This window comes from Litchfieldia alkalitelluris (genome assembly GCF_002153425.1).
Classification (GTDB): domain Bacteria; phylum Bacillota; class Bacilli; order Bacillales; family Salisediminibacteriaceae; genus Evansella; species Evansella alkalicola.
Window position 1 is genome coordinate 2,177,222 of the sequence record NZ_KZ119600.1, and the last position, 57,496, is coordinate 2,234,717.

The 57,496-nt window shown below is 35.6% G+C and carries 62 protein-coding genes, 1 rRNA gene, 2 riboswitches and 3 other annotated features (1 of these 68 only partly in view); of the genes, 35 read left to right on the forward strand and 28 right to left on the reverse strand.

Annotation, left to right across the window (positions count from 1 at the left end):
• Positions 1–121: 121 nt before the first annotated feature.
• Positions 122–290: a sequence feature (23S ribosomal RNA rRNA prediction is too short), on the forward strand.
• A 19-nt stretch (positions 291–309) separates the two neighbouring features.
• Positions 310–469, forward strand: a sequence feature (23S ribosomal RNA rRNA prediction is too short).
• Positions 470–488: 19 nt separating this feature from the next.
• Positions 489–750: a sequence feature (23S ribosomal RNA rRNA prediction is too short), on the forward strand.
• 95 nt (positions 751–845) lie between these two features.
• The 10 genes from rrf to BW724_RS10475 all read left to right on the forward strand — a co-directional run bounded on the left by rrf (position 846) and on the right by BW724_RS10475 (position 7,716).
• A 5S ribosomal RNA gene (rrf, locus tag BW724_RS10430) occupies positions 846–960 on the forward strand.
• A 301-nt stretch (positions 961–1,261) separates the two neighbouring features.
• Positions 1,262–1,834: a hypothetical protein gene (locus BW724_RS10435; protein WP_088075163.1), complete on the forward strand. Its 573-nt coding sequence runs from the start codon at positions 1,262–1,264 to the stop codon at positions 1,832–1,834.
• 153 nt (positions 1,835–1,987) lie between these two features.
• Positions 1,988–2,356, forward strand: coding sequence for a GntR family transcriptional regulator (locus BW724_RS10440; protein WP_088075164.1), 369 nt, complete (start codon positions 1,988–1,990; stop codon positions 2,354–2,356).
• A gap of 106 nt (positions 2,357–2,462) precedes the next feature.
• Positions 2,463–3,179, forward strand: coding sequence for a hypothetical protein (locus BW724_RS10445; protein WP_140354955.1), 717 nt, complete (start codon positions 2,463–2,465; stop codon positions 3,177–3,179).
• An 11-nt stretch (positions 3,180–3,190) separates the two neighbouring features.
• Positions 3,191–4,402 carry a hypothetical protein gene (locus BW724_RS10450; RefSeq protein ID WP_088075166.1) on the forward strand — a complete coding sequence of 404 codons (1,212 nt, stop codon included), beginning with the start codon at positions 3,191–3,193 and terminating at the stop codon, positions 4,400–4,402.
• A gap of 37 nt (positions 4,403–4,439) precedes the next feature.
• On the forward strand, positions 4,440–5,162 hold the full coding sequence (locus BW724_RS10455; protein ID WP_088075167.1) for an ATP-binding cassette domain-containing protein: 723 nt from the start codon (positions 4,440–4,442) through the stop codon (positions 5,160–5,162).
• Between the two features lie 76 nt (positions 5,163–5,238).
• Positions 5,239–5,649, forward strand: coding sequence for a hypothetical protein (locus BW724_RS10460; protein WP_088075168.1), 411 nt, complete (start codon positions 5,239–5,241; stop codon positions 5,647–5,649).
• Positions 5,650–5,763: 114 nt separating this feature from the next.
• Positions 5,764–5,881, forward strand: a riboswitch (SAM riboswitch).
• 94 nt (positions 5,882–5,975) lie between these two features.
• A complete protein-coding gene (gene msrA, locus BW724_RS10465) occupies positions 5,976–6,440 on the forward strand; it encodes a peptide-methionine (S)-S-oxide reductase MsrA (protein WP_088075169.1) in 465 nt (154 codons plus the stop codon).
• 160 nt (positions 6,441–6,600) lie between these two features.
• A complete protein-coding gene (locus tag BW724_RS10470; protein WP_088075170.1) occupies positions 6,601–6,831 on the forward strand; it encodes an excisionase family DNA-binding protein in 231 nt (76 codons plus the stop codon).
• 45 nt (positions 6,832–6,876) lie between these two features.
• A complete protein-coding gene (locus BW724_RS10475) occupies positions 6,877–7,716 on the forward strand; it encodes an ion transporter (RefSeq protein WP_088075171.1) in 840 nt (279 codons plus the stop codon).
• Between the two features lie 111 nt (positions 7,717–7,827).
• Here BW724_RS10475 and BW724_RS10480 read toward each other — a convergent pair whose 3' ends face one another.
• The gene (locus BW724_RS10480; protein ID WP_088075172.1) at positions 7,828–9,207 is read right to left on the reverse strand and encodes a Glu/Leu/Phe/Val family dehydrogenase; all 1,380 of its coding nucleotides are present in this window, start codon (positions 9,205–9,207) and stop codon (positions 7,828–7,830) included.
• Between the two features lie 264 nt (positions 9,208–9,471).
• Between BW724_RS10480 and BW724_RS10485 the strand changes: the two genes are divergently transcribed.
• The 6 genes from BW724_RS10485 to BW724_RS10510 all read left to right on the forward strand — a co-directional run bounded on the left by BW724_RS10485 (position 9,472) and on the right by BW724_RS10510 (position 16,105).
• Positions 9,472–9,858, forward strand: coding sequence for a response regulator (locus tag BW724_RS10485; protein WP_088075173.1), 387 nt, complete (start codon positions 9,472–9,474; stop codon positions 9,856–9,858).
• Complete coding sequence (locus BW724_RS10490; RefSeq protein ID WP_088075174.1) at positions 9,851–10,771, forward strand: cyclic di-GMP-binding domain-containing protein, MshE-related; 921 nt, start codon at positions 9,851–9,853, stop codon at positions 10,769–10,771. Before BW724_RS10485 ends, BW724_RS10490 begins: the two co-directional genes overlap by 8 nt.
• A 200-nt stretch (positions 10,772–10,971) precedes the next feature.
• On the forward strand, positions 10,972–11,616 hold the full coding sequence (locus tag BW724_RS10495) for a DsbA family oxidoreductase (RefSeq protein ID WP_268876178.1): 645 nt from the start codon (positions 10,972–10,974) through the stop codon (positions 11,614–11,616).
• A 168-nt stretch (positions 11,617–11,784) separates the two neighbouring features.
• Positions 11,785–12,153, forward strand: a complete 369-nt coding sequence (locus tag BW724_RS10500) for an ArsR/SmtB family transcription factor (RefSeq protein WP_088075176.1) — start codon at positions 11,785–11,787, stop codon at positions 12,151–12,153.
• Between the two features lie 22 nt (positions 12,154–12,175).
• On the forward strand, positions 12,176–14,302 hold the full coding sequence (locus BW724_RS10505) for a heavy metal translocating P-type ATPase (RefSeq protein ID WP_088077841.1): 2,127 nt from the start codon (positions 12,176–12,178) through the stop codon (positions 14,300–14,302).
• Between the two features lie 135 nt (positions 14,303–14,437).
• Entirely contained in the window at positions 14,438–16,105 is a 1,668-nt protein-coding gene (locus BW724_RS10510) for an ABC1 kinase family protein (RefSeq protein WP_088075177.1), read from the forward strand.
• Positions 16,106–16,187: 82 nt separating this feature from the next.
• On the opposite strand, the gene BW724_RS10515 is transcribed toward BW724_RS10510, so the two are convergent.
• A complete protein-coding gene (locus BW724_RS10515; protein ID WP_088075178.1) occupies positions 16,188–17,603 on the reverse strand; it encodes a hypothetical protein in 1,416 nt (471 codons plus the stop codon).
• The gene (locus BW724_RS10520; RefSeq protein ID WP_088075179.1) at positions 17,596–18,153 is read right to left on the reverse strand and encodes an RNA polymerase sigma factor; all 558 of its coding nucleotides are present in this window, start codon (positions 18,151–18,153) and stop codon (positions 17,596–17,598) included. The genes BW724_RS10515 and BW724_RS10520 overlap by 8 nt, the downstream gene beginning before the upstream one ends.
• A 190-nt stretch (positions 18,154–18,343) precedes the next feature.
• Between BW724_RS10520 and BW724_RS10525 the strand changes: the two genes are divergently transcribed.
• The gene (locus BW724_RS10525) at positions 18,344–18,928 is read left to right on the forward strand and encodes a DUF6241 domain-containing protein (protein ID WP_088075180.1); all 585 of its coding nucleotides are present in this window, start codon (positions 18,344–18,346) and stop codon (positions 18,926–18,928) included.
• Positions 18,929–18,988: 60 nt separating this feature from the next.
• On the opposite strand, the gene BW724_RS10530 is transcribed toward BW724_RS10525, so the two are convergent.
• From BW724_RS10530 to BW724_RS10540, 3 genes are all read right to left on the reverse strand, one after another.
• On the reverse strand, positions 18,989–19,933 hold the full coding sequence (locus BW724_RS10530; protein WP_088075181.1) for an NAD(P)H-dependent flavin oxidoreductase: 945 nt from the start codon (positions 19,931–19,933) through the stop codon (positions 18,989–18,991).
• A gap of 238 nt (positions 19,934–20,171) precedes the next feature.
• Complete coding sequence (locus BW724_RS10535; RefSeq protein WP_088075182.1) at positions 20,172–20,366, reverse strand: alpha/beta-type small acid-soluble spore protein; 195 nt, start codon at positions 20,364–20,366, stop codon at positions 20,172–20,174.
• Positions 20,367–20,534: 168 nt separating this feature from the next.
• A complete protein-coding gene (locus tag BW724_RS10540; protein ID WP_088075183.1) occupies positions 20,535–21,065 on the reverse strand; it encodes a cupin domain-containing protein in 531 nt (176 codons plus the stop codon).
• 205 nt (positions 21,066–21,270) lie between these two features.
• On the opposite strand from BW724_RS10540, the gene BW724_RS10545 reads away from it, so the two are divergent.
• The 3 genes from BW724_RS10545 (at position 21,271) to BW724_RS10555 (ending at position 22,385) form a co-directional block, all read left to right on the forward strand.
• Positions 21,271–21,702 (forward strand): DUF2383 domain-containing protein, encoded by a 432-nt coding sequence (locus BW724_RS10545; RefSeq protein ID WP_088075184.1) that lies wholly within the window; start codon positions 21,271–21,273, stop codon positions 21,700–21,702.
• A 139-nt stretch (positions 21,703–21,841) separates the two neighbouring features.
• The gene (locus BW724_RS10550) at positions 21,842–22,081 is read left to right on the forward strand and encodes a hypothetical protein (RefSeq protein ID WP_088075185.1); all 240 of its coding nucleotides are present in this window, start codon (positions 21,842–21,844) and stop codon (positions 22,079–22,081) included.
• A 109-nt stretch (positions 22,082–22,190) separates the two neighbouring features.
• Entirely contained in the window at positions 22,191–22,385 is a 195-nt protein-coding gene (locus BW724_RS10555) for an alpha/beta-type small acid-soluble spore protein (RefSeq protein WP_088075186.1), read from the forward strand.
• A gap of 88 nt (positions 22,386–22,473) precedes the next feature.
• Here the strand turns inward: BW724_RS10555 and BW724_RS10560 are convergent, their stop codons facing one another.
• The 4 genes from BW724_RS10560 to BW724_RS10575 all read right to left on the reverse strand — a co-directional run bounded on the left by BW724_RS10560 (position 22,474) and on the right by BW724_RS10575 (position 26,009).
• Entirely contained in the window at positions 22,474–22,986 is a 513-nt protein-coding gene (locus BW724_RS10560) for a GNAT family N-acetyltransferase (protein WP_088075187.1), read from the reverse strand.
• Positions 22,987–23,230: 244 nt separating this feature from the next.
• Entirely contained in the window at positions 23,231–23,698 is a 468-nt protein-coding gene (locus BW724_RS10565; RefSeq protein ID WP_088075188.1) for a YkyB family protein, read from the reverse strand.
• A gap of 290 nt (positions 23,699–23,988) precedes the next feature.
• Positions 23,989–25,110: a glycine oxidase ThiO gene (gene thiO / locus BW724_RS10570; RefSeq protein WP_328588713.1), complete on the reverse strand. Its 1,122-nt coding sequence runs from the start codon at positions 25,108–25,110 to the stop codon at positions 23,989–23,991.
• Between the two features lie 119 nt (positions 25,111–25,229).
• Complete coding sequence (locus BW724_RS10575; RefSeq protein ID WP_088075189.1) at positions 25,230–26,009, reverse strand: thiazole synthase; 780 nt, start codon at positions 26,007–26,009, stop codon at positions 25,230–25,232.
• A gap of 92 nt (positions 26,010–26,101) precedes the next feature.
• Positions 26,102–26,209, reverse strand: a riboswitch (TPP riboswitch).
• A 221-nt stretch (positions 26,210–26,430) separates the two neighbouring features.
• Between BW724_RS10575 and BW724_RS10580 the strand changes: the two genes are divergently transcribed.
• Positions 26,431–26,670, forward strand: coding sequence for a glutaredoxin family protein (locus BW724_RS10580; protein WP_088075190.1), 240 nt, complete (start codon positions 26,431–26,433; stop codon positions 26,668–26,670).
• Positions 26,671–26,778: 108 nt separating this feature from the next.
• On the opposite strand, the gene BW724_RS10585 is transcribed toward BW724_RS10580, so the two are convergent.
• The gene (locus tag BW724_RS10585) at positions 26,779–27,159 is read right to left on the reverse strand and encodes a hypothetical protein (protein WP_088075191.1); all 381 of its coding nucleotides are present in this window, start codon (positions 27,157–27,159) and stop codon (positions 26,779–26,781) included.
• Positions 27,160–27,367: 208 nt separating this feature from the next.
• Here BW724_RS10585 and BW724_RS10590 point away from each other — a divergent pair, with 208 nt between their 5' ends.
• Complete coding sequence (locus BW724_RS10590; RefSeq protein WP_088075192.1) at positions 27,368–27,892, forward strand: YusW family protein; 525 nt, start codon at positions 27,368–27,370, stop codon at positions 27,890–27,892.
• 223 nt (positions 27,893–28,115) lie between these two features.
• Here the strand turns inward: BW724_RS10590 and BW724_RS10595 are convergent, their stop codons facing one another.
• The 5 genes from BW724_RS10595 to hflK all read right to left on the reverse strand — a co-directional run bounded on the left by BW724_RS10595 (position 28,116) and on the right by hflK (position 32,242).
• Positions 28,116–28,586, reverse strand: coding sequence for a hypothetical protein (locus BW724_RS10595; protein WP_088075193.1), 471 nt, complete (start codon positions 28,584–28,586; stop codon positions 28,116–28,118).
• A gap of 64 nt (positions 28,587–28,650) precedes the next feature.
• A complete protein-coding gene (locus tag BW724_RS10600) occupies positions 28,651–29,652 on the reverse strand; it encodes an LLM class flavin-dependent oxidoreductase (protein ID WP_088075194.1) in 1,002 nt (333 codons plus the stop codon).
• A 153-nt stretch (positions 29,653–29,805) separates the two neighbouring features.
• Positions 29,806–30,123 (reverse strand): hypothetical protein, encoded by a 318-nt coding sequence (locus BW724_RS10605; RefSeq protein WP_088075195.1) that lies wholly within the window; start codon positions 30,121–30,123, stop codon positions 29,806–29,808.
• Between the two features lie 125 nt (positions 30,124–30,248).
• Positions 30,249–31,268, reverse strand: coding sequence for a protease modulator HflC (gene hflC, locus BW724_RS10610; RefSeq protein WP_088075196.1), 1,020 nt, complete (start codon positions 31,266–31,268; stop codon positions 30,249–30,251).
• A gap of 38 nt (positions 31,269–31,306) precedes the next feature.
• Entirely contained in the window at positions 31,307–32,242 is a 936-nt protein-coding gene (gene hflK / locus BW724_RS10615; RefSeq protein ID WP_088075197.1) for an FtsH protease activity modulator HflK, read from the reverse strand.
• A gap of 232 nt (positions 32,243–32,474) precedes the next feature.
• On the opposite strand from hflK, the gene BW724_RS10620 reads away from it, so the two are divergent.
• A complete protein-coding gene (locus BW724_RS10620) occupies positions 32,475–34,022 on the forward strand; it encodes a glycoside hydrolase family 43 protein (protein WP_088075198.1) in 1,548 nt (515 codons plus the stop codon).
• A 96-nt stretch (positions 34,023–34,118) separates the two neighbouring features.
• Here BW724_RS10620 and BW724_RS10625 read toward each other — a convergent pair whose 3' ends face one another.
• From BW724_RS10625 to BW724_RS10635, 3 genes are all read right to left on the reverse strand, one after another.
• On the reverse strand, positions 34,119–35,300 hold the full coding sequence (locus BW724_RS10625) for a DUF4317 domain-containing protein (RefSeq protein ID WP_088075199.1): 1,182 nt from the start codon (positions 35,298–35,300) through the stop codon (positions 34,119–34,121).
• 162 nt (positions 35,301–35,462) lie between these two features.
• Positions 35,463–35,687, reverse strand: coding sequence for a helix-turn-helix domain-containing protein (locus BW724_RS10630; RefSeq protein WP_088075200.1), 225 nt, complete (start codon positions 35,685–35,687; stop codon positions 35,463–35,465).
• Positions 35,688–35,701: 14 nt separating this feature from the next.
• Positions 35,702–36,313, reverse strand: a complete 612-nt coding sequence (locus BW724_RS10635) for a DUF2975 domain-containing protein (RefSeq protein WP_088075201.1) — start codon at positions 36,311–36,313, stop codon at positions 35,702–35,704.
• Between the two features lie 349 nt (positions 36,314–36,662).
• On the opposite strand from BW724_RS10635, the gene BW724_RS10640 reads away from it, so the two are divergent.
• A complete protein-coding gene (locus BW724_RS10640; RefSeq protein WP_088075202.1) occupies positions 36,663–37,769 on the forward strand; it encodes a DUF2974 domain-containing protein in 1,107 nt (368 codons plus the stop codon).
• Between the two features lie 107 nt (positions 37,770–37,876).
• The gene (locus BW724_RS10645; RefSeq protein WP_088075203.1) at positions 37,877–39,238 is read left to right on the forward strand and encodes a hypothetical protein; all 1,362 of its coding nucleotides are present in this window, start codon (positions 37,877–37,879) and stop codon (positions 39,236–39,238) included.
• Positions 39,239–39,332: 94 nt separating this feature from the next.
• On the opposite strand, the gene BW724_RS10650 is transcribed toward BW724_RS10645, so the two are convergent.
• Complete coding sequence (locus BW724_RS10650) at positions 39,333–39,818, reverse strand: hypothetical protein (protein ID WP_088075204.1); 486 nt, start codon at positions 39,816–39,818, stop codon at positions 39,333–39,335.
• A 177-nt stretch (positions 39,819–39,995) separates the two neighbouring features.
• Between BW724_RS10650 and BW724_RS10655 the strand changes: the two genes are divergently transcribed.
• Together BW724_RS10655 and ablB are read left to right on the forward strand one after the other, a co-directional pair.
• Positions 39,996–41,432, forward strand: a complete 1,437-nt coding sequence (locus BW724_RS10655; protein ID WP_235848944.1) for an aldehyde dehydrogenase family protein — start codon at positions 39,996–39,998, stop codon at positions 41,430–41,432.
• 18 nt (positions 41,433–41,450) lie between these two features.
• Complete coding sequence (gene ablB / locus BW724_RS10660; protein WP_088075205.1) at positions 41,451–42,260, forward strand: putative beta-lysine N-acetyltransferase; 810 nt, start codon at positions 41,451–41,453, stop codon at positions 42,258–42,260.
• Between the two features lie 181 nt (positions 42,261–42,441).
• Here ablB and BW724_RS10665 read toward each other — a convergent pair whose 3' ends face one another.
• The 4 genes from BW724_RS10665 to acsA form a co-directional block, all read right to left on the reverse strand.
• Positions 42,442–42,714: a YokU family protein gene (locus BW724_RS10665; RefSeq protein ID WP_088075206.1), complete on the reverse strand. Its 273-nt coding sequence runs from the start codon at positions 42,712–42,714 to the stop codon at positions 42,442–42,444.
• A gap of 27 nt (positions 42,715–42,741) precedes the next feature.
• A complete protein-coding gene (ablA, locus tag BW724_RS10670) occupies positions 42,742–44,154 on the reverse strand; it encodes a lysine 2,3-aminomutase (RefSeq protein ID WP_088075207.1) in 1,413 nt (470 codons plus the stop codon).
• Between the two features lie 155 nt (positions 44,155–44,309).
• Positions 44,310–45,764, reverse strand: a complete 1,455-nt coding sequence (locus BW724_RS10675; RefSeq protein WP_246596048.1) for a sigma-54 interaction domain-containing protein — start codon at positions 45,762–45,764, stop codon at positions 44,310–44,312.
• Between the two features lie 184 nt (positions 45,765–45,948).
• Positions 45,949–47,661 carry an acetate--CoA ligase gene (gene acsA, locus BW724_RS10680; protein ID WP_235848945.1) on the reverse strand — a complete coding sequence of 571 codons (1,713 nt, stop codon included), beginning with the start codon at positions 47,659–47,661 and terminating at the stop codon, positions 45,949–45,951.
• A 353-nt stretch (positions 47,662–48,014) separates the two neighbouring features.
• On the opposite strand from acsA, the gene BW724_RS23600 reads away from it, so the two are divergent.
• From BW724_RS23600 to BW724_RS10690, 3 genes are all read left to right on the forward strand, one after another.
• Positions 48,015–48,179 (forward strand): hypothetical protein, encoded by a 165-nt coding sequence (locus BW724_RS23600; protein ID WP_176371374.1) that lies wholly within the window; start codon positions 48,015–48,017, stop codon positions 48,177–48,179.
• Between the two features lie 43 nt (positions 48,180–48,222).
• Entirely contained in the window at positions 48,223–49,611 is a 1,389-nt protein-coding gene (gene fumC, locus BW724_RS10685) for a class II fumarate hydratase (protein ID WP_088075209.1), read from the forward strand.
• A gap of 79 nt (positions 49,612–49,690) precedes the next feature.
• A complete protein-coding gene (locus BW724_RS10690; protein WP_088075210.1) occupies positions 49,691–50,233 on the forward strand; it encodes a hypothetical protein in 543 nt (180 codons plus the stop codon).
• Between the two features lie 119 nt (positions 50,234–50,352).
• On the opposite strand, the gene BW724_RS10695 is transcribed toward BW724_RS10690, so the two are convergent.
• Both BW724_RS10695 and BW724_RS10700 read right to left on the reverse strand, forming a co-directional pair.
• A complete protein-coding gene (locus tag BW724_RS10695) occupies positions 50,353–51,348 on the reverse strand; it encodes a hypothetical protein (RefSeq protein ID WP_088075211.1) in 996 nt (331 codons plus the stop codon).
• On the reverse strand, positions 51,332–51,871 hold the full coding sequence (locus BW724_RS10700) for an RNA polymerase sigma factor (RefSeq protein WP_235848946.1): 540 nt from the start codon (positions 51,869–51,871) through the stop codon (positions 51,332–51,334). Before BW724_RS10700 ends, BW724_RS10695 begins: the two co-directional genes overlap by 17 nt.
• A gap of 177 nt (positions 51,872–52,048) precedes the next feature.
• On the opposite strand from BW724_RS10700, the gene BW724_RS10705 reads away from it, so the two are divergent.
• The 3 genes from BW724_RS10705 to msrB all read left to right on the forward strand — a co-directional run bounded on the left by BW724_RS10705 (position 52,049) and on the right by msrB (position 54,096).
• Entirely contained in the window at positions 52,049–52,987 is a 939-nt protein-coding gene (locus BW724_RS10705) for a dipeptidase (protein ID WP_088075212.1), read from the forward strand.
• A 139-nt stretch (positions 52,988–53,126) separates the two neighbouring features.
• The gene (gene msrA / locus BW724_RS10710; RefSeq protein ID WP_088075213.1) at positions 53,127–53,663 is read left to right on the forward strand and encodes a peptide-methionine (S)-S-oxide reductase MsrA; all 537 of its coding nucleotides are present in this window, start codon (positions 53,127–53,129) and stop codon (positions 53,661–53,663) included.
• Between the two features lie 4 nt (positions 53,664–53,667).
• Positions 53,668–54,096, forward strand: a complete 429-nt coding sequence (gene msrB / locus BW724_RS10715) for a peptide-methionine (R)-S-oxide reductase MsrB (RefSeq protein ID WP_088075214.1) — start codon at positions 53,668–53,670, stop codon at positions 54,094–54,096.
• A 59-nt stretch (positions 54,097–54,155) separates the two neighbouring features.
• Here the strand turns inward: msrB and BW724_RS10720 are convergent, their stop codons facing one another.
• A complete protein-coding gene (locus tag BW724_RS10720; RefSeq protein WP_088075215.1) occupies positions 54,156–54,419 on the reverse strand; it encodes a hypothetical protein in 264 nt (87 codons plus the stop codon).
• A 308-nt stretch (positions 54,420–54,727) separates the two neighbouring features.
• On the opposite strand from BW724_RS10720, the gene BW724_RS10725 reads away from it, so the two are divergent.
• Both BW724_RS10725 and lepB read left to right on the forward strand, forming a co-directional pair.
• Complete coding sequence (locus BW724_RS10725) at positions 54,728–55,765, forward strand: S66 family peptidase (RefSeq protein ID WP_088075216.1); 1,038 nt, start codon at positions 54,728–54,730, stop codon at positions 55,763–55,765.
• Between the two features lie 152 nt (positions 55,766–55,917).
• Positions 55,918–56,526, forward strand: a complete 609-nt coding sequence (gene lepB / locus BW724_RS10730; protein WP_088075217.1) for a signal peptidase I — start codon at positions 55,918–55,920, stop codon at positions 56,524–56,526.
• Between the two features lie 63 nt (positions 56,527–56,589).
• Here lepB and BW724_RS10735 read toward each other — a convergent pair whose 3' ends face one another.
• Positions 56,590–57,496, reverse strand: the 3' portion of a protein-coding gene (locus tag BW724_RS10735; protein ID WP_088075218.1) for an ABC-ATPase domain-containing protein. It continues 779 nt past the right edge of the window; 907 of the gene's 1,686 nt are visible here — the last part of the coding sequence; its start codon lies off the right edge, out of view — the gene reads right to left on this strand; it ends in the stop codon at positions 56,590–56,592.

A 57,496-nucleotide genomic window follows, 5' to 3' on the forward strand; every position in this document is an offset into this window, starting at 1 on the left:
CGGAGCGCCAGCTTCGGTGGAGGCGTTGGTGGGATACTACCCTGGCTGTACTGAAATTCTAACCTCGAACCGTGATCCGGTTCAGGGACAGTGTCAGGTGGGCAGTTTGACTGGGGCGGTCGCCTCCTAAAAAGTAACGGAGGCGCCCAAAGGTTCCCTCAGAATGGTTGGAAATCATTCGCAGAGTGCAAAGGCATAAGGGAGCTTGACTGCGAGACATACAGGTCGAGCAGGGACGAAAGTCGGGCTTAGTGATCCGGCGGCACCGTATGGAAGGGCCGTCGCTCAACGGATAAAAGCTACCCTGGGGATAACAGGCTAATCTCCCCCAAGAGTCCACATCGACGGGGAGGTTTGGCACCTCGATGTCGGCTCGTCGCATCCTGGGGCTGAAGTAGGTCCCAAGGGTTGGGCTGTTCGCCCATTAAAGCGGCACGCGAGCTGGGTTCAGAACGTCGTGAGACAGTTCGGTCCCTATCCGTCGCAGGCGTAGGAAATTTGAGAGGAGCTGTCCTTAGTACGAGAGGACCGGGATGGACACACCGCTGGTGTACCAGTTGTTCCGCCAGGAGCATCGCTGGGTAGCTACGTGTGGAAGGGATAAGTGCTGAAAGCATCTAAGCATGAAGCCCCCCTCAAGATGAGATTTCCCATCACGTAAGTGAGTAAGATCCCTCAGAGATGATGAGGTTGATAGGTCTCGTGTGGAAGCATGGCAACATGTGTAGCTGAGAGATACTAATCGATCGAGGGCTTAACCAATTTTTAAAACTTCTTTAAGTCTTATCAATCCAATATGTTATCTAGTTTTGAGAGGACAATTTATTTTGTTTTATCTCAACAAGTCCAGTGACGATAGCGGAGAGGTCACACCCGTTCCCATGCCGAACACGGTAGTTAAGCTCTCCAGCGCCGATGATAGTTGGGGTTCACCCCTGTGAAAGTAGGACGTTGCTAGGCAGATAAAGACATTCTCAATAGAGGGTGTCTTTTTTTGTGTTTTATATGATGTGATGATTTTTTGTGTAAGTTACTCGCTTTCACTTAAGGTATTAGTGCGACATCTACTCATTCATCGTAGTGTCTTCTTTGACGCGGGCGGCTGGTAAGCCTTTGATCCTGCAGGAACGAGTGCTACTTCGTCGACTATGCAGCGAGTTGCACTACAAGGTTTTACTCGTAGAGGAAGAGATAGGTTTACCTTACGCAAAAATTACTGTTATAAGTAAAATTACAAATAGTCATTAATAGAGCTAAATAAATGAAGACTGAAACCTATGATAAATCTAATTTGAGTCCTCATTTTCCAAGAATGGGGACTGAAACCCATGAGAACACAGATTTGAGTCTTCATTTTCCAAGAATGGGGACTGAACTCCATAAGAAACCAAATTTGAGTCTTCATTTTCCAAGAATTAAGACTGAAACTCATGAGAACTCAGATTTGAGTCTTCATTTTCCAAGAATGGAGACTGAAACCCATGAGAACACAGATTTGAGTCTTCATTTTCCAAGAATGGGGACTGAACTCCATAAGAAACCAAATTTGAGTCTTCATTTTCCAAGAATGAAGACTGAAACCCATGAGAACTCAAATTTGGGTCTTCATTTTCCAAGAAGGAAGACTGAAACCCATGAGAACTCATATTTGAGTCTTCATTTTTCCAGAATGAAGACTGAAACTTTTAAGAAACCAGATTTGAGTCTTCATTTTCCAAGAATGAAGACTGAAGCCCATGAGAACTCAGATTTGAGTCTTCATTTTCCGAGAATGGAGACTGAAACTCATGAGAACTCATATTTGAGTCTTCAATTATTCCTATCAAAACAATAAAGGATATTGATTGACATAATATAAAAATATACAACTAATTGTGAACGGCAGAATGTCCCCATGAACGGCCATGAACATCACTCATAAAAATATTGACATCTTTTGTGTATTATGACCATAATACACCTAAAGGGATCTGGAGGTGAGGCGCGTGTGCAAAGTTTTAATGAGTTAAAGTTAAATAGTAAAGAACCTGTATATATTCAGATAGCTAGTTTTGTCAAAAAAGAGATATTATTAAAAAGGGCTATTCTTGGTGACAAACTTCCGTCAAGAAGGGAAATTGCTGCACAACTTAGCGTTAATCCCAACACTGTACAGAAGGCATTCAAGCTGATGGAAGAAGAAGGATATGTCCATACGAGTGGTAATCAGGGCAGTATCATTTATGTTAATGAAGTAATATATCGTTTGATAGAAGAGGAACTGACAGGAGAATTAGTAAGAGAATTTATTACATCGGCAAAGGATATTAACCTCTCTTTCAAAAAGGTTGTGGAGTTGATCACGGAGCATTGGTAACTTTATATTTCACGATAATCTTGTACTATAGTAGTAATACATAATAGCGTAAGGTGGGATAAGGGTGGAAAGTTTTTATCGTTTACTCAATTACGAAATATCTAGCATGATCAAGGGAGTTCTTCTCATTTGTTTTTTAACTTTAATATTACCAGTAATTTTAATATATCGAACAGTGGGAAGTCACAATTTAAACGAACGTTTTGAAGAAATATATGCTTCATCAGGAACTATTGTAGTCTTTTATCTTTTAATCGTCATTTTATTAACTTATTATATTTTAAGAGTTTATAGTGGTTATTGGGGAAATAAGAGTATTTATACCTTTTTAACACTTCCAGTTAATCGGAGGGTTATTTATTTAAGTAAGTTATCAGCATTCATGATTTGTTTTTTATTATTTTATGTAACTAAGATTCTAAGTGTACACATCGGGTATCATGTTTTCATATTAAGAGTAGACCGAATTGCTGGTAACGAATTCATTATGAATAATGGATTGTTTTTAGCTGTACTTCGTTCTAATTATCTGCAAATATTGTTTCCGTATAGTTTTCATGCAATTTTATCAAATATTGCAATCGTTATATGTTTGGTGACGAGTGTTTATTATGCTGCCTTATGTGAACGTAGTCAAAAATATTTGGGGTTTATATTCGTTATTTTATCAGTAGGACTTACTGTTTTTGTCTTGATTGATCGTATAAATCGTACTATTTATGATAATTCAGGTTGGTATATCAGCAGTGGTTTTTTATTAGTATTATCATTGTTCTTCATTTGGCACAGTATCAAACTATATAAGCGCGGGGCCATCGTGTGAGGGGGATTACAGTGAGGTTACTTAAGAAGCATTTAGCTATATTTTTAATTTTACCAATAGTAATAGGAATAGGTTTTCTTAACATAAATATTTATGCTTCAAAGGATAATGGAACCATGTATTTGAAAGATCATAAGGGGGATCGATCCGTTTTACAAGATATTACTATTGAAGGTGAACTGAGGGACGTTTTTCACAGTACAAGTTTTAAATTGGAAAAAAGCGAATTAAAGACGGATACATTGATTTATTCTTATCCTAATGATATGCCTTATGGTTTGTATTATATTCCAGGAAGACCCTTGACTATGAATGGAGTAGCTTATGAAGTGATGGGTAATAGAACATTTGATATTTATGAGCGTAATATTGAGAACTCTTTAGTAACAAATTCCCCTAGTCAAAGTACAGTAAGTACAAATGTAATGAGCAGATTTTATACAAATCAGTTGGAATATGGTCTTACTGAAATTGATGGTACTCCATATTTTACGGTAGTATTGGACGAGAGTCATGCTGGAGAAAATGGGATATACACTAAATCAAGTCAGAGCTTTATTTGGGATATCGTTAAATACTATCGTTTTGAAGAAAATCAAGATCCTGATACGAGTAATATTGCCGTTCTAGGTTTAGAATCAGTTGGTGATACCCTTGTTCTTATACTAAAAAATGAAAATAATCTTTCCGTAAAAACCTATAGTACGGTTGGTTTTGAACTAGGTGAAACGACACTGCCGAATTTTTTTGAGGAACAAAATGATTCGAGTTTTAAAGAGTATCCTTACGAGGCATTCCCGAATGATGATGAGATGCTTCTTACATTAAGCTTTCAAACCAATTCAGCACCTTTACAGAGAGATATCGTAACCATTGATTTTTCAGAAGGCGCGGAAGTGATTGATGTTGTTGAGTTACTGTTAGATGAAATCACATTAAATACCGTTACAGAACCAACGTCAAAAATGTTATACAAAAATAATAAATTATTTATAGCGAAAACAGTAAGGGATGATAGGCCTAGCATGCGTAATCTGAATCAAATTGCGAGACCTGTATACTTTGTAATTTATGTATATGAGGATGGTAAACTCATCTATCAAGGAGAATTGGTATCAGATTTTAATGATGATATCCTCCTATACAAAACAGACTCCACTACACCGGGACCTAGTTCTAATGGTGTGCAATTACGAAATTTCGTAAATGTTACTATTGAGTAAATTAAGCTATTAAAAATGAAGCTAGGAGGTGGCTTGATTGATACAATTAAGCTTTGTAACGAAACTATACAATTCAAATAACTTTGGTTTAGTAATTGAAGAATTGGAAATACCGACTGGTGAGATTGTTGGTGTTTTAGGTGCTAATGGTTCGGGTAAAACTACTTTTTTGAAGTCTGTCATGGGTTTAGGTGAACTAAAGAGGGGAGAAGTATTAATTGCAGGTAAGCCAGTAATGGAACAGTATCATAATATAGCATTCATAACGGAAGAAGGCTCATACTTATCTCATCTTACACCACTTATGTATGGTGAGTTTTTGTCAGTGTTTTTCCCTAAATTTAATATGGAAAAATATATAAAGCTACTTAAGTATTTTGATATTAATACAAAGAATAAAATAAGAACTTTCTCTAAGGGACAGAAGTCAAAAGTAGAGATTTGTGCAGGTTTTTCTAAAGGAGCAAAATATATTTTGTTGGATGAACCATTTTTAGGTAAAGATATGTTCACAAGACAAGATTTTCTTAAAATGATGATTTCCATTCTTAGGACTGACGAAACAATATTAATATCTTCCCATTTTGTTAATGAAATAGAAAACATTATTGACAGGGCACTTATTTTTGAAAGAGGCCGAATCCAAGGGGATTATTATATAGATGATCTTCGAGAAGAAGGAAAAGAATTAAGTGAAGTAATGAAGACTATATCAGGTTATCAAGAAAACAAGTATCAAAATGCCATGAAGTTAATTTGATAAACAGCATAGAAAACTCCAATATGAGTAAAATAAGCTATAGAATTTATAAATTTAGTATTGGAGGATATCTAACATGACTGAACAAAACCCACACTTTATGTTACCTCAGATTGCCCAATCAATAGAGGATGTACAAGCAGCTGTTCAAGAGGCACAGGGTAGTGAGGACCAGGAGCAGTACCAACAAGCACAGCAGACTATTCAACAAGCGCATCAGCAACTTCAAAATGTACAAACAACCAATATTCAAGAACAGCAACAATTAGAAAAAGCACAACAAGCAGTTCAGGATGCATTTCAACAGCTGCAAATGGAGCAACAACAGTTGTTCCAAGCCCAACAGCAGGTACAAACGGAAAGTCATCAATTAAAGGAAGCACAACAAAAACTACGACAAGAGCAGCATGATGTGTTTCAAGCTCAGCAAAACCTTCAGCAAGCACAAGCAAAGGCTGAAGCTTACAAAAATAATCCCTTACAGTAAATGATAGGGGTACGATAAAAAAATAAAATTTTATTTATCTTAGTTTTCACTTGCTAAATAGAAGAAATTAATTTACAATACAATTTATCGAATTAAAATTTTATAGCGATAGACTTCTTATCCAGAGCGGTGGAGGGACAGGCCCTTTGAAGCCCGGCAACCATTAAATCAAATTTGAACTTGATTTGAACGGTGCCAATTCCTGCAAGGTGTAAACCTTGGGAGATGAGAGGATCGTATGTATATACGAGAGCCTCTCTAATGTTTAGAGAGGTTTTTTCTTCTGGTGAAAAGAAGCTTTATCGCCCAAAAAAGGAGCGAGTAAAATGGAAAAAGCAGTATTTGCAGCAGGTTGTTTTTGGGGTGTAGAGGCATTTTTTGAAAGCATTCGTGGTGTTGAACAAACAAGAGTAGGTTACACTGGTGGACACGTGGAGGCACCTTCCTATGAACAAGTAAAAGCTGGAGGCACTGGTCATGCAGAAGCTATCGAAGTTCTCTATAACCCATGGAAAATCACTTATGAAGAGCTAGTAAATAAGTTCTTTGAATGTCATGATCCAACTACAATTAACCGACAAGGAATCGATGTAGGAACACAATATCGTTCTGCGATTTTCTTCCAGGATATTGAACAAAAAGAGACAGCGTGTAAAATTAAATTAAAGCAAGCTAGCAACTTTGAAAAGGAAATTGTTACTGAAATAACTCCTGCTAAAATATTTTATGAAGCAGAAGAGTATCACCAAAAATACTTTAAAAAGAATGGTTCATTTGCTTGTGGTATATAAAAGAGACGGGAGTCCCAACATCGTAATTAGAATTGGGACTCCTTTTTTCTTTTGTAAAACTTCAACGAGTTCCAGTAGTTTTAAGTTTAGGCAATGAAATACTATTTTGATGTATAATATTTAAGTATTAGAAATTTGAACAAGGAGTGAACTCTTATCCATGTATATTACAGTTAAAGAAACTGCTGAACTATTAGAGGTTTCTGAAGAATACGTTGATAAATTGATTATGGAGAGGAAAATACGGGCTCTTCATGATGGTAATCAATTTCTAGTCTACAAAGATCAATTTAATACACACATGGAACAAATGGAAAAGTATAAGAAACTGGTTGAAGAATATTATAATGAACCTATTCCTGAGGACCTTGATGTGAAGGATGAAGACTAATTATACCCATATTATTTTTTATAATGAAAGGTCAGGGGCGTAGTAATGGAATCTCATAAGAATCAGAATAATAATTCTACAAGTGTTAATACAATGAAAGAAAAAATAAAAAAATTAGTAGATCATAGATTATTTCAGCCTATAGTTATTAGTATAATCCTTTTTAATGGTTTCATTATCGTTACGGAAACATACTATACTGGCAATCAATTGTTATTATTAATAGATAACTTGATTGTTTGGGTGTTTGTACTCGAAATGGTATTAAAACTAATTGGACTCGGTCCAAAACGTTACTTTAAAGATCGATGGAATTTCTTTGATTTTATTATAGTAGCTAGTAGCTTAATATTTTACTCTACACCATTTGTCAGTGTATTGAGGCTTATTAGGGTTCTACGTTTAATACGGATGATACCTGCAATTCCAGCATTAAGAAAAATCATCGATTCTTTATTGAAATCGGTGCCTGCACTAACTGGTATATTAGGATTGTCCCTTTTAATATTTGGTATTTATGCTATTATTGGAACAACTTTTTTTAGTGAAGTATTACCGTATGAATTTTTTGGGAGTTTCCATACTTCATTGTTCACATTAATGCAGGTAGTCACTTTTGAGTCATGGGCCAGTCAAGTTGCTCGTCCAATTATAAATGAAATCCCGTGGGCTTGGGCTTACTTTGTTTCTTTTATTATCATTGGTGCACTAGTTATATTAAATTTGGTTGTTGCAGTTATTTTAAGTTATCTAGGACAAGATGATGAAGCGAAACGTGAAGAACAGATGATACAAATGCAAAAAGAAAATAGGGAATTGAAAAAGGATATTAAAGAAATTAAAGAGTTATTGTATGATATAAAGGTTGAAAAGAAAGCTGAATAATATGTTAATTATAAAGACTGGGACAATAGTATTTATAATGTCCCAGTCTCTTATTTAGGATATTTATACTAAAAGCTTTTCTTCAATAGGCCAAGAAAAAGTGTATAAATGTTAATAAAGTTTTCCTTGCTTATATAAGATAGTTGAGAGCTTCTTTACTGAATGTATATAGCAGTTTTGTCTTAATGGGAAAGGATCTCCAAAGAACTGTGGTAATATAGTATCCATCGTTTTTTTCATCTTGTCATACAAGGAAGTGAATACTGCTTCTTCACTGTAAAACTTTGTTTCCCGACCTTGAAGCCATTCGAGGTAAGAGACGATGACACCACCAGCATTAGCAAGAATATCTGGAAATACAATGGCGCCGTTATCAGAGAAAAATTGATCTGCATCTGCAGTAATCGGTGCATTTGCCCCTTCTACAATTATGGGGGCTTTTATTTTTTCCATATTATCAACTCTAATTTGATCCTCTAGTGCTGCAAGCATGAGTACATCTACATCTAAAAAGAGCAGGTGGTCTCTATCTTCAATAGTAGCATTTACACCAATTTCCTTCAGTTGTGCTTGAGAAGTAGGTAAATCCCCTTGATTGGCAGTTGTGAACTTCATTAATTTCGGAATATCTAGCCCATCTTCATTTACAAGTGCGACATGTTGATCACTTACGCTAATTATTTTATTTTCTAAATGGTCGCAAGAGTATGCTTCTAGTGCAGTTATGGATCCAACGTTCCCAAACCCCTGTACAGCAATACGGTATGATTGATTGTGATTATCAAGTGCTGTTTTAGCAAAAATTGAGTTGCATTCCTTAAGCCATGAAAAATGTGATTTCAAAAAGTCATGGAACATATAGCGAAAAACAAAGTAGACCCCTTTACCAGTTGCTTCCCTACGACCAAGTGATCCCCCATTATCAACACTTTTCCCTGTAAAACTTCCTAAATAAGCCTCACCAGGTTTAATGCTTTTATATTCTGCCATCATCCAATCCATTTCTCTTTCACTAGAACCAGCATCAGGTGCAGGAATATCTTTGTTAGGTCCAATGACATCAGCAAAGTATTGAACATATTTACGTGATATATGATTCAGTTCCCGAGGAGAGTACTCCCTAGGATTAATAACAATGCCACCTTTTCCTCCACCGAATGGAATATTGTGTAGTGCATTCTTTAACGTCATAAGAAAGGCTAAATTAATTACCTCTTCTTCATTTACTGTTTCATGAAAACGAATGCCACCTTTATATGGTCCTAATGCATCGTTATGCTGCACACGTAGGGCAGGGACACGTATTACTTTTCCTTTTTCTAACGGTAGCCTTAAGTAGGATTTATGAACTTTGTTAGGTGTGGAAAGAATTGCGGCTAATGAAGTGAAAGCCCGCTCTCGCTCTTTTCCTTGTAGATCTGGAAGAAATGAACTTGTTTCTGATAAAGCATCTAGTGACCGTTGTACAATCGTATTTGTTTGATGCTCCAAATAGATCAACTCCTTTTGGAGATAATTTGTTTACATATAATCAATTGTATGATTAATAGTAGTGGTTAGCACCGATATCATGATAGTTATGTTGGTTGAGCAAGGGTTGTGGCTATAGAAGCCTATCAAATGAGCCTCATCGTTCGACAAATGTTAAACTCTCTAAAAAAATATTGTTGTTTTAAAGTGTATTGTGAAGGAAATGAATATGATCCTGTCGAACTAATACTTATGACACATTTTTCTATCAAAGGAGTTGGCTCTGTGAATAATCAATTAAAGGTCTTAATTTGTGATGACTCATTGTTAGTACGTAAAAAGTTACGTGAAGCATTAGAAAAGTGTAAATGTGAAAGTGTACTTGAAGCGGAGAATGGAAATGTAGCAGTAGAATTAGTAAAATTAGAAAATCCTGATTTAGTTTTCATGGATATCGTCATGCCAGATAAAGACGGTCTCGAGGCACTCGAAGAAATAAAAAAGATAAACAAAAATATAAAGGTCGTCATGGCTTCTTCAGCAGGTACAAATGAGCACTTGAAAAAAGCTCTTAAATTAGGTGCCTACGATTTTATTCAAAAGCCAGTTACCCTTGATGCAGTTACTAACATCATAGGTAAGTTACTGAAGGAGGGCACTGCAAATGTTTAGTCAATATTTTGGCCATTATTTATTAAATCGTGATTTGATTTCACGTGAACAGCTTTCCGATGCACTAGAATATCAGAAGCAAGTTCATGTGAAGTTTGGTGTTCTTGCAGTTGACAAAGATTATATGACAGCAGCACAAGTAGAGGAAGTACATGAAAGACAAAAACAAGTAGATAAACGATTTGGTGAAATTGCAGTGGAGTTGGACTACTTAACAGGGATTCAGGTGGAGACACTCCTATCATCACAAAAACAAAGCTATCTATATTTGGCACAGGCGCTTGTCGATAGAGGATATTTTACGATGGATGAATACAGTAAAACTTTAAATGAATACAAATCAGAATTTGGTTTGTCAGATGAACAATTTAATGCAATAAAAGGTGATAGTATATCAGCATTAGTAGAAAAAGTACTGAATTCTTCAGAAGCTAATAAAGCAACTATAGAATATATTTCACTATTTGTTAAAAATATGGTGCGGTTCATTGATGATCAAATCAGGATTGATGCATCTTTAGTTAGTGCAACTGAACAGTTTCAATGGTTGGTCATGCAAGAATTGACAGGAGATGCTCCCTATTACACTGCATTAGGAGCAGAATCAGATATGTTTCTAGAAATCGCGTCCGCCTATGCTGAAGAAAATTTAACTGAAGTTGATGAACTAGCAAAGGCATCCGTTAGTGAATTCTTAAATTTGCATAATGGAATATACAGTGTAAATATGTCAAACGTTGGAATTATCTTGAATATGAAACCGCAGGAAGTTTTGGAAGATGCAAATATATCAGGTGAGTTGTTGTGTATAACAGTTACTACTTCCAAAGGAAATTTTAAGCTATTAATTTCAGAAAGGGTAAATACTATTTCCATCAATTCGAAACTAGAAAAAGGTGCAATTAAATCATAGGGTCAATTCTGTAAATTGAATGATGGAATCAAATAAATATTAATGAACGGACCAAAATTTGTTTTTGGTCTGTTTTTTTAATCTTAAAAGAAGCGGTGAACAGGTAAATGTTTTATACTTGAAGTTGTTAATACTAATATGGAGGAGGAAATATGATGATTATAGAAATCTGGAGCGACTATGCTTGACCATTTTGCTATATTGGCAAAAGGCATCTGGAGGATGCCATAAACAAAGTAGAAGTTCAAGTAGAGGTAGTTTATCGTTGTTTTGAACTAGACCCTTCAGCCCCACGTGATGTCAGCTATAATATGTATGATAAGTTAGCTTCTAAATATGGAATGAGCATGTCACAAGCGAAACAAAGTGTTCAGAGAGTCGTGGACATGGGCAAAGAAACTGGGTTGGATTTTAACATGGATAGTCAGATTTTAACCAATACTTTTGATGCACATCGATTAACTGTTTTCTCAAAAAAGCATGGTCTCATGCGCCCTATGGCGGAAAGGTTATTCAAAGCTCATTTCACTGATGCTTTACATATAGGAGACCATAATACCTTGGTTAATCTTGCTGTCGAGGTAGGAATGGATCGTGAAAAGGTTCGAGAAGTGCTTAAAAGTGATGCTTTCAATGATGAAGTTCAATCAGACAAGTTAGTGGCATCTGAGTTATGTATACGAAGTGTCCCGTTTTTCCTTATTAATAAAAAGTATACTATAACTGGTGCACAGCCGTCTGAAGTATTTGTAGATGCTATTAACAATAGTGCAAAAGAAGAAGACATTAATCTTGGAACAATTAAAAAAAGTAAAACAAACTGTAGTCTAGATGATGGATGCTAATGAAAAAACTTATTCAAAACTGTTAGAAGGTACCTACGTAAAGCAGCACCTTTTAACAGTTTTTTTATGTCTTTAAATACTTATATTTAACATTCAAACAATCACTTGAATATATATGTGTAAATTGCTACGATATATTCAAAAGAACATTTGAATGAGGTGTGTAGAGTGTCAAAAAAAGCTACATGTGAAGTGTATTGCTACGATCAAGAAAAAGTAGATCGCATTCAAAGCGAACTGGAAATTGAAGAACTATCTCGAGTAGCACAGTTATTCAAGGCATTATCTGATGAAAATAGGTATAAAATTACATATTCCTTATGCAGGGAACAGGAATTATGTGTATGTGATATTGCAAATATTATTGGGTCTTCCGTTGCAACGGCCTCCCATCATCTTAGAACTTTATATAAGAAAGGTATCGTGAAATATCGCAAAGAAGGTAAATTGGCATTTTATTCTCTTGATGATCACCGTATTAAGGATCTAATAATGACAGGTCTCGAACAACAGAGAGAAGGTAAGGAAGTTGAGTAATAAAAATCAAGAATTTAATGAAATGGCTACTGAAACAAAAACATATCGTGTAGAAGGCTTCACCTGATTTGACTGTGCCAAAACATTCGAAGCGAATGTAAAACACCTGGATGGTGTTTATGATGCAAAAGTAAATTTCGGTGCTTCCAAAATAACCGTTAAAGGAAATGTTTCTTTGAAAGCACTGGAAAAGGCAGGAGCTTTTGAAGATCTGAAATTGCGTGACGAGAAGGAACAAGCAATAGTAAGAATTCCATTTTGGAAGCAAAAAGCTAATATAAAAGTTTATGTTTCTATTACTTTATTAATTGCTAGCCTTGTTTTAGCTGAAGTTATGGAGGCAGAAAGTGTTCTTCCTACTATAGGAATTTCATTTGCAATCATCATAGGTGGATATTCCTTGTTTATAAAAGGGATTCACAATCTAGTAAGGTTAATATTTGATATGCATACTCTAATGACAGTAGCTATCATTGGGGCGTCCATAATTGGTGAGTGGACAGAAGGTGCGATTGTGGTTATCCTTTTTGCTATAAGTGAAGCATTAGAGAGATATTCCATTGATAAAGCACGTAAATCTATAGAATATTTAATGGAGATTGCTCCTAAAGAGGCATTAATTCGTAGAAACAACAAGGAACAGAAGATTCATGTCGATAACATCGAAATTGGTGACATCATGATAGTAAAACCAGGGCAAAAATTAGCGATGGATGGAAAAATAATAAAGGGATTTTCTACAATAAATCAAGCAGCTATTACAGGGGAAAGTATACCAGTTACAAAAACAGTAAACGATGAGGTGTTTGCTGGAACGTTTAACGAGGATGGTTTACTAGAAGTCAAAATCACAAAACTTGTAGAAGATACAACCATAGCAAAAATTATATATTTAGTAGAAGAGGCCCAGGCTGAAAAGGCACCATCGCAGGCGTTTGTCGATAAGTTTGCCATGTACTATACACCAGCAATCATCATATTAGCATTCTTAATTATTATAATTCCACCTTTATTTTTCCAAGGAGATTGGAGTTATTGGATCTATTTAGGGCTTGCAACTCTGGTTGTCGGCTGCCCTTGCGCATTAGTAATCTCTACCCCAATTGCAGTCGTTACTGCTATTGGAAATGCGGCCAGAAATGGTGTTTTAATCAAAGGGGGAGTACATCTAGAAGAAGCAGGTGCAGTAGAGGCTATTGCTTTTGACAAAACTGGTACTTTAACAAAAGGAATTCCATCTGTGACTAATATTATCCCATTTGGGGAAGGGGACACTGATGAATATTTGGCTATCACTTCAGCTATTGAAAGTGGTTCCCAACACCCACTTGCATCTGCCATTATTAAAATGGCTAATGATAATGAAATTGAGTTCCATCAACTGATTGTTGATGATTTCCAATCAATGAAGAGGGGCATCAAAGCAAAGGTAAAGGATAATGTATATTATATTGGGAGTCCATCTCTTTTTAAAGAATTTCACCACTCATTGGAAAAGGAACTAGAAGATAAAATCGATAAGTTTCAGACTGAAGGAAAAACCGTCATTATCTTAGGGACAATGAAGGAGATCTTATTAGTAATAGCTATAGCTGATGAGATAAGAGAAACATCTAAGGAAGTCATCAAGGAATTAAATGAATTATCTATTAGAACTATCATGCTAACTGGTGATAATAAAAGGACAGCAGCAGCGATAGGAAAAAAAGTTGGTGTAGAATTTATAAAAGCTGATTTACTTCCAGAAGATAAATTAAACGCCATCAGAGAACTCAGGGGACACCGTAAAAGTGTTGCGATGGTTGGAGATGGCGTAAACGACGCTCCTGCTTTGGCTGCATCAAATGTCGGGGTAGCAATGGGAGGAGCTGGAACAGATACTGCGTTGGAAACTGCAGATATTGCATTAATGTCAGATGATTTAAGTAAGTTGCCATACACGATTAACCTCAGTCGTAAAGCATTAAATATCATTAAGCAAAACATTATATTTTCTTTAGTAATTAAAACTATTGCTTTATTATTGATTGTACCTGGATGGTTAACACTTTGGATCGCAATATTTGCAGATATGGGAGCAACGTTACTTGTAACGTTTAACAGTTTAAGGTTAATGGGGTTTAGGGAAGGAAAATACAAGCTGAAGTAACGCAGTTTCGAGAATGAACTAAAAAGGTAAACTAATAATAACCCCTATATAGAAAAGGGATAAATGTTAAAATATACTTGAATTCACATGAGGCTGGAATGATTTGACACTGAATTTGAAAGGAGGGAATTTTTCTTGGGTAGAAGAATTAGAAACCTTCAACGTTATCGTGAGATTACTATTGCTTTTTCTAGGAATGGTTTTAATTATCTTGTTCGTGACTTAGGTTTATATGAAATTGTATCCATCCCTAAACGTTTGTTTCTAAAGGAACCTAAAACGGAGAAGAAATCAACGGGCGAGAGATTACGTCACTTCTTAGAGGAGTTAGGACCAACGTTTGTAAAATTGGGTCAACTTGCTAGTACTCGGCCAGACCTATTACCACCAGACATCATTAAAGAACTTGAGAAACTACAAGATGGGGTTAAGCCTTTCTCTTATGATGAGGTGAAAGAAATTATTGAGGAAGAACTGGATAAACCTGTTGAGGATGTATTTAAGGAATTTCATAAGGAGCCACTAGGATCGGCTTCTATTGGACAAGTACATTATGCCGTTTTAACTACTGGAGAGAAAGTGGCTGTCAAAATTCAACGACCTTCTGTTGAAAAGATTATTCAATCGGATTTGGAGATTCTTCATCAGTTGGCTGTTTTAGCAGAAAGTAGGGTAGATTGGGCTGCTAGATATCGTTTAAAAGATATCGTCAAGGAGTTTTCCAAAGCAATAATAGCTGAATTAGATTATACAGTTGAAGGACGTAATGCTGATAGGATTTCAAAACAATTTCAAGCAGATCCAACTGTCTATGTTCCCCATGTTTACTGGGAACATTCAACTAAAAAGATATTAACAATGGAATATTTAAAAGGAACTAAACTTAAGGATTATGATAGCTTTGATTATCTTGATAAAAAAGTATTAGCTGAAAGAATAGCAAATTCTTATTTTCATCAAGTGCTTCTTGAAGGCTTCTTTCATGGTGATCCACACCCAGGCAACATATCTGTGTTGCCTACCAATGTGATCGGGTTTATGGATTTTGGTATGGTGGGGCGTCTTAGTCCAGAAATGCAGGACCATTTTGCATCATTAGTTATTGCAGTCATGCGTAAAAATACAGAAGGAGTTATCCGAGCAATTGATCGAATGGGACTTATACCAGATGAAACAGATATGCAGCAACTTCATTTAGATGTGGATGAAGTAAGGGAAAAGTATTACGATGTTCCATTAAGTCAAGTCAGTCTTGGCGATGCTATCAATGACCTATTTTCGATTGCTCACAAGCATCAAATATTAATACCAACGGACTTAACACTATTAGGAAAAACCTTGTTAACGGTGGAAAGTATTGTAGAGAAGTTGGATCCTGAGATGAGTATCATACATATTGCAGAACCTTATGGGAAACAGCTCTTAATGAATCGTCTTCATCCAAATAACATTGCTTCTAGAATAGCAGGTGAGATTGGTGATTATGGTGAAAGTCTCATTACGCTACCGAAGCAACTAAAAGAGATTACAGAAATACTTAAAAAAGGTAAGCTTCCTGTTGAAATATCAGTTCCAAAAGTTGATTTATTTTTAACTAAGTTGGATCGCATTAGTAACCGCTTGTCTTTCAGTATTGTCTTACTCTCATTTAGTATTATAATGGTGGGCCTCATCATTGGATCTGCTTTAGGTGGACAATCAAGTGTACTCTGGAATGTACCCGCTATTGAAATTGGTTTTATTGTAGCGCTACTGATGTTTTTAGGTCTGCTTTATTCAATCTTTAAATCAGGTAGATTTTAGTTAAAAGAATATGAGTAAAAAGGGAAGGGAAAGACGACGTTTCGTACACCCCTTCCCAAGCCTTAAATCTCATTTTTAACCATTAATCGTGCGTTTCTATTGTTTCAATTAATTCTTCAAACATACGTAATCGTTGGCTGTATACTCCACCGTTATAATCTGATCTATCTGCATGTTTGTGAATGTAGTACCAGTCACCTGATAACTCGAAAAGATTAAACCAGCCATCAATAAAAGCTTCGTCCATACCGCTGTAGTATGAGTAGTGATAAGGTTGACCACCACCTAAATCTTCATAATAGCCGAGATCTATGTTGAATGAAGAGAACATAATCTCTTTTGCATGATCAAGTTGGAAGCTATCTTTAAGTTTCCCAAATGCATAAAAACTATTTTCTGAAACATTGTCCTCAGTGAAACGAAACTCAGTAAAATACTCGTGTTCTATTCTTTCCACATTCGTACCAACTGGAAGGTAGCTCGATATCCCCAACTCTTCATTTATATATAGTTCAACAGGAACCTCTTCGTATCCAAAAGCCCCTATTGGGAGAATAACGCTCTGAGTAATGGGCCTATTATAAGTTGTCGGGTCACTTTCACCTTCTGATCCATGAACTACATAAGGTGGTGAATCTTGAATGATCATGAAAGATAATACGATCCATGAGATTGCCCAACTTTCTTGTTGATTTAAAGGTATATCTACAGTGAACACCATTGGTTGACCGTATATCTCTCCAATATACAACTCCATAAAGCGCTCATTTTCTTCATCAATGAAGGCATAAATTTCAGCTTCTTCCATATTTATCGGAAGAATTTCATCGTGTGGAAATCCTATATCAAAGTTTATCCTAATCTCATTAGTTAGAAGAGTATTAGGAATCTTAGTTGATTTAACGTTGGATACGGCTATATTGGAAATGAAATCATCTATAATTTCTTCTTGATATGAAGAATCCATTTCATTAAACAAGTAGAGATTCATGTTTTCTGAATTAGTACCGTTTATTTTTGCTATATTTATTTTTTCATTATCCGTATTCTCCACGGACCATCCCGTAGGCAGTCTAATCGTTAAACTATCATTACTAATATCATGGTATCCCAATGAATTAATATCTTCATAATCATAAGGGTATTTATTTAGTACCTTTTCTAATACATCGTTGTTTTCTCTAATGTCATTTAATACAAAGGATCTATCACTCACGCTCTGTTGCACTTCTACATTGGGATCTAAAGATTCGTTTTGGAAAAAGTCATTGTAAACTAATAACATCGCTATGGAAGCAGCCAAAATAGAAGAAGTACTTATAATAAAACGATAACGAACTTTGTACCACTTTTTCTTTTTCTTTTGTATTCTTATAGAATGATTAATCCCATTTTTAAAAGCTTGTAAACTTTTTTGACGTATTTCATTTGAAGCTCTCATTGTATTTTGCTGTAGTATTTTCTGGAGCTCTTTTTCATGCACTTTGTTATTACTCAACTCCCTGCACCTCCAATTTCACTTTTTCAATCAAAGTTTGTTTTGCCCTACGCTGCATGGCCTTTACCGAAAGAACTGATTTACCCATCACCTGGGCGGTTTCTTTTATTGAGAATCCTTCAAAGAAGCGTAAGTGCAATATAGATTTATAGTGACTTGGCAGTTGATCTATCATTTGAATGACTTTGTCTACTTCAACTTTGCGAAGAACCGTATCTTCCGCAGCTTCACTATGACCAACGATTTCCTCTAGATTCTCTAGTTCCAATGGAACAGATAATTGTGCTTTTTTTTTCGTGCGATAATAATCAATGACAGTATTACGAGCAATTTTAAATAACCATGTTTTAAATGTGGATTTGCCTTCAAAACGATGAAGCTCTTTTGAGACTTTAAAAAACACGTCCTGTAATAGCTCTTCTGTGTCATGGTAACTATTTGTTTGTATGTATATATAATGAAATATTCGATCTACATATCGCTCATGCAACCGTTCCAGTGCGACTTGATCTCCATCAAGGCTGTCACGAATAAGTTCGTAATCATTCATCTATGAAATCCTCCTTTTGCACTCATAATTATAGACGAAACGATATGAAAAAGGATGCTCACAAAATTTATAAAATCTTGATGGTTTGCCCTAATAAGATAGATTAGTAGCATGTGGATCAAATAATAACGACACCTTTTTCTATTGTTTACGTCTATAATAAGAGATAGGTATAGGAGGTTATTACAAAATGAGTAAAACGAAATGGTTTACTGTTACGTTATTATTTTTAATTATAGGTATAGGCAGTTACATATTACTAACAAGTGACAAAATCGAAGAAGATTCTATTGATACTGATAGTGAAGCTATTGAAAATGAAGTGGAAGATATAGAGATAGATCAGCTTAACTCAGAGCATCATGAAGGAAACAGTGAGGAAGTAATTGCGGGCAATGCACCAACAGTGGAGGAAGTGGAAGAAGACTTTCCTTTAAACTTGCCTGAACATGCCGTGCAGAATTATATACACTGGATGTCACATCAGAAGATTCATGCAGATCAAAAATGGGGGAAGATGCTGATTACTGAAGAAAGAATAAATAGATTGTTAGAAGTTGTAGAAGTAAATGAATATAGACATGAAGAAACATATAGGGATATATTGCTTCGATGGCAAAAAGGGGATTTTAGCAAAGCGGTAGAAGATCACAATGCTATTTGGAGGTTGCAAAATGGAACAATTGGTGAAGCAGAACGCCTATTAACGGAAGAAGAAGAAATGGAATATATAAATAGACATTTCAAAACTGAAGAGGAAGAAGAGGATAGGTAAATATAAATAAAAGAGACGTTTCTCTTCTTAGGTACTCTAAAAAGAAAAACGTCTCTTTGTTTATGCTGTATACTCTCTCACTATATTATTGATAATGGTTTGAACTGGTAGAATGTCATTAATTTCATGAGCCCGTGAACCACAAAAAACTAATCCTTCTTCAGCATCTCCATGAAGTGAGGTTAATAATGAATCTAAAATACAAAAACGGTGGGAACAACTTTTTAAACATGTATAGCACTTATCAATTTTAACTTTTTTATCATTACTTATTTTATCGGTAAAAGTATTCTTGATAGCTCGCCCTTCTAAGCCGACAACAGATTTGATGAGTGTTGTGTCTCCTTCTTTTGCATCTAAATACTTCTTTTTAAAAGAGAGGGGAGCATCACATTCTTCGCTTGCTACAAACCTACTACCCATTTGTACTCCTGATGCACCCATTTCAATAGCTTTTTTGACATCAGCTCCTGTTAAAATCCCCCCTGCAGCAATAACTGGGATGTCCACTGCATCAATAACTTCTGGTAAAATTTCAAATAAAGGTCGATCAGTTCCTAAATGACCACCTGCTTCAAATCCTTCTACAACAACAGCTGCAGCACCTAATCGCTGTGACATTTTAGCTAATTTTCCTGAAGATACAATAGAAATAACTGGAATATTGTATTCTCTTCCCCAAGAATACATATCTCTAGAAATACCAGCACCTGATATAACAAAATCTACTCCCTCTTCCATGGCAGCTTTCATTGTTTCAGCAAAATCTGTCATGGCATAAAGAACATTGACACCAATATACCCAAACCCCTTTGTTAATTCCCTTGCTTTTCTAATATGTTCTCTCATTTCTTGTATTGGAATACCTGTACCTGAAATGATTCCAATTCCACCAGCATTTGCAACAGCTGAAGAAAGACTACTTAAGGAAATACCAACACCCATTCCCCCTTGAATGATTGGTACATCAGGTTCCATATGTGCAATTTTTAATTTAGGTAACATTAACTCGCCCTCATTTCATCAGTAGATAATCTTATGTTAACAATGAGATTCGTGTCGTACAATTGACATTTGTCATATGTTGTTAGGAGTAGGTCATAAGTATTCTTATAATTAAGGATCGGCCTTCGCAAAGACATCATTATTCTTTAAATATTTCTACAAAAAAAGAGCAAGAGGTAGATACCTCTTGCTCTTTCAGCCATGTTATACAATTTTTGTTGAGGTGTGAAAAACTAATTTATCGTTGAGTACCGCCAAATTGTTGCTCAGCTTGTTGTACTAAACGCTTCGTAATTTCTCCACCTACAGATCCGTTTGCACGAGATGTTGCATCTGCTCCCAATTGAACTCCGAATTCCTCTGCAATCTCATACTTCATTTGATCTAGAGCTTGCTGTACTCCAGGTACTAAAAGTTGATTATTGTTTGACATTGGAAATTCCTCCTTTCAATTGTGTAGGCATATTGTGTGAGGATAGCAAAATTATATGCAGTAAAATTAATGTAAATATAAACCAATATAATAGTGTTGAATTATTTTTAGATTATCAATAAGCAGTAAGCACTTATTTAATCAAGTGTTTTGGTAGATATTTTCGTTCTAAGGATTTTTGCACACCAAACCATGTCCCCAATTTAAATGGCCACCAAGTAACACTGTTTGAACAATTTTAGGCATAGTAGTAATATTGGTGTCTTGCATTTTTAATATTAGGGCAGTGTGTACAAGGCTTTTAGGGGTGCCATCTTTATTAATTTTGTTATCATCGATTAATCCATAGGCAATGCGCATGGATTCTTCAAAATATTGTCCAGGCGTTAACGTCACATAAAAGGATACGGGTTTATCTGATAAATTACGGAACCTGTGATTAACTTTTGTGGGTACATGTAAACTATCACCTTTATTATATCCTTTTTCTTCCTCTTCAATAGTGATAGTTAGTTCCCCCTCCAAAACCTCAAAAAATTCTTCAAAAGCTGTATGAAAATGGAGTGGTGGTCCTTCAGCTTTGGGAGGTAAGTCAACCTTGATTTTTAGATATTCTCCATTAGTCTCATGAAAAGACTCAAGGAAGGTAATTTTTTCACCAGTTATTCCATTAATGATAAATCGCTCTTCGTTCCCCATTCTTATGGATCCCCCTTACAATTTTTAGAAAATAATAATTAAAAAGACGTAGATAATAAGTATTACGCAATATAAATTTATTATATATTTTGAAAACATATACGGGTAGGTCATTTTCGTCATAAAAGAGTCATATTAAGGTCATACAATGAATGCTTTGGAATTTTAATAAGTAACATTAAAAATGAAAGTTGGGTGTGTTTTTATGAAAAGAAACTCAATAGTAGTCGAAGAGTTAAACACTTTGTTGAGAGGGACTTATATGGGGATACGTTCGCTCGAACATTATATCCAGCATACTGAGAGTGATGATCTGAAAACCATGTTTCAAGAATTACAGATGGAAACAAAGGAAAACGCGCAGAAACTTGCGAAGCGGATTCAGGATCTAGGTGGAATACCAGCAGATAGTGAAGGCTTTAGTGGCAGGTTCCACAGTATGATACACAATGCAATGTTATCAAATGATTCCAACAAAATGCTAGTAGACGCTGTGAAAGGTATAGAGGATTATGGAGTGCAGTATTCAGAAGAGGTAGTAAAAGGTGATTTAGACGCAACGAGTTTACAACTAGTTGAAGAGGTCATTGATACTAATAGAAAACAGGGGGAGATGCTCAAAAATTATCTCCATTAATGCCTACAGCCCTTCACTTAAAAGGTGAAGGGAAATTATAGATAACTTTCTAATTTGTTATCTTTATCACATTCAACAATCAATCCCTATGCTATCCTAATATATGATAAATAAATGAAAAATTTGGAGGTATAAGTGTATGGGCAGTGGTTGTGGATCAATGAGATCAGGGCAGGAAGTAGTAGACCATGTGAAAAGTAAGGGGAAGGAAAATTTTCCTCCAAGAGTTGCACATGTCATTGAATGTGAATGTGGACATTCATTTACTATGGAAACAGTAATTATGAATTGTCCAAGTTGTGAGATGACATTCGCAGTTACTCCGTGTTCATCAGGAGATATTAATAATATAAAAGTAGCAGGCATTAAATACGCTTAATTAACAGATGTGTATTAATCGATTGGAAAAAAATGATATTAATTAATTTGCATATATTTTTTCTAATCCCCACACAATATGCTTACACAATTGAAAGGAGGAATTTCCAATGGCAAACAACAACAAACTTTTAGTACCTGGAGCACAGCAAGCTCTAGATCAAATGAAGTATGAGATTGCGCAGGAATTCGGAGTTCAATTGGGTGCAGATGCAACAGCTCGTGCAAACGGGTCAGTAGGTGGAGAAATTACGAAGCGTTTAGTACAACAAGCTGAGCAACAATTTGGCGGTACTCAACGATAAATTAGATTTCACACCTCAAAAAAATGTACATGACAAGAAGAGCGTGAGAAATTACTTCTCACGCTCTTTAAAATGAAAGATAAGAAACCTATATATCCCAACCATAGGCGTTTTCCTTCAACTCTTTTCCACCAATAGTTGTTTTTTTATCGTATATTTTCTTTCCTCCAAGGTGTTGAAAAAAATCCTCTGAACTATGACTATCAAATGTCCATACAGCTAGTGAGGGGAATTCCAGTGAAGTGAAATAATGTGAAATTGAAGTAAATAGTTTTTTTCCTATCCCTTGCTTTTGGTATTTTGGGTGAACATAGAGGCCATATATTTCTCCTAAGTAACCTATGCGCAACCTTGGGTCTCTCATAGTCCCGCCTAATGTGAATCCGATAATTTCTCCAGTCTGATCTTGTGCAACATACGTCATTGTTCCTTTTTTTATAGTATTTGGAAGATCTTTTTTCCACCGTTTTTCACGACTAACGTATGTAAAATTATCTAAAATCTCAGAAGGGAAAATTTCTTTGTATGCGGATTGAATACAATCTACATGAACTCTTGAAATGCCCGACCAATCATCTATAGTTGCTTTTCTAATAATCATGACAGCTACGTTCCTTTCTTAATTAAGTAATCCCTATATAAGAGTATCAGATAACAAGGAATATTTCACTAGACAGAACCTCTAACAGATCCTCCGATAAAGAATTTGGTATAGGGAGATTGGAAGTTCATGCATTTATTAGCAGAAACTCCCACAGTATATTCAAATGGTTTGATAATTATACTATTGTTTGTTTGTAGTTTAAGGATAGTAAATGGAGGGTTTGGGATGGGTGATAGATTATTCATCTTTTTCGACCATCTAAATATGAGGATATAAATATATGGTCTAGTTTTTTTTCCTTTTGTAACTTCTTTCGTGTCTCACCTAAGTATCTATAAATAATGTTTTTTGCTGATTCGAGATTCATATGAACGCGGGGATTTCTGAGGCTATCGTCCCTTTGGCCACTGTGCTTTAACTTGTCAAAATCGCCTTTTTCAACAGCTGTGTGAAAGTAAAATTGATACTTACTATTTTCAGTACCAACTCTAACCAAAACGACAGAACTTTGAAGTCCTTTACCAGGGTTTAAACTAAACTCAATACTTACTTTTTTTGCAAGGTGCTCTTGTAACAACTTTTTTATAGCTTTCTTTTTTAAATAGTAAAGCTCAGAAGAGTTTAAGGCAGTTTTAGCATGTTTATTTATCGTATACAAGGCTATTTGAATAGAGGTTAAATCAGCTGAATTCTTTTTAGGGTTTAACATCTCCAATTCCTCCTTTCTTAAAGTATATTTATATTATAACCTTTTTTAATCATTTTCATAGTTTGCTTTTTTCTTTAAAACAGCCATTTATAGAAGTTAACAATCATTCTTGGTAAGAAGAGAACGATATCAAATAGAAAATCAAGCCATAGCCAACTCTTAATGTCTTTATTTTTATTTTTTTTTTTACCCATTATGCTCCCACCTTATGAATTTTAATATCTTTTTTACTATACGAATAGGGAAGGAGAGGGTTTCATCACTTTCCCTCCCTAGTAAGATAGTTAAAGTTAGAAAGTAAATCTTTCAGGTTGGAAGGCCTGTTGAGATGATGGGTCTAGTGGTTCTCCAGAAATGATATTGGTGACTACTTCAGCAGTTCTAGCACTTAACAATATCCCATTTCGATAATGACCTGTTGCGAAAATAATATGAGGCGCATTATGTAATGGGCCTAGTAATGGGAATCCATCTTGAGTTGCTGGTCGTAATCCAGCCCATGTATGAAAAGGATCCATCCTTTCTAAAAATGGAAGAATTCGTTTGTTCCAATTTACGAGTCTATCAATTCCTTTTTCCGTAACTTCTGTTGAAAATCCTGCAATATCCTCTGAGGCACCATTAACTAAAGTCCCATTTGATTTTGGTACAAGGTACCCTTGGCTTGATGTAATGATATGATTTACTCTTTCTTGTTCAAGCTCATATGCACAGATTTGTCCACGAATTGGAAATACTGGAATTTTGATATTGAATGTATCTTCAAGTTCTTTTGTCCAAGCTCCTGAACAAATAACCAATTTATCACCAGTAAATATAGTACCGTCCGCAGCTTTTATAACAGGTGCCGTTTCCCAACTATCGACTGATGCTGCTCCCAGATTTTCATAAATGTTAACACCACCGTTTTCACAGGCAATCTTTAAAGCTTTCACATAATCAGGCGCAAACACATGACTTTCCTCGGGAGAGTAAATAGCAGCAACTACATCTTCTGATAGATTTGGCTCTAGTTTTTTTAGTTGATTTTGATTCGTTATTATTTCAGCCTTTGAACCAAACTCCCTTTGCCATGCAATTCTAGTTTCGAGAGCTAAGATGTCAGATTCGTGATAAACTACGTGGATACTTCCACTTTCAGTAAATTCAAAATCCATACCAGAGGCGTCCTTAACGTTATGCTGCCATTCTTTAAACATTTTTAAGCTGTCTAAACAAAGCTTGAAAAAGGGATCTGGGTCCTCACCAATTTCTGTGTAGGGAGCCAACATACCAGCAGCCGCTCCAGATGCCTGTCCACCACAATTGTTTTTTTCTAGGATGGTGACTTTGTAACCTTTCCTGTTCAATGAGAAGGCAGTGGCGAGGCCGATAACGCCACCACCTAAAACGAGTATATGTTCTTTCATCATTGGGACCGTCCTTCCTAAATCTCATACCACACTTCTTTTTTTACTGATAATTAGTTAAATAAGGGGACTGCGAGTTTAAGTATAATTTGGCTACTGTGAAAATAGTTTTTTGGAACAAATTATAATTTAAAAGTTGTTAAACCACTTGATGCAGTTGCGTACTTTTTCTTAGGAATTCGACCGGCTTCATAAGACAATCTCCCAGATTCAATAGCGAGCTTCATTGCTAGAGCCATTTTCACAGGGTCTTTAGCTTTTGCAACTGGTGTATTCATTAGAACACCATCGGCACCAAGCTCCATGACTTGGGCTACATCCATTGCTGATCCTAAACCTGCGTCTACGATAATAGGCACTTCAGCTTCCTCAATAATTAACGATAGATTATAAGGGTTGAGAACCCCAAGTCCGGTACCAATTGGAGCCCCCCCAGGCATAACAGCAGAAGCCCCTGCTTCTTCTAGACGTTTACAAAGTATAGGGTCATCAGAAGTATATGGAAGAACAGTGAAGCCTTCTTTTACCAAAATTTCCGTTGCTTTCAATGTTTCAATTGGATCAGGTAGCAACGTCTTCTCATTTGCACTAATTTCAACTTTTATCCAATCACTAAGTCCTGAAGCTTTTGCTAAGCGTGCAATTCTAACAGCTTCTTCAGCATTTGTTGCACCTGATGTGTTAGGTAAATAAACAAAAGAGTGATCTTCTTCTAAGTGTTGAAGTATGGCATCCTCATCTGGAGACTCTAGGTTTGCTCTTCGAATAGCAAATGTAAGTACGCTAGTACCCGAAGCACGAATGGCTTCATTTTGTATATAAGGGTTTGGGTAACGACCTGTTCCTAAGAAAAAACGTGAGGAGAGTTCCTTACCACCGATTACTAGCTTTTTTGATTTCATGATATTTTTCCTCCTGCAACTAAACTTATAGTTCATTTTTTTAGAAAAAAATGCCGTATCCATAGTGAAAGGGATTACGGCACAATAATTAAAGGTTATTGTAACGACTTCCCTACGCTGGCACTAACCAGATCAGGTGTTAAGGGTAAAAGGAAAACCTTTTTCTCAGTTTATTTAAATAAACACCCCTAGTCATGTATAAATACTACTTACATTGTAAATTAAAAAAGGAAAAATAGAAAGGGACGGACACTTTATATTAGATCTAGATTATTAGTTTTTTAATAACACCACTCTTAATACGAAATATTTCAAGTAACAAAAACATTATGCTACTATCAATAACTAGGAACGGATTTATTAAATTTTATATAATCGTGACACAATTATAGGTTTGCTTAGATGATGGAGGGATGGATTAATGTCTAAAAAGGTTATCGTATATTCTACTGATGGGTGCGTAGAATGTAATTACGTTAAAAAAATGTTAGAAGACAAGGGTGTACCATTCGAAGTTCGAGATGTAATGGCAAAAAGAGAGTATCAATTAGAAGTGGAAAAGTTTGGATTTATGGGAGTACCTGTCACTGTAGTAGGTGATAGGGCTGTAAAAGGATTTAAGCCAGAGTTAAATGATTTAATAAAGGACATTGTTGAATAAAATGAAGAGTGAGGGTGTCACAAATTAATTTTTGGGACACCCTCACTGATTATATAACAACGATAAAGACATCTACTAGTTTACAAATGTTTAAAAAAAGCAGTATATTTAATCATTCCAGTGATGATATAGTTCTTCCCAATTGACCTTTTTTTTAGGAGGGGGGACTTCTTCCCGGTAATATTTTAAGTGAAGATTTTGAGTACTAATAAGATCCCCTTTAATATTCCTTTTTACTGTAGGAAAAACAAAGCTTACATAATCGTCAAGATGTCTAGTACTCCTTCTTTCTTCCATGAAGACTTGTAATTTGGCCACGACTCGAACACTAAACCCCATTTTGCTTTTAAATGGAGAACCTATACTAATTATATTTTCTTTTTTTAAGGGACGATGGACACTATTTAAGTAATCTACAATTTCAGCTTCATAATCTTGAAGACTATCAATATCATAATAAAAATGTACGATCGTTTCTGCTTGAATCATACCTACCACTCCAATAAATAATATGCATCAATAATAACACATTTTGTACAGTTCAATCATGCTTCGTTAGCAGTATTAGCCTAAAATCGGACTAGACAATAAAATATTTTATGTTTATTAGCTCATTTGTATAAAAAAGTTTTATTAGGAAATCTTATAATTGTTCATTGAGTCAAAAAAAACGAAAAAATTATAGGAGGAAAAACAAATGACTAAGAGAAAGTACATAGGCTTATGCTTTAGTTTTGTACTATTATTGGTGAGTTTTTTAACTGTTGAAACGAATACTGGGTATGCTGAAGAAATAAGCCCTGAGAATGAAGAGACCCCAGTTGAAGAGCCGGTAGAAGAGCCTGTGGGAGATAAGGAAGAAGAAAAAGAACCTGAAGAACCACAGGAACCAGATGTTACAGATATGAGCCATTCTATCATTGATTTTGAATTAGAAGTCGAACTTACAGATGGTTCGGAGCAAGAATGGGAATATTCAAAGAAAAGAAACAAAATTAAGGCTGAGATTGAACATGGAGACGATGAAATAACTGGTGAAGAAGCGGTAAAAGCAATGGAAGATCTACTTGTTAAGGTAAAGATAAATGAAAATATGACTGAGGAAGCGATCATCGCCCATTTACTTGAAGTTTTTCAGGTTAATCAGCAAGATGTAAAGAAATTTGAATTTAAAATGAAATGTGAAAATGGGGATAAGATTAAGATCAAGAAAAAAATGTAATTAGTGACGGGTTCTAGCTTCTAATTTAATATTCAATAAAATAAACCGAAGATAGAAAAAATATAATCAAAAAGCTATTGGAGATTTTATACCAATAGCTTTTTCTTGGTTTATTAATTCTACTTGGGAGCAAGGTTCTGATGTGAGCTCTTGGATGAATAATGGGAGAAAGGATGGAGGAGGGACTGTATTAGAAGTGGTGACATTTGAAAAAAACGAAACTTTAATTGGAAAAGACAACTGATATCTTCTCGAATACATCTGCTATATGGTCCTCAGCCTCCTTCACAGTTATTTTAGCACTAGTAATTTCAACAGTTAATTGATTTTCTTCATCAACAAAGGTCAGGATTATTTTCATACTTTCATCGGATGTTCGTTCTATTAATTTTAAATTAACTACAGAATCAATTTTAATAGAAATCGTAAATGAGTTAGTAATTTTAATGAGTATGGTATCACCTTCTAGTATTACATCACACAGTCCCATTGCCGCTCTTAAATATTCGTCATCACCTGCTTCAGTAACTTTTACAAATAGTTCCTCTAAAACAATATTTTTTCGATACTCCCTATCTAATAATCGAAGTGAATTATTTTCCTGGGAATGCATATAAATATCTTGGTTCGGCTTGGATTTTATACGACTTTTAAAAAAATCAAAGAAGTTTATTAAGATTGCTAATAAAGGCATACATTTCCTCCTTGAGTAGAGAGGCTGGGAGATAATGAACAAAATGTACCAGCCACAAAAATGATTATATATTATCAATTACTTCCTTAAATATTTCATACGAACGCTTTTGTTTTTCTGGGTCAAATATATAACTAACTGCCATTATTTCATCTACATTATATTTGTCCTGAAAATTAATTAATTGGTCTTTAATGGTCTGTTTATCACCAAGTAGGGTCACACTTGACATGGAGAGAGCAGCTTCTTTTTCATAAGGATTCCAAATCACATCCATGTTTTTCACAGGTGGGCTTAATGGTGATTGAGTCCCACGAACGACGTTCAAGAAGAATTGTTGCATAGTAGTAAGTTCAATGGAAGCTTCATGGTTAGTCTCAGCTGCAATGACATTTAAGCACACCATCATATATGGCTTACTTAAGTATTCAGACGGCTGAAAACGGTCCCGATAAATAGAAATTGCTTCTTCCATATACCTAGGTGCAAAATGAGAAGCAAAGACATAAGGTAATCCTAATTTAGCTGCTAAATAAGCAGAGTCAGTAGAAGAACCTAATATATAAATCGGAACATTTGTCCCAACACCAGGGAATGCCTTCACTTTTCCTTGCCGTTCTTCAGGACCAAAGAAGGTAAGTAATGATTGTACATCATTAGGAAAGGCAAAAACAGAATCATTTTTTGACCTTCTTAGTGCATTTGCTGTTTGCATATCCGTTCCTGGTGCCCGTCCCAGCCCTAAATCGAGCCGATCAGGATAAATGGTGGCCATCGTACCAAACTGCTCTGCCACAACTAAAGGTGAATGATTAGGTAGCATGATTCCACCTGAACCTACTCGAATGTGATCTGTATGGTCTAATGTGTGTTTTATTAATATTGAAGTAGCTGAACTAACTAGTGTGGAAGTATTATGGTGTTCTGCAATCCAGTAACGTGAATATCCCATTTTTTCTGTTGCTTGGGCTAAATCTACCATAGCGTCAATAGCCTCTTGTGAACCTTGACCCTGTCGTATAGGGACTAAGTTTAAAACAGATACTGGTATATTTATGTTTGTCATTGTTAAAATCCTTTCTATATTTACTTACATTAATATAGTAACAATTAGTGTCTCTAAATGAAAATGAAATGATTCTGGAAGGAAAAAATAAAAGGTTGGTAAATAAAAAAAACCTGCCTCGGTGAGATGCTTTCCAGAGGACAGGTCTTCTTATTATATGTAAGAGTATTTAATTTTAGGCTTGGATTGTATAATTATTCTGCCATCATATTCAACCACTTCTGCTGTAAATATATTGGGGTTTCCTAAGACTGTAATATCTACTGTAGGCGTGGGGGAGGAGAGGGGAGAGTTATCTGCCTTTCCTTTACGTAATTTATATTTTACATATTGATGTTTTCCTTTGTAGAAACGGCGGAGCTTTTTATGATCTTTGTCTTCACAAAACAAGGCTTCATGTAAACTGTTATCTGTCAGTTCCTCTCCTACCAAAGTATTCAATCTTTCTAGAATTTCAGCCTTTTTAATCATTCGTATCTATCCTTTCAGACAATCTACATTCCATTATAGCCAATTGGTTTAGAATTAGTAAAATAAAATAAATTTGGCCTTACTCTATTAGGCACTTACGTCCAGCATAGAGTAAGGCATTTTAATTAATCTTGAACTCTAAACATGTCATTACCAAATAGGAATTGTGCAAAATAACTATCAGCTGGAATAACAATTGTTGTATCCTCATCTAAAGTAGCTCTATAGGCTTGTAATGAACGGAAGAACTCATAAAACTCAGGATCTTGGTTATAAACCTCAGCATATATCTTTGTTGCTTCCGCATCACCTTGTCCTCGAAGGATCTCAGCTGTTTCATAGGCTTCAGCCTCAATTATTCGTGCTTGTCGATCTGCGTCAGAACGTATTTTCTGTGCTTCTTCTTCCCCTTCAGATAAATAGCGGTTAGCTATTCTTTCCCTTTCTGTTCTCATTCTATTAAATATATTTTCAAGATTTTGCTCTGGTAGATCTGTCTGTCGAATTCGTATATCAACAACTTCCATTCCATATTCTTCTAAACCATTATTCGTTCGCTCTTTCACATTTACGAGCATTTGTTCTACATGATCAATATCTGATATAAGTTGGGTCATAGATGTGCGACCAATTTCACTATTTAAATTCGAGTAAATCATATCATCTAAACGGGTGTTGGCATTTACTTCTGTGTGCATGGTTACTCTGAAAAGGGCTGGATTTGTAATGCGCCATTGGGCGTAATTATCCAATTCAACTCTCTTTTTATCTAAGGTAGTGACTTGTCGTGGTCGAGTGTCATAGGTTAGTAGTCTGTCCGAATAAGTTTCTACTGTATCAATAAAAGGAATTTTAAATTGTAAACCTTTCCCTTCAACGATTTTTACGCCACTAAGTCTACTATGCTGTTCAATTTGTTCTACTACTTCTGTTGTTTTTTCAGAAATAACTATTTTCTGTACTTCACCAAAGCGCACCACTACCGCTTGGTCGATTTCATTAACATTAAAGGTAAATAAGAACCAACTTACTACTACAACGAGAAGTGTTCCTATAATAACTCCTACCTTCTTTATAGTAGGGAGTGCTTTTCGTTTTACATTATTTAATTTTTCCATATCTATCACATCATGCATATCGCTCATCTATAAACATCCTTTCACTGTCTTATTAAAATACTGTGTTACTGATCTACAGCATTTTTTGAATTGCTTAATGGTAAAAATTGAAGTGTGCTTCCATCATTGTTTTCTATGATATATTTCTCTACATGAGGTAGGACTTCTTCCATCATTTCGTAATACATACGAGTTTTTGTTACATCTTCACCTAAGCGATATGCTTGAAGCAATTCGTTGAATAGGGCTGTATCCCCACTAGCTTCTGCCACTCTTGCTGCTTTATGTCCTTCAGCTTTTGCAATCATTTCTGCTGCATTCCCTCGAGCCTGTGGAATGATTTGGTTAGCATAACTTTCCGCTTGGTTAATAACGGCGTTCATTTCTTCACGGGCACCTACAACTTTATGAAAGGAATCTTGCACTTCAACAGGTGGATTTACATCCTGTAGTTGTACTGTAGTCACTTGAATGCCAATCTCATAACTATCTAAAATTGCTTGGAGGTGTTCATGAATCTCCGCTTCAACGCCTCCTCTGTTTTCTGTTACAACACCATCAAAGTCATTACTAGCTACTACACGACGAATGGCTGCTGCGCCAGCATGTGCGATCGTATCGTATTGATTATGTACGTTAAAAAAGAATTGTTCTACATTAAAAATACGAAATTGAATAACTGTCTCTAGGGAGACTAAGTTTTCATCACCAGTTATCATTAATGCTTCACGGTCAACTTCCACATACTCTGATATATTTGAAGAATCACCCTCAGACGTTGTGCGGAACCCATATTCCATTCGTTTTACTTCCTGCGTATTTTCAGTCCAAACTGTCTGGATAAATGGGACATGCCATTTCATGCCTGATTCTACTATTGTGTCATGGTGCTTCCCGAATTGAAGGACCACAGCTTCTTCTCCGTCATCTACGATATAGATACCAAGTAAACCAATTAAAACAAATAAACATAAAAACAAAAGACCAATTATTTTTTTCAATTATTTCCTCTCCTTAAATAGAAAAATGGGTGAATCTATAAATATTTTGTAGCTAATTGTGGAATGAAAAAGAAGGGGATCATTTCATCTCCATTATTTATTACGAAATAGTTACAAAAAAGTTTCAAAGAAGGTAATGTACTTTTCTTTCAGATTATGTCTTGCCTTTATGGCGTGAATTCTATAGACTAAAGAGCGTAGTTGTCCGTACAAATTATATGAGGTGATAATAATGAAAACGTTTAATAATCCCATTTTACCTGGATTTTATCCAGACCCATCTGTTTGTAGAGTAGGTGAAGACTACTATCTAGTAACTTCATCATTCATATATTTCCCTGGAGTGCCAATTTTCCATAGTAAGGACTTAGTCAATTGGAAACAAATTGGTCACGTTTTAGACAGGCCATCACAATTACCGTTAGATGGTCAAAAGCAATCGCGAGGTATATTTGCTCCAACCATTAGATATAACGATGGTGTTTTTTATATGATTACTACAAATGTAGAAGAGGGAGGAAACTTCCTTGTCACGGCTACAGACCCTGCAGGTCCATGGTCTGATCCGTACTATTTAGATGCACCAGGAATTGACCCATCCTTATTCTTTGATGATGATGGGAAAGTCTATTATCATGGTACACGACCAGCGCCAGAAGGAGAAAAATACAGTGGTAACTGGGAAGTATGGCTTCAAGAGCTAGACATCAATTCAATGAAATTAGTCGGAGAATCTGTAGGATTGTGGCGTGGGGCCCTAAGGGATGTTGTTTGGCCAGAAGGACCTCACATTTATAAAGTTAATGGGTATTATTATTTAATGATTTCTGAAGCAGGAACAGCTCACCATCACGCTGTTTCCGTTGCTCGAAGCGAGTCTTTGAAAGGACCATATGTTGGGAATCGTGGGAATCCAATTTTAACACACAGACATTTAGGAATTAATTATCCAATCGCTAATGTGGGGCACTTTGATCTTGTTGAAACACAAAATGGTGAGTGGTGGGGGATTGGTCTCGCTTCACGAATTTATGGTGGATACTATCGTAACTTAGGAAGGGAAACATTCATGCTACCAGTAACATGGGAAGATGGGTGGCCTGTCATGAGCGCTGGTACTGGCAAGCTTGAAATGTCTTATCAAAAACCTAATTTGCCAGAATCAAAACCTGTTCTATTACCTGCATGTGATCATTTTAATAATAAAGAGCTAAACTTCAGTTGGAATGTTCTAAGAACACCACGGGAAGAGTTCTATAGTTTAACGGAACGACCTGGTTATTTAAGTCTAAAACTAAGACCAGAAAGAATCACAGACTTAAAAACACCAAGCTGTGTTGCAAGAAGGCAGCAACATATAGACTTTGCAGCTTCTGCATTAATGGAATTTACACCAAAAGCAGAAAATGAATGCGCTGGTATGGTATTAATGCAAAGTGAAGATTACAATTTTACGTTTGTTCATACTAAAAACGGAGAAAACACTGTTTTACAATTGATAAAATGTGCCGATGGGAAAGAAGAAGTTTTAAAAGAAGTTCAAATCAGTGCATCTATGTTGTATTTAAAAGTAGAGGCGTACGGACAAGATTATAGTTTTTATTACGGAGAAAGTGAAAATAGCTATAAGCCATTGATAGAAGATGTGGACGGGCGTATCTTAAGTACAGATATTGCTGGTGGCTTTGTCGGAGCAGAACTAGGTCTATATGCAAGCTCTAATGGTGAAAGTAGTGAAAATAATGCTTACTTTGATTGGTTTGAGTATGTAGGACTATAAGAATAAGTTTTAAAAAAAAGGAGCCATCTTGTAAATCGAATTTCCTAACTGACTTTGAGTAAATTCGAATTAAGGTGGCTCCTCTTTTATGTTTTATTAATTCTCGCTACCATCAAATGCTTCAGGAATCATCGTGAAACCGTCAATCACTGTATCTTCTTCTACTTCAATCATTAAATACCGTTTTCCTTCAAAATTAATTTGTCTTACATATCTTAAGTCTTGAGGACTGATAGAAACATTAGCGACTTTTGTTTCAATCTTTATAGATTTAGAAGTATATTTTGGTACGATGTTACGGGCTTTAATCTCATATTTTTCATCATCGATGACTCTTTGGAAGGCATCTTCTACCATATCTGTGTTTACACCTTCTACACCACTATGTTTAAGAACACGTTCCACATCTCTATAGTCTAATTTCGGTTCTTCTTCCTCTTCATTTTCTTCTATGACACGGTGTATTTCTTCATACACATTAGATAGAGTACCTGTATTCAATTGATCTCCAGTAACGTTTTTTACGATCTCTTCAAAAACAATTTTATCTTCTTGGGCAGTCATTGTTTCTTCACCGTTTAAAACGTCCTCAATAAATTGATAATCAGGCTCATTTGCTTTTCCAGCTGAGTATAAAATGTGATTCACATTTGCAGCGTGATCATTAAAACAGGGGAAAAGAAAACCAGAGATTGGAGCATTTAAATTAATAATGGGATCTACGACAATATTGTATTTAAATTCTTTTTCGACATAGTCGAAGAGAAGTTCTTTTTTTGGATCCTGTGTTTTGTTGATACTACATAAAATGAACTGATGGGAATAAACCGTATCTCTGTCGCTAGCCTCGTCATCATTAGTTTGCCTTTTCATAGGTTTGTAATATTCACCACGTATAAAGCTGACAACGATATCCATATCAAATTGACGACTACTCAGCATTTTATCAACAAGACGCAACATTTGCTGCTTCCATCCTTCTACATCATCATTACTAAGTAAACCTTGATGTAGAATAAGTAGACTGTTATCTTCCGTACCCTGTTGAAATTTTAATTCAAATAATTTTTCATCTAATTGGCCAGTTAATGTCTTTTTAAAGTTATTTAAGAAAAGTTCTTGCTGATCTTGATCAAGCAATGCAAAAGGTTGACTCTGATGATGATATATTTCACTGGAATCCTTCATTATATAAACATTAAAAATGTCATGAATTTTTAGTAAATCATTATCGGGTTTAAATTGTTTACGAATATGTGCAATATCTTTCTTGTTCATTAAATCTCCACTCCTACAGTGTTTAGTTTGTAAATAGTACTCGAGGTTAAAGTGTGGTATTTAAAAATAATACTTCCAAGCATCCTTCTATTTTAGCATAATAAAGGTTCTATAAATATATGAATTATTATTTAGAGATAACTAAAATGATATAACGTGTATCTATCTGTTTTCTACATCTTTATCTTCTACATATTCTATAATGTCACCTGGTTGGCAGTCTAGTGTTTTACAAATTGCTTCTAAGGTTGAAAACCGAATAGCTTTGACTTTTCCTGTTTTTAAATTTGAAAGATTTACATTAGATATTCCAATTATGCTTGCCAGTTGATTTAACTTCATTTTTTTCTCTGCTAAAACGCGATCTAATCTTATAATAATAGCCATTTATTTCACTTCCTTTAAATCGTCTCATCATGTTCTTGTTGTAGGAATGAACCATATCGGAATATGTGGGCAATAAGTAACATAACAGCCCCAATTACAAAACCATTAAAGCTAACATTTGAGATATTAAGTAGGAATATATTTGTAACAAACACGTACATAAAGAAATTTATTAGTAGATCACTAAACAGTGAGTAGCCAATAAGTAAGTAGGCAATTTTCTTAATTCGCTGTGCATTAATGTTATTAAACGGCGATTCTTCTTTAATTGTGGAAATAACAATTTCTTGTACAATTAATAGACCATAAATAAATAATGGGAAATAGATAAATCCTAGTGAGATATAGAAGGTCAAAAATGCAGTTTTGGCACTGAATATTGTTTCACTGATAGGTTGGAGTATTGAAAATGGTACTAGTGCAGAAAAAGAAGCACTGTTTGAAAAATCAAAACTCAATGACCAATGCCCAATTCCTTTTTCTACACTAAATGATTGTTCGGGCATGAAACTTGCCCAGGTGATGATGGCTATAAATCCAATAAATAAAAAAATGTTTACTCCGATGACAAAGTTAAGTAATTTATTGATCTTCATGGCACTGCTGAACATTTTATCCTTATTCAAATGAATCACCGATCCTTTTAATTGTAGTTACTAATAATGATAAGTCAATATATAATGCTTTACAATAAATAATTAATGATAAACATTAATTTAATGTATAAAGATGAAGAGTAAATATTCATTTGTAAACGGAAGAACCGTCCCCATGTTCACAAATTTGCTTTGAAATGGTACATTGTGAATATATTAACAAAGTATTTTGGTGAAGCAATGACTAGAACAGGGGAGGATTCAATTTGGTTTATAGTAAACTATTTAAATTAGGAAAAATTGGGAGTATAATTATTAAAAACAAAATTGTCATGCCTGCAATGAGTACTAATTGAATTCTTGTGAAGGGGGAGATAAGATGGCAAACATTATGGATTACTTAGATTGGCGTGGAGATTTACTGTTAAGCCAAGTGCCATTTAATGAGGTAGATAACCTTATTCTTTCTCAAATGTCTTATGTAGATTTTGAAAAGATTGTACCTTCCCTAAACAGTGTAGAGACAATCACAATTAAGGAAGCATCAGAAATATATTTTTCAATGTACACAAAAGAGGAAATAGATGCCCTACTTACCTTAACTAAGATGTCAGCATACCTCCTTAAAAAAATGGCGCAATGTGACCGATTTGCAAATCTGAAATTATCAAACTATATCAATATTATTGATTCTCAAACACAGAAACAATTTTCTGCTATAACCGTCTACCTTGATGAAGATACAGATTTTATTGCATATCGGGGAACAGATAATACCATTGTTGGATGGAAGGAAAATTTTAATATGACCTTCATGTCCCCAGTACCCGCTCAAATTGAAGCTGTTTCTTACTTAAATGCGATCGGCCAAAAAACGCAGAAAAAGCTAATAATAGGAGGACACTCCAAAGGGGGGAATTTAGCAGTATATGCGGCAGTCAAATGTTGTAGTAACATTAAGGATAGAATTTTAGAAGTTTTTAATAATGATGGTCCTGGGTTCCATCATGATGTCATCTCTTGCGCAGAATACAAGGATATGATTAAGAGAGTGAAGACTATTATTCCTCAATCCTCTATCGTGGGGATGATGCTTGAGCATGAAGAAGAATATGTCATTGTAAAAAGCAGTAAAAGTGTATTGTTACAGCATGATCCTATGTCATGGGAAGTATTAGGTAATCAGTTTGTTTATGAAAGATTTGTTACGAAAGAAAGCAGAATCCTCGATGGCACATTAAAAGCATTGTTGGATAAGATGGATGAATCTCAGAGGGGTCAGTTTGTTGATGCTATGTTTATGATCTTCGATGCGACCAACGTGGAAACTATCGCAGATTTAACTCAAGATAGATGGCGGAAGATAACAGAAATAATAAAAGTAATTAGTAGTATGGATCAAGAAAATAAGAAGATATTAAAGGAAACTATAAAGCTGTTTTTTAATGAAGGAAATCGAATATATAAGGAATCAAAGCTAAAATAATGTACGAGGTATACGTAGGGACGGTTCTGTTGTTTACACCAATAAGGAGTAGGTACACGGAACCGTCCCTACGTTTACCTACATTTATATGGAGAGCGGGGATTAAAATGAGGAAATATGTAGTAATAGTTTTCATGTTAATGTTTTTCCTTCACCCGATAACAAGTGTCATTCTTGCTAATTCTGGTCCGGTTTATTGGGAGGGGGAACCAGGACATAGTATTCTAAGTGTTGAAAAAAATTCTCCTATTATTGTACAAAAAGAAGAACTCACCTTTGATCTCGCAGATGATAATGCAATCGATGGTAAGGTTACGGCATTATATGAGATGTATAACCCCACATCTGAACTATTAGAAGTAGCAATGGTATTCCCTTATATTGGTAATCTCCTTTACCTTACACAAGATAATATAACTATAATAGCAAATGGCAAAATGATAGATTACCAGATGTTTATTGGGGATCGTTTAGACTCAGGAGATAAAGAAGAATTGTTTCACTTTGATAATATCGTCCATAGTATCTCAGGTGAGGTATATGAAGGAGAACACTTTACTAACAATCAAGTAGGTAACCTATATACAATTAAACCTATAGGACCGACAGACAACACAATCACTGTTGATGTGAATTTTGATCTAGAAAGTGATAGTGAAGAAACATATTTTATTTCAAATGGATTTTATAGTTATGGCTGGTACAATAACTCAATAGAATTGTCTACTAGGTACACAGGGGAAGATATTGAACTCTTTGTTATAGGGGAAGAAGATATTAACTTAAATATTCACGCTTATATTGATAATAAAGAGGATATAGTAGATTATGAAGTTTTTACACAGCAAAAGGAAATACGTGATATTCTCCAAAATCTTATCGATAAACGTACGCAAGACTTCGACGATATGATATCACAAGAACAGCTTTACAATCTCTACGCCAGTGCTCTTGATAACGACCTTTTCATTTACGGACATAGTTCAGAACAGGATCTATTTGAGGAAGCTTATCTTCAACGATTAATCCTTTTAAAGTATATAGTTGAATTCCCACCTAATCAGCTGCAGGAGGTGTCTGTTACCTATGAAATAACAGGAGAAATGGATCGTACTGAAACTGTGGATCCTCTGTATACGTATGAATATATTTTTAACCCTGCAAATAACTGGCATGATTTTCATCAATTATCAATATTTATAACTACTCCTGATCATTCACCATTTATTGTGAATAGCAGCATTGATCTTGTGAAACTAGAAGATAACATATATACGACTAGCGTAGAAGGGTTACCAGCTGAAGATCTTTTCTTTACTTTATATTCAAAGGAAGAAGTTATAAAAAACGAAGGTCCTAGTAGAAGTATGATTGCCCCATTATTGAACTATTCTGTTCCTATCCTAGGAATCTTTAGTATTTTAGTAATTGGAGCCATAATCACTCGAAGATTGAAACGTCACCAATAAACGGAGGGACGGTTCTCTCGTTTACAACACTAAAAAAATATAGCCACCTCTATCAATAGTATTATAAGAGGCGGCTTTTTGTCTGTACTTCGAGTTATTGTACTGAAGTATTTTTCTTTAACATAATTTTCTCATACAAATACTGAAAACCATATAACAAATAGGCCTTATAATTTATGTAGAAGAAAAATTGGAGATTATTTAATCGGTTTAAACGAATAATTTTTATCTTTTTCAATAATTCAATAAGAAAAAAAGCAAAAATAGCATCCGCAACAGCATTTAGTAAAAAGAACTTTTTAAAATTACCATAAGAATTTTTTAATAACCACATAGAGAGGGGCATGTATGGACCTATACTAAATGGTAGTTCGTCCCTTAAGAAGGATTTTGAATTATCATAAAACTTCCAAAATTTCCGTTTATTACCGTAAATATGGTTGAATATTTCGAAAATAATAATCATTATTCCTGCAGGGGAAAATCTTTTAAAATCTTTTTTTCCAATAAACAATAACGATAACCAAGGTATTGCTATTAGAACTACATTAAATATAAAATGTCTTTTTGTTATTTTCATAATTAAATCACCTCAACAATATTAATCATTCTCCATTAAATTATCCAAAATTAAAAATTCAATCCTCAATTTATTAATTTGTACCGAAAAATTGCGATGTCTTGGTTCATCTCTAACAGCTGATATATGCTAAGATTATGAATAGAATAAACAACTAGGCTAGGGAGTGAATGTAGTTTGAGTAATTATACTAATATCAAAAAGAGATTTTTTATTGCAGGAGAATGGCTTGATGGTAGCAAATATCACGAATTGAAATCGCCTTATTCAAAAGAAACTATTGCCAAGGTACCTCTTGCTTCTGAAGAAGATGTAGATAAAGCTATCCAAGCTGCATTTGAGGCAAAGAGAGAAATGAAAAATCTACCTGCTCACCAACGTGCAGACATCCTAGAAAATGTGTCAAAATTAATTGAAGAAAATAGAGAACAGTGTGCTAGAACGATTTCCATTGAAGCTGGAAAGCCTATAAAAACAGCTCGCGGGGAAGTTACACGCACCATTATGACCTATAAATTTGCTAGTGAAGAGGCGCGTAGAATTCCAAACGAAATGATAAATATGGACGCGGCACCAGGAGGGGAAGGAAGAGTGGCATACAGTATTCGGGAACCTGCAGGTGTGGTAGCGGCAATCACTCCTTTTAACTTTCCGATGAACCTTGTTGCCCATAAATTAGGTCCGGCAATTGCAGCAGGTAATCCAGTAGTTTTAAAGCCCGCTTCACAAACACCACTTTCGGCATATCTTATAGCAGAATTTTTCCATCGTGCAGGTTTACCAAAGGGTGGACTTAATGTTATTACAGGAAAAGGTTCTATTATTGGAAATTCCCTCGTAACAAATCCAAAAACAAGTGTCATTACTTTCACAGGTAGTCCTGAAGTCGGTCTTGCCCTAAAAGGTAAAGCAGGATTAAAGAGAGTTACTTTGGAATTAGGGTCTAATTCCGCTGCTATCATAGACAAAGATATTTCCGTTGAAAAGATAGCAGACCGCCTAATCACTGGGGCTTTCACGTATCAGGGACAAGTATGTATCTCTCTCCAAAGAGTCTTTGTTCATGAATCTTTGAAACATGAGCTTATTGATAAAATGAAAGAACGTGCTCTGAATTTAATCTTAGGAAATCCATTGGATGAAGCCACGGATGTCTCAGCACTAATTTCAGAAGCAGATACAGATCGAGTCATTGCATGGATTAATGAAGCTATAGGTAGGGGAGCTAAATTAGTTTCTGGTGGGAAAAAATGGGACAATATTGTGGAGCCTACTATTCTAGTTGATGTCGACCCAGACACAAATGTATCCTGTAAGGAAGTCTTCGGCCCAGTTGTAACTATAAATAGTTTTTCTAAATGGCAGGATGCGATTGATGCAGTAAATAATTCAAATTATGGGCTACAAGCCGGAGTTTTCACAAAGGATATTTCGAAAGCCTTTCAAGCTTCAGAAGAGTTAGAGGTTGGAGGTGTGATGATTAATGATATTCCAACCTTTAGGGTGGATCATATGCCATATGGTGGTGTGAAACAAAGTGGATTTGGACGTGAGGGAATTAAGTATGCCATTGAAGAAATGACAGAAATGAAGCTTGTAACGTTTAAAAAATAGTAGTTGGTAGGTGCTGAGATGAAAAATCAATGGGACATCGATATGAAAAATGATCGTATTGTTGCATATTTGCCTAATCTATTTCAGGAAGAGGTTGATAAGTTAGTAGAAATGATCAAAAAAGATTCTCCTGGAAAGGTAATCATTTATACGACAGATAAAGATTCTCCAAAGTTGAAGGATTGTGGATTAAGTCTTGAAGCACAGATGTCAGGTTTTTTTGCTGGAAACAATGCATATATATATACGTGTTACTTGAATGAGGAAAGATCTTTATCCAAATCTTCTTTGGAAAATATTGAAGTATTAACAGCCGTTCGTCAAGATAAAAAAGATCTGGCAATCTGTTCTCATGACTATCCAATTTCCCTTATAAAGGATAATGAGTTTGAAGATCTAGCGAATCTCTATCGAAAGGTTTTTCCTGTTTATCCAACTAACGTGTACGACCCTACGTATTTAAGAGAATCAAAGGATACGAACTATATTTTCATCGTAGCGAAAGATAAAGGGAAGATTATCGGTGCTGCATCTGCCATGGATACTGGTTATCAAAGCGCAGAAATAACCGATTGTGCTGTAGATCCAAATTACCGTGGAAAAAACATATTGCATTTTATTATAATGGAATTGGAAAACGCCCTTCTTAAACGAGGTATTAATAATGCTTTTTCTATTACTCGTGCAAAATCAGTAGGGATGAATATGACGGTAAAACGTCTTGGTTACCATTTTGAAGGAACCTTAACAAATAACTGTATCATATCTAGCGGCTACGAAGACATGAATATATGGACGAAAAACTTAGTCAAAAATGATGGGTGCTAAAATGAAATGGAACACCAAAACCCAAAAAAGCACGTTTAGGGTTAAAAAATCAAAAAAGAGGGCTGGACCATCTTGGGATGGTTCAGCCTTTCTAAATATTGCGCTCGATCTCACCAGCCGTCCGAGGAAAGGGAATGGACTCTAGTGAACACCAACAAAAGTTTTGTATTTTCAGGATAAACTAAAATTTAAAGTAGTTTTTCTTCAATAGCTTTGGCTGATCCAACAGCTGCTGATAGCTGAAAACATCAGGGAGATTCTTTGTATCAATTAACATCAAATGATCTTCAATTTCATCAATGATATCATCTTCAATGTAAACCATTTCGCAGTCTGGACAGCTAATGGACGGGACATGGGTCATTTTAATGGCACGACTCCCATCTGGCAGTTCCCAATAAGCTTTCTCCATCGACTCGGAGGCATGCTTAGAGTGACACCATTTACAAATCATGGAAACACCTCCTAATCAAAACATGAATTAAGCTTGATTTCGTTTATTTTCCTGTTTCTCATTAATACGTTCTAATTCTTTCTTCCACTTCCGTTCCTTCATCTTATCCCTTTTTCCACGCATATCCTTTAAAGATTGATGATTTAAATCTTCCTGATAGTTTTTTCTCCGTTCTAAACGATTTAAATTTTCTGGAACTAAATTAAACTTCTCGTCATTCATGAGAGCTGAGACACCTGCTCGTTTTTCACTCTCCTTTTCATAATAGGAGTAAAAATAGTCTTCCGCAGTGCCAGGCGTGTAATCCTTTGGTTCAGGATAAGATGTAATGACTCCTTCAAAGTTCCGCAACACAACTTTGTCGTGACTTTGTGAAATAAGGTAATTAGGCTGTAATGTTATTTTTCCACCACCACCAGGAGCGTCTACGACAAATGCTGGTACAGCATATCCACTCGTATGGCCACGTAACCCTTCAATAATTTCTAAGCCTTTTGAAACGGGTGCTCGGAAATGTCCGATTCCTTCGGAGAGATCACATTGATAAATGTAATATGGTCGTACACGAATTTTCACTAAATCATGCATGAGTTTCTTCATGATTTCAACACTATCATTAATACCTGCAAGAATTACTGCTTGATTACCTAGTGGAACCCCAGCGTTTGCTAGCATTTCACATGCCCTTTTCGATTCTTCAGTAATTTCAAGGGAAGTATTAAAGTGCGTATTAAGCCATACTGGATGATATTTTTTTAATATATTACATAAGTTTTCTGTGATTCTTTGAGGGAAAACAACTGGAGCTCTTGTTCCTATTCTAATAATTTCAACATGATCAATAGCACGTAAATTTTTTAATACATATTCTAAAATTTGATCATTTATGAGTAGCCCATCACCACCAGATATAAGGACATCACGGATTTCAGGGTGTTCAGCAATATAATTAATTGCTCCATCTAGCTGTTTTTTCGGTACTCCCATCCCAATCTGTCCTGAGAAACGTCTTCTTGTACAGTAACGGCAGTACATGGAGCATTGGTTTGTGACTAGGAATAACACGCGATCAGGATAACGGTGTGTTAAACCAGGAACAGGGGAATCGTCATCCTCAGATAATGGGTCCTCCAAATCATACTTTGTTTTTTGAATCTCTGCAGAAATTGGTACTGACTGCATCCTAATTGGACAGCGTGGATCATCAGGGTGCATTAAAGATGCGTAGTATGGAGTAATGTTTAATGGGATTGTTTTTGTTGAAATTCGCACACCTTCTTCTTCATCAGGTGTAAGGTTGATCACCTTTTTCAAATCATCTAAAGAGCGGATTGTATTCGTTAGCTGCCACATCCAGTCATTCCATTTTTCTTCAGGAACATCCTTCCAAAGGGAAATATCCTTCCAATGCCGTTCAGGTTTGTATAAATCCATTTTCATAATGGTATCCTCCTTAAATTTTTACTACCTCACCTCTAATTTAATGCAAGATCCATGCCAAGTGTTGAAGCTAAAGGCTACTTAGGAAAAATAAGGTTTTGCATCGAATATATAATGAAAACAGCGCCGGTTTTTCGGCGCTGTTTTCAACCTAGCTATTTGAGTTCGTACTTTTGAACTTTGTATTGTAAAGTTTGTCGAGGTATTTTTAAATGCTTCGCTGCTTGCTGTATATTCCCTTCCACTTTATGGAGGATTTCCTCAATGAGACGCTTTTCGATTAATTCAATCATCTCCTTCAAACTGTGACTTTTATCTATGTCATCTTGATTGAAGAATGAAGAATTTTTATTTTCGAGGTTGTTATGATTTCTTTCTTTAGTATGTTCCAAAATAACTTTCGGTAGGTATCGTTTATGTATCATTGTAGGACCTTCCACTACATTCATTGCAGCTTCAATGGTGTGCTGTAATTCACGTATATTCCCGGGCCAATCATAATTTTTTAAAATAGAAAGTGCTTCTGGCGAGATTCCTTTTACTGATTTATTAAAAGAATGGTTATAGTTTAAAATAAAGTGATGAACTAAATCCTCAATATCCCCTAATCTTTTTCTCAACGGTGGTAGGGTAAGTTGAACAACATTTAAGCGATAGTACAAATCTTTTCTGAGCGTTCCCTTATCTAGTAATTGAATAGGGTCTTCGTTTGTTGCAACAATAACACGCACATCAGTTTTTACACTATTAGTAGCACCAACTCTACGAATGACCCCATCTTCTAGCACTCGGAGCAGTTTAGCTTGTAGGTCATAAGGTAAAGTATGTATCTCATCTAAGAAAAGTGTTCCGCCATGTGCTAATTCGAAGAGTCCCTCACGATTATCAGAACCAGTAAAACTCCCTTTTGACGTACCAAAAATCATACTTTCTAGTAGGGTGGGAGGGATTGCAGCGCAATTTTGGGATATAAATGGACCTTGTGTCCTTGGTGAAGCCTGATGAATTCCTTGTACGAGAAGCTCTTTACCAGTCCCAGTTTCCCCATATACAAAAACAGGAGAGGAGGTTTCAGCAATTTTCTTGGCCTTATTAATGAGTTCATACATCGCAGTATCATTCGTTAAAATATCTTCGAATCGATAGGTTGCTTGTTTATCATCAATTGTTAAGGCTTTTTCTTTGCGGTGATCTATTTTAGTTTGGAGGTCAAGAAGCTTATGTGACAGTTCTTTAATCCTCGAGTAATCCTTTGCAATTTCCACAGCACCAATGATCTTTTCTTGTACAATGATAGGAATGGTAGTGTTTACAGTATCAATAAGTTTTCCGCGTAAGTTTCGATATGTCTGCTGCTGGTTAAAAATAGGTTTGCCCGTTTCAATCACTTTTATCATCGTACTTGTCTGTTGAGAAAGGGAAGGGAAGACGTCTAACAAAGGTCTACCAACAACTTCATCAACTGTTAGGCCATCATTATCAGCAGCGATGTCATTATAGTAAATTGTTTTTCCTTTGTTATCGATCACATGTATCCCTTCGTCTATACTGCTCAAGATCGCTTTTAGCATTACCTTTGTATCCATATCTGTTGCAAACAATGAGATCATCTCTCCTTGTGCCGAAAAATCATCTTATGGTGCTGAATATTCGGCAATTGTTACAATCATTTTATCATAGATATGAACTATGAAATTGATGTTATTTGTCGAATGGATATTAAAAATGCGACAGGTTTTGGATCACTCTTACATGGTCCAAAACCTGTCGCGCTAAATTCATTAAATCAGTGGTTTAATCTTCCATTGTTGAAAGGTCTCCAGCAGGTTCATTTAACTCCCAAGCTTTTAGTACTCGACGCATGATTTTTCCACTACGAGTTTTCGGAAGCTTATCTTTAAACTCAATTTCACGAGGTACGGCGTGAGCGGATAACTCCGTTTTTATAAACTGCTGAATCTCCTTTTCTAACTCCTCTGTGTATTCGAAGCCTGTTCGCAACGAAATGAAAGCCTTTATAATATGACCACGTACTTCATCAGGTTTTCCAATTACGCCAGCTTCAGCAACAGCTGGATGTTCCACGAGCTTACTTTCAATTTCAAAAGGTCCAACTCTTTCACCTGCAGTCATAATGACATCATCATTTCGACCTTGAAACCAAAAATATCCTTCTTCATCGCGATATGCTGTGTCACCTGATACATACCAACCGGGAATGGCAAAGTACTCATTGTACTTTTTATCATTATTCCATATTTTTCTCATCATGGAAGGCCAGCCTTTCTTAATAGCTAAATGACCCATTTCATATGGAGGAAGCTCATTTCCATGATCATCAATAATCGCAGCATCTACCCCAGGAATGGGTTTCCCCATAGAACCTGGTTTGATTGGCTCAGATGGATAGTTACAAATGAGCATAGCTCCAGTTTCTGTCATCCACCACGTATCGTGAATACGATGATTGAGAACATCGTTCCCCCATCGAACTACCTCTGGATTTAGTGGTTCTCCGACACTTAAGACATGACGTACAGAGGACAAATCATATTTTTTAAGAATACTAGGATCGGCTGCCATCAGCATTCGAAATGCAGTTGGGGCACTGTACCAAACGGTTACATTATTTTTCTCTAATGTTCCATACCAATCATCTGGCGAAAAGCGACCACCACGAACAACGTTAGTTACTCCATTTAACCATGGACCGAAAATACCATAAGATGTTCCAGTAACCCATCCCGGGTCGGCAGTACACCAGTAAATGTCATCTTCCCTTAAATCCAATACCCATTTTGCCGTTTGATATTGCTGGATCATGGCGTGATGTACGTGGTAAACCCCTTTTGGCTTTCCTGTAGAACCGGATGTGTAATGGAGTATCATACCATCTTCTAAATCTACCCATACTTTGGCAGAGTCATCTGATGAAGCCGTTTTCATTTCTGAATCAAAAGATACAAATTTCTCACCCTCAGGTAGATCTCCTCCAACAATAACAACCTTCTCTAGTTTTGGTAATTCGTCAAGTGGTACACGGGCAATTAAGTCCCTTGTTGTTACAAGAACCTTTGCTTCACTGTCTTCTAATCGAGCTTTCACTGCCTCCTTCATAAAAGCTTCAAAAAGTGGGCCCACAACTGCCCCAACCTTAATGGCTCCTAATAAAGCTACATATAGCTCAGGGCTTCTCGGCATAAAAATGAACACTCTGTCTCCTTTTTCAACGGAGAGATTTCTAAACATATGTGCCGATTGATTTGTTAACTTTTTCAATTCTTCAAAGCTGAAGGACTCCTCACGGTTTGCATCAGAGTAGAGTAAGGCTGTTTTTTTGCCACGGCCTTCCTCTACATGCCTGTCAATGACTTCATGCGCCATGTTCACCTTGCCAGTAGTAGACCATGAGAAAACCTTTTTAACGTCGTTCCAATTAAAACTCTCTTTTGTTTTTTCATAATTTTGTAATTGATAATTACCTGCAGTTGGTGATAGTACTCGCAAAAAAACACCCCCGAAAAGATTTAAGTAAGATAAACTTATGATATAACTAATATTCAGAAAATTCAATCCGGAAGTTAATTTCATGTCTTTGTTAGTATGTTATTCATTTCTTGTATGTATATATGATTAAAATAGTAGAACAAGCATATTTTTAAATAGATGAGTAATAAGTATAAAAAAATATGAAAATATAATATTCAAGCTTGAAAAAATACTAAAAGTAATGATATCAGTAAAAATTAATAGTAAACTCAAATAGGAGAAGTTTTTTTCTTCTTGTTGAAAAGTTTATTTGAGGGTGGCTATTTCAATCAGGTGTTTTGTTATACATAAAAACGAAAGGAGTTAATAATATGGAATATTTATTTGTAATTGCAGCAATTATTATTGGACTTATACTTTTGCGTATCGTAGGGAAAATTTTAAAATTTGTTATAGGAGTTGCTATTGTTGTTTTAATTGGTTATGTTGTGATGAACCAACTTGACAATGCATTATCCATACCTGTTTTAATATAGGTATTAAAACTTAAATAGTGGTCATAAGAAGAGGGGGATTTTAATGAAGACTCGAATTGAAAGTGATACGCTTGGTGAAATAAAGGTACCTGCTGATAAATTTTGGGGTGCACAAACACAAAGAAGCCTTCAAAACTTTAAAATCGGGACAGAAAAAATGCCACCTAAAGTAGTAGAAGCTTTTACAATTTTAAAAGAAGCCACAGCAAAGGCGAATGATGTATTAGGAAATCTAGACGAGGATGTAGCTAAAACGATCCAGGAGGCTTGTCAAGAACTTCGTGTTGAAGGGAAATATGAACATTTTCCACTCGTTGTATGGCAAACAGGTAGTGGAACACAATCTAATATGAATATGAATGAAGTCGTTGCCTATCTTGGAAATCAGAAGCTAAAAGATAAGGGGATAAAAAAACTTATCCACCCAAACGATGACGTGAACCGATCACAAAGCTCCAATGATACTTTTCCAACTGCAATGCATATTGCCGCATTTAAAGAGGTACATGAAAGACTGTTACCTGCTTTAAACCGCTTGAAGAATACAGTCAGTGAAAAACGAGAGGCATTTAGTGATGTTATTAAAATTGGTCGAACCCACCTACAAGATGCTACCCCGTTAACATTGGGTCAAGAAATAAGTGGTTGGGAGTATATGTTGGAAAAATGCGAGGATATGATTGAGTCGTCGGCTGAGCATTTTCGTAACCTAGCAATAGGTGGAACAGCAGTTGGAACAGGTATTAATGCTCACCCAGATTTTGGGGAATTGACTGCAAAAGAGATAACAAAAATTACAGGACATACATTCTATTCTTCCAAAAACAAGTTTCATGCCTTAACAAGTCATGATGAGATTACTTATGTACATGGTGCTTTAAAGGCATTGGCTGCTGACTTAATGAAGATTGCAAATGATGTCCGTTGGCTTGGAAGCGGTCCACGTTCAGGTATTGGAGAAATCTCAATACCAGCTAACGAACCTGGTAGTTCTATTATGCCTGGGAAAGTTAATCCGACTCAGAGTGAGGCCTTGACAATGGTAGCAACCCAAGTTTTTGGTAATGATGCTACCATAGGTTTTGCAGCAAGCCAAGGAAATTTTGAACTTAATGTTTTCAAGCCAGTGATCATCTACAATTTCCTTCAATCAGTACGTCTGCTGAGTGATGCTATGGATTCATTCAATGAGAAATGTCTCGTTGGTCTGGAAGCGAATCGAGATGTAATTGAAGGGCATGTAAAGAATTCTTTAATGCTGGTTACTGCATTAAATCCACATATTGGGTATGAAAAGGCCGCTGAAATTGCTAAAAAAGCATTTGCAGATAATACTACACTGAAAGAAGCAACGTTAGCCCTTGGGTACTTAACAGAACAAGAATTTGACGATATTGTTGTTCCAGAAAAAATGGTGGGTCAAAAGAATTAGTTCTTCAATTAAAATATAGAGGCTGGGACAAAAGTGTTTGATATTCCCAGCCTCTTTTTCTAAAGTTTGGGGGTTGAACATGCAGCGAAGGTCAATGGGTAATATATACATATTAGGAAGTTGTATTTTACTTGTTAGTATACTAGTTTTTTATAAGTATCCAATAGAACTAAACAAATCATACAAAGGTATTCAATTCAAACTAGGAACTGAAAATGCTGGTATGGAAGAAAGGGTAACGGTTGAATTAAGTGGAGAAGTGAGGAGGACTGTATTTGGTAAGAATATCTTTAATGGAAAGATAGAGTTACATGGCGATGCTATGGATCAAGTAGGATTGAAGGAACAAGTAGAATTTTCTTTAGGAAATGGTTACGGTAATGGTGGTTCCATTAGCTATATTGATGATGTAACTGATAAGGTTCTCTATTTTGGTACGATGTATATTAGTGATGACTATATCTCAATTGCGATAGAAAGAAACGAACAAATTGAAGCGGGAAGTTCAGTTTGGACCAGTGAGAATGGGATTGTTATTTCAGCACCAGCAAGTAACAGGGAGGAAGGTTTGGAAATTGCTAATGAACTAATGAAACATGAATCCATTGAACCATTTCAGTAAAACACTGTTCACATATATTAAGTTTTTGACGAGCCCTGTGCAATCTCGTTTTCACGAAGGCTTTCGCAGGGCTCATCAACTTTTCCGACCGTGACCAAGACTCACGTGAAACAGTGAGTTTAATCCTCCGTATCTAATAAACTTCCATTTAATCCAACTACATCAATTTCATAGGTAGCTACATCTGGCATCGTTTCAAGGTCTATCTTTGATAGTACATCCCTAACTAAATCTTTAACTTCCAACCCTAAACCATCTAAGTCATCAGAAGTGCTTTCAATAAGAATTTGTATTTTGATTGGTCCTTTAAAGTCAACTTGAATATCACCAAAGAGATCCGATTCATATTCTTCAAATAGTCTGTTTTGAATCGTTTCCACTATTATTCGTAATTCCGAAGAAATCATGTTTAAATCTTCATCACTAAAATCATCTACTAGAGTGGATACTTCTACAGAAAAAAAATAACTCGCGCTAGAACTAGTAAATCCACTTTCTTCATCTAACCAAGAAGCTTCGAAATGATAGTAGTAAGTTCCATCTTCCTCTGGTAAAGTAAACTTCAACTTTTCTATATGCTCGTAAGTTCTGTCAGTGTTGTTTTCTGTGTATTTGAAAATACTGAATGTGTCTGGTTCAGGTTGATAATTGAGTTTAAAACTAATCTCTTCACCTGGAGAGACTAATATAGGCTCAAATCCATTTTCTTCTAATTTTTCATAAATAGATTTTCCCTGCGTTGTTGATGTAGCCTGATTGTTATAAACCCAAGAATAACCTCCTAGTACCATTTCATACTCCAACCCTTGAATTTCTACGAATGCAGATGGCGGTAATTCAGTTGGCATATTAACACTTTCGTTATTTTCTCCTCTTCCACTATCATCCATATATAAATAATCTAGAAACATGTATCCACCTAAAACCAATGCAATAGTGGCTAGTATAGTTGAAATAATCGGATTATAAAGCCCCATAGTTTTTTTCTTTTTATTAGTCCTGTCAATACCGCTCATGATGTTTGTCAGCATTTCCTTCTCTTCTGATTCAGTAACGTCAAGAGTTTCGTAGTTTTTAAAAATACTGTCTATCTTCTGATCATCGGACTGTTTCATGTTCATATCCCTCCTTGATCATTTCCTTCTTTAAGGCGGCCAAACCACGGAATAATGTATTCTTCACTTTTGTTTCATTCCAATCAAGAATCTCTGCAGTTTCCTGAATGGAGAGTTCCTTAATTTTTCTAAGTATAATGACTTCTTGGTAAGTTCTTTTGAGTTTCCTCATTGATCGATAAAGTAGTTCTTCTGATTCCCCAAGGGTAGTGATTTTTTCTGGGCAATCACCATTAGAAGCGAAGGCCGCAAAGGACTCAATGAAATAGCGGATAGGCTTCTTTCGCCGGATAAAATCAATGGTAATATTGCGAGCAATACGATATAACCAATTCTTATCACTTGTTACACCTTGAAATGTTTCCATGGTTTCGTAGGCTTTAATAAAAGTATCCTGGGTCAAATCTTTCGCCTGTTCATGATCGCCTATCATTAACAGGATGAAACGATAAATGTCTTTATAATATAATTGGTACCATTCTTGAATCTTTCCTTTTTCATAACTATCAACCAATATATTCACCCCAGTTCTCTCCTTGTGCTCTCTTTTCTGCCTGTAATGACGTATATCTTATTAATAAGTTTCACATAAAATCGAAATATTTTGTACAGCTTGGTTGAAATAGACATTATTTAAGGAACTATGGTAATGTAAACCATATTACAAGTTGCAGAATTCGATTTAAAGGGGGAAGGATAAGTGCAGGTTTTTGATTTACATTGTGATGCATTGCTTAAGCTTTGGGAGGATAAATCAAGGTCTTATACAAACCACCCAAGCGTTGAAACAAATTTTGAACGATTACAACAAGGAAAAGTCCGACTACAACTTTTTGCAATATTTATAGAGCCATATTTTCCGAGTGATATAAAATTTCAGATTGCCTTAGAACAGATAGACTTGTTTCATAAAAAAGTGATAGAACAACATCCTAACATGAAAAAAATCGTTAACTGGAACGATATTCATAAGCTAAAAGATGGGGAAATTGGTGCACTTCTGACTTTAGAAGGGGCAGATGCATTCGGAAATGATCTTACAAAGCTCCGAACATTGTATCAGCTTGGAGTAAAATCAATTGGCCTTACGTGGAATAATGCTAATCTTACTGCTGACGGGGTTGGTGAGCCACGTGGAGGTGGTCTCACTGAACTGGGATTTGAAGTAGTTCACCTAAATAATGAGCAGATGGTTTGGACTGATGTATCCCATTTAGCTGAAGCAGGTTTTTGGAACGTTATGAATTCTGCCCAATATCCTATAGCGAGCCATTCCAATTCTAAGACAATATGTAATCACCGAAGAAACCTGACAGATGAGCAAGCGCAAGCTTTATTTCAGAAGAATGGTTTTATAGGGCTAGTATTTAATCCGCCTTTTATCAATGGGGAAGAACAGGCAACTATTGATGATTTGTTAAAACATGTAGAGCACTTTTGTGCACTTGGTGGGAAAAATCATGTTTCTTTTGGATCTGACTTTGATGGAATATCGTACCATGTAAAAAACTTAGAGCACGCAGGGAAATATCCAAATTTTATCAACGAATTGCTTAAACGTTACTCTGAAGCAGATGTTCGGGGATTTGCTTATGAAAACGTATTAAAGAGTATTCCTCTAGATAATAGAAAACGTTAATCCAATGGACCGTTGTCTTGCAAGATTTGCACCATCTTAATTAAAACTACTATAGAAAAGTGCATGAGATTTTACGTTTTGCACACTCAACATGTTATAATCAGTGCAAATGTTTGAATTGCACAAAGGAGGCATCCATATGGATAATCAACATAATCAACTCAAGAAAGCCACATTTGCAGGGGGCTGCTTTTGGTGTATGGTAAAGCCTTTTGATGAACAACCAGGGATTCATAAAGTAGTTTCAGGTTATACTGGTGGTCATAAAGAAAACCCTACATATGAAGAGGTGTGCAGCGAGACTACTGGACATCTAGAAGCTGTAGAAATAACGTATGATCCCACCATTTATCCGTATGAAAAACTATTGAATATCTATTGGTCACAAATTGATCCAACAGATCCAGGGGGACAATTTCATGATCGTGGTGAATCATATACAACAGCTATTTTTTATCATGATGAACAACAGAAAGTAGAGGCAGAAAAGTCGAAAGAAGAGCTTGAACGTAGTGGGAAGTTTTCCAAACCTATCGCAACTAAAATTATAAAAGCAACCACATTTTATCCAGCTGAGGATTATCACCAGGATTACTATAGGAAAAATCCTCTCCATTATAAAATGTACCGAAAAGGAAGCGGTAGGGAAGACTTCATTAAGCAAAACTGGGAGTGAGCAAATAGTGAATAAGGACAATGCGAAGAAAAAATTAACGCCAATTCAATTTGAAGTTACTCAAAACAACGGTACGGAACAACCTTTCAATAATGAATATTGGGATTTCTTTGATGATGGCATATATGTGGACGTCGTTTCAGGTGAAGTTTTATTTAGTTCAAAGGATAAATTTGATTCTAGCTGTGGATGGCCAAGTTTTACAAAGCCAGTTCACGAAGAAGTTATTGTAGAAAAAGAAGATTTTACTCATTTCATGGTACGCACGGAAGTGAGAAGTAAGGAAGGTGATTCCCATCTGGGGCATGTTTTTAATGATGGCCCAGCCCCGACTGGATTAAGATACTGTATTAATTCTGCAGCGTTACGGTTTATTCCAAAGGATGCATTGGAAAGTGAAGGGTACGGAGAATACAAGAAGTTGTTTGATTGATTGAAAGGGATTGTCCTAAAGGTATATTTTTAGGGCAAATCTCTTTTTTAAATTGGAAGTTATTTGCTTCTTTTTTTTAGACCCAAAGCCAATGCACCTGAAAAGAGAGAAAAAGCTAAACTGTATGTGTTTATTGATGTTGTAAGGGGTTCTACTATATCAAAACGTCCATAGCTCGCCCATATATACAAAATATGTATTAATATATAAACTGAAATGGTGATTATAGGAGCAATCCACCATTTTTTTGATTTATAGAAAACAATGATTCCTGCTGAAATAGCAATAAAAGGGAACAAGAGCCAAAACAATATAAAACTCAAAATTAACACCACCTTCTTTAAAAGAAAAACCATTTTTTAAAAATTAAGCTTAGTGTAAAGATTAAAGTTGATATTTAGTACTACTAGGTTAGCTTTAATATAACATAATAAAAAAAGAGATGTTTTTATTCACATAAAATACTACAATTTTTTAGAAAATTAACTCTAACCGTTAAAGGGGAAATGGACGTTACTACAGTACTGAAACATGCCTTACATAATGAATTCACTAATATTTTTTGTTGTAATAAAGCTCTTATTTCGCTACCATTATATTAATTAAATGGATAATAAAGGTGGAATTAAATGTGACTAAACCAAAAGGATTGAAAAAGGGGTCAAAAATAGCAATCATCTCACCATCCTCTGGGCTGCCGTATTTATTTCCAGAAATTTATGAACTTGGTTTGAAAAAGATAAAAGAACATTTAGGGTTTGAAATTATTGAAATGCCAACTGCAAGAATGTCTAATGATGATTTGTATCATAACCCTCAATTAAGGGCAGAGGACATAAATAAATGCTTTGAGGATGATAGTATTGATGGAATAATTACGTCTATCGGTGGATATGAATCAATAAGAATATTGCCTTATTTAAATATTGAATTAATAAAGAACAATCCTAAATTCATCATGGGATTTTCAGATGCTACAACTTTTTTAGCCTATTTTAACCAAATAGGAATGGTTACTTTTTATGGTCCTTCAGTCATGGCTGGATTAGCACAGATTGATAGTTTACCCAGTACCTATGTTGACCACTTAAAGTCATTCATTTTAGAGAGACGATTTCCTTATCCTTTTAAGCCATTTTCTCGATGGACGAACGGATATCAAGATTGGAGCATATTGGAATCATTAGGAGAGTGTCAGGAATTTCAAGAAAACAAAACAGGGTGGCTATTTCTTCAAGGGGAGCAATCTGTTCGAGGTACTTTATGGGGAGGCTGTATAGAAGTTTTAGAATTTATGAAGGGAACTAAATATTGGCCAGAACCATCTTTCTGGGAGGGGAAAATATTATTCTTTGAAACTTCTGAAGAAAAGCCATCTCCGATGGAAGTAGGATATATGCTCAGAAACTATGGAATGCAAGGCGTGTTTTCAAAAGTAAATGGTTTAATATTTGGAAGGCCCAAAGATTATTCTGATGAAGAGAAGAAAGAACTTCATCAAATTATTTTAGATGTTGTGAAAGAAGAATTTGGGGCAAATGAGATACCAATTGTAGTTGAATTTGATTTTGGGCACACAGATCCAAAATTTATCCTTCCACTTGGAGTGGAAATTGAACTTGATCCTATTGCTAAGGGTATTCAATTAACGGAGAACCCTTTTTCATGATCAGTGGACAAGTGAAGTATCAAAGCAGTGGGGAATGAATTGAATAAAATTCACTCATAGTCTATAAATAAATGATATTATATACTTAGGGAATCTAAATGAATTTATAAGTTAATTTTAACTTTTAGTTGTTTATGTATGGGGGATATTTAATGAATGTTGTTTTTAAGTTCTTTAGTGAGATTTTTAGTTGGATCAAAGCTCTCATAGTGGCATTTGTCATTGCAGTGCTCATTAGTGTATTTATTATTCAACCTTACACAGTTGATGGGAGCTCAATGGAGCCATCACTTAATGGAGGAGAAACGAGTAGTGATCGAGTAATCGCCTTCAAAGCACCGTTCCTATTAGGGAATTTGCCTGATTATGGTGAAATAGTAATCGTTGATAGTCGGGTAGATAAGGAAAGGACTATGAAAGATGTCTTTCTTGAAAGCCAAGCATTTGCACTCCTTAGTAGCAGAGGGGAAAATGACACACATACTTGGATCAAAAGGGTCATTGGACTACCAGGTGATAAACTTGAGAGTAAAAATGGCTTATTATATCGTAATGGCGAATTGATTAAAGAAGAATATACATTGGAAGAGATGTATATTGACTTCTCTCCTATAGTTGTACCTGAAGGGAATGTTTTTGTTATGGGGGATAACCGTAATGCCAGTAGGGACAGTAGGAACGTAGGACCAATTCCAGTAGAGAATGTTATTGGTAAGGTAGTATTGAGATATTATCCATTTAATAAAATTGAGAGTTTTTAATGTTTAGGAGGCAGGGACACAACAGTTTTGTACCTGCCTTTTTCTATAGACGTTATAACATATTTAATACCTTATTCGATTAAGAGCTGCAGCCACTTCATTTTTTCTAGGTAAAGCTAGGTCGCCCGGATGCTGACCTTTATATGGAGAAAGGATATCTAGTCCATTTTCTTGAATTTGTTTATATAGATGGTCTATAGCTTCTTTCATTACTTTTGGACCATTTTTTTCTTTTGCTAAAAATTTTATTATGTTCGCAATAGCACGTGTCTGACTTTGATCAATAAGTTGCTCTAAGCCTTGTAATTGCAATTGTTCGCGCCCAATTAAAATAGTACTGAGGCTTTTACTATCTATTTTTTCTTTTTGACCTAGCTTCTTATTGATGATATAACGCTCAAGCTTACGATTATGAACATCACTAAAGGTTCCAACTGATTCCTTAAAACGTAACTTTGTTATTTCGTCTGATATTTCTTTTGCTTCTGATGTACGATCATAAGGTGCATATTCATCCATCATGATTACGTGGTCTGCTACCTCGAAATAATCTCCAGACCCTCCAATAACTAGAATAGATGAAACACCTTTTTCTGAATAGAGTTGTTCAACGCGATCGATAAAGGGAGTAATCGGTTCTTTTTCTTTTTTCACCAATTTTTGCATACGTCCATCACGAATCATGAAGTTCGTTGCGCTAGTATCTTCGTCAATCAATAAGAGCCTTGTTTCCATTTCAATTGCTTCCATGATATTCGTAGCTTGTGATGTACTACCACTTGCATCCTCTGTGGAAAAAATATTGGTAGGTTTTCCGAACGGAAGGTCCGAGATAAATGGAGATATATCTACTTGATGGACACTTCTACCATCTTCTGATCGAATTTTCATGGCCGTATTATCTGTTATAACGTATTCCCGACCATCTCCCAACTTATGATTGTACACACCACGTTCAATACCTTGTAAT

Excerpts from the sequence above, each read along its gene's own strand:
- BW724_RS10435 (WP_088075163.1), top strand. The coding sequence starts at position 1,262 with ATGAAGACTGAAACCTATGATAAATCTAATTTGAGTCCTCATTTTCCA.
- BW724_RS10445 (WP_140354955.1), top strand. The coding sequence starts at position 2,463 with ATGATCAAGGGAGTTCTTCTCATTTGTTTTTTAACTTTAATATTACCA.
- BW724_RS10460 (WP_088075168.1), top strand. The coding sequence starts at position 5,239 with ATGACTGAACAAAACCCACACTTTATGTTACCTCAGATTGCCCAATCA.
- msrA (WP_088075169.1), top strand. The coding sequence starts at position 5,976 with ATGGAAAAAGCAGTATTTGCAGCAGGTTGTTTTTGGGGTGTAGAGGCA.
- BW724_RS10470 (WP_088075170.1), top strand. The coding sequence starts at position 6,601 with ATGTATATTACAGTTAAAGAAACTGCTGAACTATTAGAGGTTTCTGAA.
- BW724_RS10475 (WP_088075171.1), top strand. The coding sequence starts at position 6,877 with ATGGAATCTCATAAGAATCAGAATAATAATTCTACAAGTGTTAATACA.
- BW724_RS10490 (WP_088075174.1), top strand. The coding sequence starts at position 9,851 with ATGTTTAGTCAATATTTTGGCCATTATTTATTAAATCGTGATTTGATT.
- BW724_RS10520 (WP_088075179.1), bottom strand. The coding sequence starts at position 18,153 with ATGAATGATTACGAACTTATTCGTGACAGCCTTGATGGAGATCAAGTC.
- BW724_RS10525 (WP_088075180.1), top strand. The coding sequence starts at position 18,344 with ATGAGTAAAACGAAATGGTTTACTGTTACGTTATTATTTTTAATTATA.
- BW724_RS10530 (WP_088075181.1), bottom strand. The coding sequence starts at position 19,933 with ATGTTACCTAAATTAAAAATTGCACATATGGAACCTGATGTACCAATC.
- BW724_RS10535 (WP_088075182.1), bottom strand. The coding sequence starts at position 20,366 with ATGTCAAACAATAATCAACTTTTAGTACCTGGAGTACAGCAAGCTCTA.
- BW724_RS10540 (WP_088075183.1), bottom strand. The coding sequence starts at position 21,065 with ATGGGGAACGAAGAGCGATTTATCATTAATGGAATAACTGGTGAAAAA.
- BW724_RS10545 (WP_088075184.1), top strand. The coding sequence starts at position 21,271 with ATGAAAAGAAACTCAATAGTAGTCGAAGAGTTAAACACTTTGTTGAGA.
- BW724_RS10550 (WP_088075185.1), top strand. The coding sequence starts at position 21,842 with ATGGGCAGTGGTTGTGGATCAATGAGATCAGGGCAGGAAGTAGTAGAC.
- BW724_RS10555 (WP_088075186.1), top strand. The coding sequence starts at position 22,191 with ATGGCAAACAACAACAAACTTTTAGTACCTGGAGCACAGCAAGCTCTA.
- BW724_RS10560 (WP_088075187.1), bottom strand. The coding sequence starts at position 22,986 with ATGATTATTAGAAAAGCAACTATAGATGATTGGTCGGGCATTTCAAGA.
- BW724_RS10565 (WP_088075188.1), bottom strand. The coding sequence starts at position 23,698 with ATGTTAAACCCTAAAAAGAATTCAGCTGATTTAACCTCTATTCAAATA.
- thiO (WP_328588713.1), bottom strand. The coding sequence starts at position 25,110 with ATGATGAAAGAACATATACTCGTTTTAGGTGGTGGCGTTATCGGCCTC.
- BW724_RS10575 (WP_088075189.1), bottom strand. The coding sequence starts at position 26,009 with ATGAAATCAAAAAAGCTAGTAATCGGTGGTAAGGAACTCTCCTCACGT.
- BW724_RS10580 (WP_088075190.1), top strand. The coding sequence starts at position 26,431 with ATGTCTAAAAAGGTTATCGTATATTCTACTGATGGGTGCGTAGAATGT.
- BW724_RS10585 (WP_088075191.1), bottom strand. The coding sequence starts at position 27,159 with ATGATTCAAGCAGAAACGATCGTACATTTTTATTATGATATTGATAGT.
- BW724_RS10590 (WP_088075192.1), top strand. The coding sequence starts at position 27,368 with ATGACTAAGAGAAAGTACATAGGCTTATGCTTTAGTTTTGTACTATTA.
- BW724_RS10595 (WP_088075193.1), bottom strand. The coding sequence starts at position 28,586 with ATGCCTTTATTAGCAATCTTAATAAACTTCTTTGATTTTTTTAAAAGT.
- BW724_RS10600 (WP_088075194.1), bottom strand. The coding sequence starts at position 29,652 with ATGACAAACATAAATATACCAGTATCTGTTTTAAACTTAGTCCCTATA.
- BW724_RS10605 (WP_088075195.1), bottom strand. The coding sequence starts at position 30,123 with ATGATTAAAAAGGCTGAAATTCTAGAAAGATTGAATACTTTGGTAGGA.
- hflC (WP_088075196.1), bottom strand. The coding sequence starts at position 31,268 with ATGAGCGATATGCATGATGTGATAGATATGGAAAAATTAAATAATGTA.
- BW724_RS10620 (WP_088075198.1), top strand. The coding sequence starts at position 32,475 with ATGAAAACGTTTAATAATCCCATTTTACCTGGATTTTATCCAGACCCA.
- BW724_RS10625 (WP_088075199.1), bottom strand. The coding sequence starts at position 35,300 with ATGAACAAGAAAGATATTGCACATATTCGTAAACAATTTAAACCCGAT.
- BW724_RS10630 (WP_088075200.1), bottom strand. The coding sequence starts at position 35,687 with ATGGCTATTATTATAAGATTAGATCGCGTTTTAGCAGAGAAAAAAATG.
- BW724_RS10640 (WP_088075202.1), top strand. The coding sequence starts at position 36,663 with ATGGCAAACATTATGGATTACTTAGATTGGCGTGGAGATTTACTGTTA.
- BW724_RS10645 (WP_088075203.1), top strand. The coding sequence starts at position 37,877 with ATGAGGAAATATGTAGTAATAGTTTTCATGTTAATGTTTTTCCTTCAC.
- BW724_RS10650 (WP_088075204.1), bottom strand. The coding sequence starts at position 39,818 with ATGAAAATAACAAAAAGACATTTTATATTTAATGTAGTTCTAATAGCA.
- ablB (WP_088075205.1), top strand. The coding sequence starts at position 41,451 with ATGAAAAATCAATGGGACATCGATATGAAAAATGATCGTATTGTTGCA.
- BW724_RS10665 (WP_088075206.1), bottom strand. The coding sequence starts at position 42,714 with ATGATTTGTAAATGGTGTCACTCTAAGCATGCCTCCGAGTCGATGGAG.
- ablA (WP_088075207.1), bottom strand. The coding sequence starts at position 44,154 with ATGAAAATGGATTTATACAAACCTGAACGGCATTGGAAGGATATTTCC.
- BW724_RS10675 (WP_246596048.1), bottom strand. The coding sequence starts at position 45,764 with ATGATCTCATTGTTTGCAACAGATATGGATACAAAGGTAATGCTAAAA.
- BW724_RS23600 (WP_176371374.1), top strand. The coding sequence starts at position 48,015 with ATGGAATATTTATTTGTAATTGCAGCAATTATTATTGGACTTATACTT.
- fumC (WP_088075209.1), top strand. The coding sequence starts at position 48,223 with ATGAAGACTCGAATTGAAAGTGATACGCTTGGTGAAATAAAGGTACCT.
- BW724_RS10690 (WP_088075210.1), top strand. The coding sequence starts at position 49,691 with ATGCAGCGAAGGTCAATGGGTAATATATACATATTAGGAAGTTGTATT.
- BW724_RS10695 (WP_088075211.1), bottom strand. The coding sequence starts at position 51,348 with ATGAAACAGTCCGATGATCAGAAGATAGACAGTATTTTTAAAAACTAC.
- msrA (WP_088075213.1), top strand. The coding sequence starts at position 53,127 with ATGGATAATCAACATAATCAACTCAAGAAAGCCACATTTGCAGGGGGC.
- lepB (WP_088075217.1), top strand. The coding sequence starts at position 55,918 with ATGAATGTTGTTTTTAAGTTCTTTAGTGAGATTTTTAGTTGGATCAAA.